The organism is Nocardia sp. NPDC055029, assembly GCF_053608525.1.
The window spans coordinates 1-41,176 of the sequence record NZ_JBSGVQ010000054.1 but is presented as its reverse complement, the minus strand read 5'-3'; the positions used below and the strand labels follow the sequence as shown (position 1 = coordinate 41,176).

Genomic DNA, 41,176 nt, shown 5'->3' with positions numbered 1-41,176 from the left:
CGGAACCAATAATAATATTGGCACTGACATTCATCGACACACTATTGAGTTCTCAAAGAACACACGCACAAGCTTCTACCCACAACATTTCGTAGAGGCTTCGGCAGGGCAAGGGTTCATACTTTAGCGCAGGCAATCCACCGAAGCAAGTTCGAAGGTTGTAACCCTGCACACATGATCAGTCAGGCGCTCATCGTCCTACCTCGTTTCCCTGCACCATCCGCCAGCCTCGGGAGGCTCAGCAGTTCGGCACCGGGTCGGTGTCCGTGTCGCTCTGACTCGAATTAAGTTACGCAGCCACGAACGCGAAGTCAAATCGCCTGGTAGATCCGGTATTTCCCCAGCTCGCCACACCTTCGACGGGTCGACGAACGACCGTGGCGGCGCCGGCCGTGGAGCCGAGGCACACTCGGCGGCGAGTGGCGACCTTTCGGCAACTGATCATACGTCCAGCTGAATTTGGTCTATGAAACTTCTCCTACCTGCCGACATGACATGCGGCACATAGACGGCCGATAACCTCCGATATACAGTTTGCCGACCTTCAGCAATTCTTCAGTTAACATACGAGAAGGGAGGACGAGAGGTGACAGAGGACCTCGACTCGGTCGAACGTCGCGCCTGGAGTGCGGTGGTCACCCTCGCGATCCGGGTGCCGAGCGCGCTCGATTCGCGACTGCAACGCGAGTTCGGCCTGACCCATTTCGAATACCGGGTCATGGCACTGCTGCGCGAGGCGCCGGACCATCGGATGCGGTTGAGCCTGCTCGCCGCGCGCGGGCACGGGTCCATCTCCCGGCTCTCCCATGTGGTGTCCAAGCTGGAACGGGTCGGCTGGGCCGAGCGCGCGGCCGCGGAATCGGGGCGCGGCGTCGACGCGGTCCTCACCGAGAGCGGGCTGGCCAAGGTGGCCGAGGCGACACCGGAGTATCTCGTCGCGGTGCGGCGGCTGGTCATGGACGGACTCGACGGGCCACAGAAGGCCGAGCTGGCGGTACTCGGCGAACGGCTCTCCGACCATCTGGTCGGCACCCTCGGTAACGCCGACGAACCACCGCTCGGGCACTGACGCGCGAACGCCGCCCCGGCCGATGACCGGGGCGGCGTTCGCGTCGGTGCGCTGGGTTCAGGCGTTGTTCGGGCGCCAGGTGGCCACCGCCCAGATCACCACGATGTTGATGATGATGATCAGGATCGACCACCATGGGTAGTACGGCAGCCACAGGAAGTTCGCGATGATCGAGATGGCGGCGATCACCATCGCCAACACCCGTCCCCATGTCTGACCGGCCAGCAGGCCGATCGCGACGATCACCGCGATGGCACCGAAAACGATGTGCCACCAGCCCCATGACGTCAGGTCGAACTGGTAGAGGTACTCGGGCCCAACGACGATGAGATCGTCCTTGGCGACAGCCGAGATACCTTCGAGGATCTGCAGGACACCGACCACCGCCAGCAGGATTCCGGCGCCGATGGAGGTTCCTGCCGCGATTCCCTCGCGTACCGGGTGCTGATTCTGATCTGTCATCGCTCGGCCTTCCCGTCAGGTCAACGGACGTGCCACCACGGCACACGTCAACGGTAGGAACCCGACGGGGCCGCGCGCCTCATCCGTTGTGGGTGAACTCGCCTACGCGCCGGACCGGGCGCAGCGTCTTGCCGAGATCGGTGCGCAGAGTGATCAGCGCGTCGAGCAGGTAGTTCTGCCTGACCCGCCACGGATGCTTGTCGCCCTGACGGGGGAACGCGGCGATCGAGCGCAGGATGTAGCCGGCGTTCAGGTCGAGCAGCGGACGCTCGGCGAGCGCGCCCTTCGGCTCCGGGACGACGGCGGGGACCCCGGTCCGGTCGATGTGGGCGAGGACCTTGCAGACCAGGCGTGAGGTGAGGTCGGCGCGCAGCGTCCACGAGGCGTTGGTGTAGCCGACGCAGATGGCGAAATTGGGCAGGCCGGTCAGCATCGCGCCCTGCCAGACGAACTGGTCCGACAGCGGGACCGGGGTGCCGTCGACCTCGGGGGCGATGCCGCCGAAGGCGAGCAGCCGCAGGCCGGTCGCGGTCACCACGATGTCGGCGGGCAGGACCTTGCCCGATTCGAGCTGGATGCCCTCGGGGACGAACCGGTCGATCCGGTCGGTGACCACCGCGGCCTTGCCCTTCTTCATCGCCTTGAAGAAGTCGGCGTCGGGCGCGGCGCACAGGCGCTGGTCCCACGGGTCGTAGTCGGGGGTGAAGTGCTCGGCGACCAGTGTGTCGTCTTTGAGGATGCGGGTGGTGAGGCCGGTCAGCAGCTTGCGCGCGGCGGCGGGGCGGCGACGGCAGTACTGGTAGAAGCCGATGTTGAACAGGATGTTCTTGGTGCGGATCAGCCGGTGCGCCAGCCCGGCGGGCAGCAGTTCGCGGATCTTGTCGGCCTGCTTGTCGCGACCGGGGACGGCGCTGATCCAGGTGGGGGTGCGCTGCAGCATGGTGACGTGCTCGGCCTCGTCGGCCAGCGAGGGCACCAGGGTGACCGCGGTCGCGCCGCTGCCGATGACCACGATCCGCTTGTCGCGCACGTCCAGGTCGGCAGGCCAGAACTGCGGGTGCACGATGGTGCCCGCGAAGTCCTCGCGACCGGCGAATGCGGGGGTGTGCGGCTGCTGGTAGTCGTAGTAGCCGGCACAGGCGTAAAGGAAACCGCAGGTCAGGGTGCTCAGCTCGGGGCCGTCGGGGCCGTCGTGGGCGATGGTGAGCTGCCAGCGCGCCTGCGCCGACGACCAGTCCGCGCCGATCACCCGCGAGCCGAAGCGGATGCGCCGGTCGATGCCGTTCTCGTGCGCGGTTTCGCGGATGTAGTCCAGGATCGACGCGCCGTCGGCGATGGAGCGGGCCGCGCGCCACGGCTTGAACGGATAGCCGAGGGTGAACATGTCCGAGTCGGAGCGGATGCCCGGGTACCGGAAAAGGTCCCAGGTGCCGCCGAGATCGGCGCGGGCCTCGAGGATCGCGTAGCTGCGGTGCGGGTGTTCGGTCTGCAGCCGATAGGCGGCCCCGATACCGGACAATCCCGCGCCGACGATGACGACGTCGAGATGTTCGGGGGCAACGGCGGAGTCGGTCATGGCTCCAGTGTGCCTGGCGACACATCGCGAGGTGAAGGCAGTGTTTCGCTATCCTCGACGCAGTGTCGATCTTTCGGCGTGCGGGATGGTTGCTCGTCGGCGCACTTGTCATCACACTGGGTGCCGCGCTCGCCGGGTGGCCCGTGTACGTCCGGCCACAGGTGGACCCGCTGCGCCCCGCCGATGTGATCGTCGTGCTCGGCGGCACCCCCTACGAACGCTTCGACCTCGGGATCGAGCTCGCCGAGCGTGGCTACGCCCCCGAGGTGCTGATCTCGCAGTCCACCGGGCCCGACGATCCGCTGATGGACAAGTATTGCGGCGGCCGATTCGCCTTCCGTGTCTCGTGTTTCGTGCCCGACCCGTGGACGACCGACGGTGAGGCGCGCGAGATCGTGCGGCGGGCAACGATTTACGGCTGGCGGCACATCATCGTTGTCACCTTCACCCCGCACGTCTCGCGTGCCCGCTACATCGTCGGCCGGTGTTTCGACGGCGAGATCACCATGGTCGCCAGCCCCACCGAGTCCGGGCTGGGGTTCTGGTCGTGGATGTATGTGCGCCAATCCGCGGGATACATCCGGGCTTTCGTGAACCAGCATTGTGAGACCTCCGGAAATTCCGCGTCCCGGCTTCTAGAGTGACACCAATGCGCGGCCGGGTGCCGGGCCGCGCGGGTGGCACGGGCGAGAGGACCGCCGATGCTTGTCGAGGACCTGCGCACCGTCGGAGACGACGCGCTGCGCGCCCAGATCTGCGTCATCGGCTCGGGCCCGGCCGGGCTGACCGTGGCCACCGAACTGGCCGCGGCGGGTCTGCAGGTGCTGGTCCTGGAGAGCGGTGACCACGAAATCGGTCCCGCCGAGCCGGAATTCGCCGCCATCGACAGCGTCGGCGCGCCGCGGCTGCCACCCGACCGGATCGCGGGCAGCCGGGTCCTCGGCGGCAGCTCGCTGGTCTGGGCCGGACGCTGTGGCGTGCTCGACGACCTCGACTTCGCGACCCGGCCGTGGGTGCGGCGGTCGGGGTGGCCGATCGATGCGGGCGAGCTGCGTCCGTACGCCGAACGCGCCGCCGCGCATGCCGGGCTCGGGCACGGCACGGGGTTCACGGACGCCGAGTTCTGGCCGCTCGCGGGACGTCCGGCGCCTGCCGCCGCCGTCGACACCGGGTCGCTGCGCCCGTACTTCTGGCAGATCAGCCGGGATCCGGTCGACCGGTTCGACTGCAAACGGTGGGGCAGGCTGGTGCGCGATATCGTGGCGCCGACCGCACGGGTGCTGGTGAACGCGACCGTCACCCACCTCGACACCGATGCCACCGGCGCGCACGTGAACTCGGTTGAGGTGACCGGCGCCGGTGGCCGGGTCCGCACCGTCGAGGCGCGGATCTTCGTGCTCGCGGCGGGCGGGATCGACACGCCACGGCTGCTGCTCGCCTCGCGGCGCACCGTTCCCGGCGGCATCGGGAACCGGTACGACCAGGTGGGGCGGTATCTGATCGACCATCGCAGCGGCGTGGTCGGCACCCTGTCCCCCGCCGTCGCCGGTGCCGCGCTGGCCCGGTTCGGCAAGTATGTGGTCAAGGGGCCGCGGGGTAACCACACCTTTGTGCACGGCCTGGCCCTGTCGCCCGAGGTCCAGCGCGGGGAATCGCTGTTGAACTGCGCGCTGTGGTTGCAGGAGGTCACCGCGCCCGACGATCCGTGGGACGCCGTCAAGCGGGTGCTGAGTGGGCGGGCGGAGTGGAACGATGCGCGAATCATGCTGTCGGACACCAAGCTGCTGCTGGCAGGGGCTCGGCGCAGACTGATCGACGGTGTCGGGTTGCCGCACCGGCTCACGGGGGTCGAGGTGTGGACGATGGTCGAACAGGCGCCGGATCCGGACAGCCGGGTGCGGCTGTCCGAGCGCACCGACCCGGTGGGAATGCCACTGCCCCAGGTGGATTGGCGGATCGGTGCGCGGGAGGACGCGACCGTCCGGCGGGCGACGGCGCTGCTGACGGCCGAGTTCGCCCGGCTCGGGCTGCCCGCGCCGCGGATCGCGCCCGCGGCGCTGCCCGGCAGTACCGAGCCGCTGCCGCTGGCCGACCGGGCGCACCCGAGTGGCACCACCAGGATGTCGGCCGATCCGCGGCACGGGGTGGTCGACCGGCACTGCCGGGTGCACGGCGTCGACAACCTCTACATCGCGGGCAGTTCGGTCTTCCCGACCAACGGGCACGTCAACCCGACGCTGACCGTGCTCGCGCTGGCCGTGCGCCTGGCCGACACCCTGCGCGCCGGACCGCGCGCCCCGCGCTGATCCGGTGTCGCACCCGATTAGGCTGGCCGGGTGCAGGACTCGTCACCGACCGCCCATCCGCACGAACCCCATGCCGAAGGGCTCGCGTCCCGGTTGAACTGGCTGCGCGCCGGTGTGCTCGGCGCGAACGACGGCATCGTGTCCACCGCCGGTCTGGTGGTCGGTGTCGCGGCGACCACGAACGATCCGCACACCATCCTCACCGCGGGCGTGGCCGGACTGGTCGCGGGCGCGATCTCGATGGCGGCGGGCGAATACGTGTCGGTGAGCACCCAGCGGGATTCGGAGAGGGCGCTGCTCGCCAAGGAGCGCAGGGAGCTGGCCGACGATCCGGCGGCGGAACTGGCCGAGCTGATCGGGATCTACGAGGCCAAGGGGCTGAGCCCGGCGACGGCGCGCACGGTCGCCGAGGAACTCACCGCGCACGACGCGTTCACCGCGCACGCCGAAGCCGAACTCAAGCTCGACCCGGACGAGCTCACCAATCCGTGGGCGGCGGCGATCTCCTCGGCGATCGCGTTCACCTGCGGCGCGCTGCTGCCGCTGCTGGCGATCGTGCTGCCGCCGGTGCAGTGGCGGGTGCCGGTGACCTTCGCGGCGGTGCTCATCGCGCTGGCCGTCACCGGATCGGTGAGCGCGCGGCTTGGCGGCAGTCATCGCGGCAGGGCGGTGTTGCGGGTGGTGATCGGTGGTGCGCTGGCGATGGCGGTCACCTACGCGATCGGCTCGCTCACCGACACGCTCGCGGGCTGAGACCGGTCAGCGGGTCGGGCCGAGGTCGAGTCTGCGGGTGACCCGGTCGACGACATCGGGCGGCATGCCGGGTTCGCGGCGCGCGGTCTGGGCTTCGCGCCTGCCCGCCTCGATGACGGCCGAGCGCACCGCGCGCATCTGCGTGGCGAGTGTGCGTTCCGCGTCGAGGGCGGCCTTGGCGTCGGCGTCCGCGGCTTCGGGGTCGGCCTTGGCCGAGAGGTGCCGCAGGGTGTCCTTGATGTCCTCGTAGACGTCTTCGGGCAGCCCGTCGCGGGCGGCGATCATCTTGAGTTCGGCCAGTTCGGCGCGCACGACCCTGGTCCACAGTTGCTGTTCGACCGCGCGTTCCCCTCTGGTGTCGGCGTGCACGCCGGTGATCCGGACGATCAGCGGCAGGGTCGGGCCCTGTACGAGCAGCGTGAACAGCACGACCGCGAAGGCGACGAACAGGATCTCCGAGCGGGCGGGGAAGTCCGCGCCGGAGTCGACGGTGAACGGCACGGCCAGGGCAAGGGCCACCGTGGCGACGCCGCGCATCCCCGCCCACCAGGTGACGATCACCTCGCGCCAGGTGAACGGCTCGTCGGTGTCGCGCCACAGTCTCATGCTCACCGCCCAGGTCACCAGCAGCCAGGCCAGCCGCAGCAGCACGACGACCGCGATCACCGCCGCGGTGACCCCGGCCAGCGAGGTCCAGTTGTGCCCGGTGGCGTCGATGACGACCCGCAGTTCGAGACCGATCAGCGCGAAAGCGAAGCCGGTGATGAGCATTTCGGCGATGTCCCAGAACGAATCCGCGACCAGCCGGTAGTTGCGGTCGCCGATCTCGGTGACCGCGTCGGTCAGGTACAGCGCGCAGACCAGCACGGCGAGGACGGCCGAGCCTTCCCAGTGTTCGGCGACGCCGTAGGCGACGAACGGCAGCAGCAGGCTCAGCGCCACCTGGCCGGTCGCGTTGTCGAGGTACTTGGTGAGTTTGCTGCCCAGCCAGCCGAGGACGAGGCCGACGACGAGCCCGACCACCGCGGCGAGAACGAAGTCGCCGAGCGCGTGCCACGGTGAGAACAGGCCGGTGACCACGGCCTGGATGCCGACGGTGTAGATGACGATCGCGGTGACGTCGTTGAACAGGCCCTCGCCGCCGAGGGTCACGATCAGCCGCCGCGGCAGGCCGAGCCTGCTTGCCATCGAGGTGGCCGCGACCGGGTCGGGCGGCGCGACCAGCGCGCCGAGCACCACGCCCGCCGCGACCGCGGTCGCCGGATTCCAGGCGTGGAACACCGCGGCCACCGCGACGGCGGTGACGATCACCAGGCCTATCGCACGCAGCGCGATGACCTGCCAGTTCTCGGCGAATTGCCGCCAGGAGGTGCGCCGGGCGGCGGCGTAGAGCAGCGGCGGCAGGACCAGCGGGAGGATGAGCTCGGGCGGGATGTCGAGGCTCGGCACGGCGGGGATCAGGGCGAGCAGGCAGCCGAAGACCGTCATCAGGATGGACGGCGCCACCCCGATCCGGCCACCGAGCGACTCGGCGAGCACCGCCGCGAGCAGGATCACCAGAGTGAGCACCAGCTGGTCCATAGCGGATCAGTCTCACCGATATCGACGATGCGCGGCGGGTGACCCGCCGCCGGTCACGGCAGCACGGCGGCCGCGGGCGGAATGAAGATCGGCGGCAAGGGGAACGGCAGCTGGATGACCGGCGGCGGTGGTGGCGCGGGGGCTGGTTCCGGCGCGGGAGCGGGAATGGGCTCCGGCTCGTACACCGGCGGTGGCTCGTAGACGGGCGGTTCGTACACCGGCGGCGGCTCGTAGACGGGCGGCGGAGCTTCGACGGGCACGGGCTCCGGCGCGGGGGCGAGTGGTGCGGCTTCTGGGGGCGGGGGTGGTGGCGCCTCGGCGGGCGCGGCGGGCACCGCGGCGTCCGGGGTCGTCACCGTGCACTGCCACGCGCCGTCTGCGTCGACCTGCCAGTGGGCGACGATGCCACCCGCCGAGCAGTTGCCGCCGACCCGGCGGGCGGGCCACGGCGGAGCGAAGACCGCCTCCTGCTCGGACGCCTCGTCACCGGCGACGGGCAGGCCACTCGAATCGGCACCCATCGGGTTCACGGTCGACGGGTCGTTCTCGTCACCCTGATTCGCGCGCAGGACCAACCCGAGCGCGACAACCAGCGCGAGCAGTGCGGCGAGCACTGCCGCGATCGCGATCACCCGAGTACTGCTGCCGGTCCCCTCGCCGGGGCCCTCGCTGTTCTCTGCCATCGCACCGCCTTCGGTCGCCCACGGACCTGGACTCCCCTAGTCCAGCAGGCTACCGCACGGTTGCTGAAAAGATGGATCGGCTTGATAAGACTCCATTGACCTGGGGTCATACCTACATTCAGCAGTTGCCAGATGTTTACTTGATTGCGACCCTAACCTTCACCGCATCGGTATCGGTGTTGTGTAGCGCCTGCGCGATCAGGGTGCTCAGATCGATCTGCGGACCGGTCGCGGTGACCGATTCGGCGAGCGGGCGCAACCCGGGCAGCAGGGCGGACAGCTCGGGACCGAGCTCGTTCAGCTTGGCGACGACCTGCTCGAGGAACGGCACGAGACCGCCGTCGCGCAGATACATCTCCGGATCGCCACCGGCCGCGCTGACCCGGCCGACCGATTCGACGAACTCGTCGATGACCTGGCTCAGCCGCACGAACGCCGGCGCGGCGGCGGAGGTGGCCGGTCCGGCCCAGCCGATGTCACCGGAGACGTACTCGAAGTTGTTCTGCAACTCGGCGATGGCGGGCGCGCGGCTCATGATGGCCGCGGCGAGCAGATCGCCCGCCCTTGCCAGTTCCGGGATGACGTTCTCGGTGCCGGTCATCGCCTGACCGAGCGTGTCGACCAGCGAGCCGACGACCGCGGGGTCGAGCTGCTCGACGGTCTTGGTGACCAGCCGCGCGACCTCGGGGATCGACATCGGAGTCCGCACATTCTCCCCCGCCAGGCGCTGCCCGTTGCTCAGGTACGGCCCGTCGGCACTGCGCGGCACGAACTGCACATACGGCTCACCCAGCGAGGACAGGTGCTCGATGGTGACGATGCTGCTCATCGGCACCTTGTTCTCGGCACCGAACCGGAAGCCCACCTGGACGCCACCGGCGGTGGAGGTGTCGACGGCGGTGACCTTGCCGATCTCGATGCCGGTCAGCAGGATCGGCGAGCCGACGCTGAGGCCGCCGGAGTTGGCCAGCTCGATCGAGGCCTCGGTGTAGTCGGCGAACGGGTCGACCCGCACGACGCCGAAGGTCAGGTAGCTCGCGCCGAGCACGGTGATGGCGGCGATGCCGCCCAGTGATGCCAGTGCACCGATCTTCATCGCACCATTCCGATCATCCGCAGCGCGGTCACGATCTGCTCGACCTGCTCGTCCTCGGACACCCGCACGCCGGTGATGTTCACCTTCGGGCCGCGCTCGGCGAACGGGATGATCTTGTCGCGCAGCAGCGCGGTCAGCAGGGCCATGTTCGTCGAGGAGCGCAGGTCGGCCGAGCCGCCGGTGGCCAGCGGCAGGAACGCGGTCGCCGCGGCGTCGCCCGCGCCCGCGATCGGGGCCAGCCAGGTCAGCGACGAACCGACCGGGCCGAGTGCCTGGAAGATCGCCATGGTCTTGGCGATCGAGTCCTGGGTGCCCGAGAGTGCCCGCACGGCTTCGGGGGTGAGGATATTGGTGAGCTCGGCCTCGATGCCGACCATGATCTCGGCATTGGCGGCCAGGCCGTTGACCAGCAGGTCGACCCGGTCCAGGTTCGCGGCCAGATCGGCGGCGTCGGCGCCCATGACCGCCGAGATCCGCGCGGTCTCCTTGGGATCCTGCGGCATCACCGAGTTCACCCGGCCGATCATGTCCTGTAGCTGGCCGATCGCGCCGCCCTGCACGAACAGCGCCATGGTCGCCATCGTGTCTTCCAGCTGCACCGGCGGTTTCGTGCGGGCGATCGGGATGGTGCCGCCATCGCGCAGCAGGGCGCCGAAGCCGTCCTTCGGGGTGGTCAGCGCGACGTGGATGTCACCGAGGATGGTGTCCTGGCGCAGTTCGGCGATGGTCGTGGTCGGCAGCTGCACCGAGTCGAGGATGTCGGCCTCGACGACGACGTAGCCGCCGCGGCCCGCGGGCGCGTCGGCGGGCTGGATCACCCGCACCGTGTCGACATTGCCGATCTCGGCGCCGTTGGCGATCACCTTCGACTTCGCGGGCAGGTTCAGCGCGCTGCTGAACTCGATCTGCACGCGGTAGGTGGGGCCGCTGACGGTCGAGCCGGGCACCGGCACCTCGGCCGGATCGAAGCCGCAGCCGCCGACCGCGAGACCGGCCGCGACAACGAGCGCGATCATGCTGCGCCGCAGCGTCTTTCGCGGGTTCATCGGGCACCTGCCATTCCCAGCACGACCTGGACGAGGTTCACATCGGTCAGCCCCTGCGCCGGGTCGGCGCACTGGCCGGGGACCAGCGCGTTCACCGCGGCGCACACCTGATCGGCTTCACCGCCGGGCAGCGCCACCTTGGGCGGGGCGTAGGTGATCGCGGTGCCGCCAGCGGCGCTCTGGAACGCCGAGGTCAGCGCGGGCATCTTCAGCACCACCTCGCGCAGCGATCCGACGTTGGCGCGCAACAACTTCACCAGCGGGACCGCCCCGTCGAGCGCGCCGATCAGCGGGTCGCCGAGGATGGTCGCGAAGTCGTTGAGCATCGGCAGCAGCTCGGCGAGTCCGTCGAACAGCGAGGTCGCCGGGCCGAGCAGGTCGTCGGAGGCCTGATTGAGCAGCGGGGCCAGCCGGACCAGCATCGTCTGCAGGTCGCCCCAGTTGGCGGCGACCCGGTTCGACACCGAGGCGAACGCGTCGAAGAGGCCTGCCAGGTGGCCGATGTCGGCGTCGGGCTTGTTCATCGCCGAGCCGAGCTTGTGCACCAGTTCGTTGACCGTGGGGCCGGCGCCCTCGGTCGCGCGGTCCAGCGAGGCGAGGCCGTCGACCAGCGCGCTCGGCTGACCCGCTTCGGCGCCCGAAAGCTGCTCGGACAGGCTCGCCAGGGCGGTCAGTGTCTCGGTGATCGACTTGGGCGTGAGCGTCTTGGTGATGCAGCCGCCGGTGAACTGCCTGGTGTCCTTGCCGCTGGTCAGTACGGCCAGATTGCGGTCGGCGGCAACGGAATACGCGACGGTGGTCGCGGAGGCGTCGGCGTAGACCGGGTAGTCGGCGTCGACCTCGAACTCCACGCGCACCTTGGCGCCCTCGTTGCGCACCGCGGTCACCTCGCCGACATCGATGCCGCGCATCGTGACGTGGTTGCCCGGATAGAGCCCGATCGCGTCCGGCATGAGGGCGCAATAGGATTCGGTCTTCTTCAGCGGATCGAAGGCCACGAAGTAGCCGGCGATCACCATGACGACCAGGACCGCGACACCGGCGATCGACATGAACGCCTGGGATCCGAGGAGTCGTTTCAGCATCAGCACGCCTTCCCGGGCAGCGGCACGCACACGCGCACGCCGGACTGGTCGACCACGACACCGGCGTCCGGGGTCGCCAGCTGCGACAGCTTGGTCTGCAGGTCGGCCACGGTGCCGAGGATCGGTTCGAACCGGCCTTCGAGTTCCCGCATCCGCGGCAGCGCGTCGGCCAGTGCCTGCGCCTGCGGTTTCAGGGTGGACTCCCAGCTGGGGGCGAGCCCGGCGAGCCGGTTCACCACCGAGACCAGCAGCCGGACCGCTTCGGCCAGTTCGGCCTTCTTGCTCAGCAGCACGTCCTCGAGCATGTTGACGTTGTCCATCAGCCTGCCCAGATCGGACTTGGCGCCGTCGTACATGGAGATGTACTCGTCGAGGATGGCGATGGACTTCGACACCTGCGAGCGCTGCCGGTCGAGCATGTCGACGTACTTGCCGACGGTGTCGAGGGTCGAGCGCAGCGCCTCCGGGGAGGCGGCGATCGCGGAATTCGCGGCGGCCAGGTTCTTGCGCACGGTGTCGCCGTCGACGGCGGCCAGCGGCGCCGTCGCGTCCTGGAAGGTCTCGATCAGGCTGTAGGGCAGACGGATTCGGTCCGCCGGGATCGCCTCCTCGCCCAGCGGCCGCGAGCCCGCCGGGTACAGCGCGACGTAGTGGCCGCCGACCACGGTCAGCATGCGGATGTCGAGGGAGGTCTGGTCGCCGACGAACACGTCGGAGTCGACGGTGAACTCCATCAGCACCTTGTCCGGCTTCAGCTCGAGCGAGGTGACGCTGCCGACCGAGATGCCGGCCAGGCGCACGTCGTCGCCCTCGCGCACCGACTGCGCCTCGCTGAGTTCGGCGGTGTAGGTGTGCTTGCCCAGCGGCACCACGTAGACGATGCCCGCGCCGATGATGAACAGCACGACCAGGCTCAGGCCGATGATGCCCATCCGCAGTTCGCGGGCGCGCTTGGTCGCCTCGTCCATGATCGGGCGGTCACCGGAGAAGAACTTCAGGCGTTGCATACCGTCACCTTCTGTCCGGCGATCAGCACCTGCAGCGGGGCGGGCACCTCGGCGGGGCCGTTGCTGCAGGTCGGCGTTAAGCCGGCGAAATCGCGCGAGAGCGAAGCGTCGACGGTGGCCAGCAGACCGGGTAGCCGCCCGAAAACGTCCACTGCCTCTTGGGGATTCGGGAACAGACCGCGGATCATCGCGTCGACCTCGGCGCTGCCGCCCTCGACCAGGCCGAGGGAGGCCAGCAGCCGGTCCACCGGCGCGAGCACCGACGGCGCTGTCATCGCGAACTGCGCGACGCCGCCGATATTGCGCTGCATCGCCTCGAAGATGTCGGTGAGCCGGGCCAGCAGCGGCAGCAGGTAGCCGACGCGGCCGCCGTGCCGGTCACCCAGCGTCGACAGGTTGCTGATCAGGGTGTTGACGACGTGCTGGCGGTCCTCGGCGTAGCTCGCGAGCTGGTCGATCGCGGTCAGCGCGGGGCCGAGACCGCTGCCGTCGCCCTCGATGACGGCGAGCATGCTGGCGGTGAACTGGTTGATCGCCTCGGGCGAGAGCGTCGCCAGCACCGGCTTCAGGCCACTGAACAGGCTGGTCACGTCGAACGACGGGACGGTCATATCGGCGCCGATCCTGGCGTCGGCGGCGATCCGCTTGCCCGGGTCGGGCGCCTGCTGCAGGTCGATATAGCGCTGGCCGGTGAGGTTCTGGTACCGGATGGCCAGCTTGCTGTTGTCGTAGATGGGCGTGTCGGTCTTCACTGTGAGGTGGACCTTGGCCTTGTCACCTTCGAGGCTGATCTTCTCGATCTTGCCGACCTGCACGCCGAACATCCGCACGTCGTTGCCGACCTTGAGGCCGTTGGCGTCGGTGAACAGCGCGTCGTGCGCCTCGGTGTCACCGGAGACGGGCCGCTTGATCAGGGTGAACACGAGTCCGAGCACGGCGAGCATCACCAGCGCGAACACGCCGAGTCGCAGTGCCACACCACCGACCTTCATCACGCACCGGCCTTTCCGAACAGCGGCACCGCGATCGCGGGCACGCCGCTGAGCTCGACGTCGAGATTGAGCACCGGGCCGTCGGGGCCGTCGGGCATGGCGCCGCGCAGATTGGTCAGCAGGGCAGCCAGGTCGGCGCCGGTCTGACGTGGATTCGGCGACATCTGGGCCAGCGCGTACAGCATCGGCGCGAGCATGTCGGTGGTCTCGGCGAAGTGCCCGCCCGCGGTGGTCAGCGTGGTGGTCAGGGCGGGCAGGATGCTGCCGCCGATCACACCGACGCCGATGTCGTAGCGGTCCTTGTCGACCTGGGTCACCTTGATCTCGCTGAGCCGGTCGATCACCTGCATGGTGGCGCCGGCGAACTGGCCGCCGCCGTCGAAGGCGGGGCCGAGCCTGCCGAACAGTTCCGAGGGCGCGACGTCCTGGTTGTCGGCGATGGTCTTGGCCATCGTGATCAGCGCCTGCACCAGCGGGGTGAAGGCCTTGAAGTCGGCGGCAAGCTGGGAGACGACCGTCGCCATCTGCGGGCTGGTCACCGTCATGCCGACCTGGGACAGGCTGCGCAGGATCGCGCTCATCGTCGCGTCGTAGACCCGGCCTGAGTTGGCGCCGGTCAGGTCGAGCACCGCGCCAGCGCGCAGCGGGGATCCGCCGGTGCCGCGGCGCAGTTCCAGTTCGGCGATGCCGAACAGGTTGGTGGGGGCGTAGTCGACGGCGAGGCTGTCGTCGATGCCGTGCAGCCGCTCGGTGTCGAGCAGCAGCGAGATCTGCTGGGTGCCGCGCTCGCCGGGGGTCACCTCGGCGACCTCGCCGACGGTGACGCCGTCGATGCGGACCTGACTGCCCGCGCTGATGCCGTCACCGAGGTGTTCGGTGTGCAGCGCGATCCGCAGGCCCTCTTCGGTTCTCAGATTGCGGTAGGCGACCGTGGCGAGCACGACCGCGGCGATGATGCCGAGGATGATCGCGCCGGTCAGCCGCGAGGTGCGCCGATCGGCCGCGACGCCGGGCATTCCATAGTTAGGCACTAGCTCACCCCGTAAAACTGATCGCCGAGTTGAAGCCCCAGAGCATGATCGACAGCACCATGTCGATGGCGACGATGGCCACCGAGCTGGCCCGCACCGCGCGGCCGGACGCGATGCCGACGCCCTCGGGACCGCCGGTGGCGAAGAACCCGAAGTAGCTGTGCACCAGGATCACCACGGTGCCGAACACGGCGACCTTGATGACGGCGGCGATCATGTCGAAGCCGGAGATGAACTGGAAGAAGTAGTGGTCGTAGACGCCGGCCGACTGCCCGTAGACCATCGTGAGCAGCCCGCGGCAGGCGCCGTAGGACAGGATCAGCGCGATCAGGAAGGTCGGCACGATGGCGATGGCGCCCGCGATGACGCGGGTGGTCACCACGAACGGCACCGAACGCAGGCCGAGCGCCTCGATCGCGTCGATCTCCTCGGAGATGCGCATCGAGCCGATCTCGGCGGTGATCCGGCAGCCCGCCTGGGCGGCGAAGCCGATGGCGGCCGCGATCGGGGCCAGCTCACGGGTGGTGGCGTAGGCCGAGATGACGCCGGTCACCGGGCCCATGCCGAGCATGTCGAGCGAGGCGAACGATTCGACGCCGACCGAGGCGCCCATCACCAGGCCGAGCACGATCATCATCGGGACGGTGCCGCCGCCGACGATGATCGAGCCGCGGCCCCAGGTCATGTCGGTGACCGCGCGCAGCGTCTCGTCGCGGTAGCGGCGCAGCGTCAGCGGCACCGAGGACAGCACCTGCCACACGAACACCGCGACGAAGCCGAGCGATTCGCCCGCCGAGGCGATGCGCTTGCCGGCGCGGGCGGGCTTGCGCAGCCAGTGCAGCGAGGTGGGGAGATAGGAGGAGGCAGCCATCACGCCAGCTTCGTCGGCAGGAACATGGCGCTGATCTGGGTGGCCAGCAGGTTCACGATCGCGATCGAGACGACCGAGAGCACCACCGCCGCGTTCACCGCGTCGGCGACGCCGCGCGGACCGCCCTTGGCCTCGAGGCCGCGCTGGCAGGAGATGACGACGACCAGGAAGCCGAAGATCAGCGCCTTGAGCAGCGACACCCACACGTCACCGGCGGTGGCGAAGGAGCCGAAGGTCGACCAGTAGCTGCCCGGGGTCACGCCCTGACCGCCGACGGCGACCGCGTATCCGGCGAGCACGCCGACGAAGATGATCAGCACATTGAGCATCGGCGCGACGATCAGCATGGCCATCATCCGCGGGATGACGAGCCGGTGCACCGGGCTGATGCCCATGGTGTTGAGCGCGTCGATCTCCTCGCGGATGGTGCGCGCGCCGAGGTCGGCGGCGATCGCCGCGGCGCCGGCGCCACCGAGCAGGAAGCCCGTCGCGATAGGCGCGCCCTGCTTGATGACGCCGAGACCGCCGGTCGCGCCGAGCATGGAGTCGGCGCCGAGGCTGTGGATCAGGTTGCCGACCTGGATCGAGACGATCACGCCGAACGGGATCGCCATCAGGATCGCGGGGATCGCGGTGACCGTGATCAGCCGCCAGGCCTGCACGAGGGTCTCGCGCCACTGGAAATGCCCGCGGGCGACGTCGGCGACCGTGCCGGTGACCGACTCCTGCGCGAGGTCGACGGCACGGCCGAAGGTCCGCAACGACGACACGACGGTGTCGGTGAAATTCTTGCGGACGATCTGGCTAGCGGAATCCGGCTTCGCGGAATGCAGATCGGTGGACATCAGCGATGCCCCCGGCCCGCTCGCGAAGCGCGGTGCATGGTGATTCTCATACCGCACTCTCTGGCTTCGGCGTCGGTGCCAACCCCAGCAAGCTAACCGGTACTCTGCGTCACAACAAAATTTCGGGGTGGTGACCCTCGTCGCTTTTCCGCCGTTTCTATGACAGGTCGACACCCCATGTGAGCCGCAACACTTCAGCTACGGGCTTGCGGCCAGGAACACAAACGCCGAGAACAACGCCAGGTGAACGCCACCCTGGAGCAGGGTCGCGCGGCCGGGAACGATGGTCAGCGTGCCCACCACGACGGTCAGCGCGAGCAGCACCATCTGGGTGGCGCCCAGACCGAGGACCAGCGGACCGCTCAGCCAGATGGTCGCCAGCGCGATCACCGGAATGGTGAGGCCGATACTGGCCATGGCCGAGCCGAGCGCCAGGTTCAGGCCGATCTGCACCTGGTTGCGGCGCGCGGAGTTGAACGCGGCCAGCGTCTCGGGCAGCAGCACGAGCATGGCGATCGCCACGCCGACCGCCGATGGCGGCAGACCGGCCGCGGCAACGCCCCGCTCCAGCGCGGGCGAGACCACCTTCGCCAGCCCGACCACGCAGATCAGCGCCAGCACCAGCAGACCGAGGCTGATCACAGCGGCCCGGTTGGTCGGCGCGGTGTCGTGACCGGTGTCGGCGTCGTCGACGGCCCCCGCCTCCTCCACCGGGAGGAAGTCGTCGGGGTGCCGCACCGTCTGCACCATCACGAACAGCAGGTACAGGGCCAGCGAGGCGACCGCGGCGAAGGCCAGCTGCGCGGGCGAGAACTCCGGGCCCGGCTTGCTGGTGGTGAAGGTGGGCAGCACCAGGCTCAGCGTCGCCAGGGTCGCGACGGTGGCCAGCGCGGCGCCGGTGCCTTCGGAGTTGAACATCGCGACCCGCCTGCGCAGCGCGCCGACCAGCAGCACCAGACCGAAGATGCCGTTGCAGGTGATCATCACCGCGGCGAAGACGGTGTCACGGGCGAGCGAGGCCGCCTTGTCGCCTCCGGAGATCATCATCGTCACGATCAGCGCCACTTCGATCACGGTGACGGCCACGGCGAGCACCAGCGCGCCGAACGGTTCACCGACCCGGTGCGCGACCACCTCCGCGTGGTAGACCGCGGCCAGCACCGCACCGACCAGCGCGATGTCGACCAGCACCACCATGACTCCCGGCACGTCCCGCCCCCAGGTCGCGGCGAGCACGAGGGCGGCGAATATCGGGATGTACAGGGTCCATCTGGTCCTCAACGCGGCGATCATGATCCCCATCGTCCCAGCTGCGCGCGAGTGCACCCGGATACACGGCCGCGAAGATCACCGGTTGGATTCCCCGAAACGCCTCGATGGGGAACAATTCAGCCCGTGCGGACCCAGTTCACCCTCGAGCTCGTTGCCCTGTCCAACGATCTCACCCTGATGTCGCGCCTGGCTCATGACGCGACGGAGCGGATCACCGAGGCGCTGGCAGGCGCCGACCTGACCGCGACCTACGAGGTCTTCGCCATCGACGAACAGCTACAGCAGATGTTCGCCGCCTGCGAGAACCGCACCATGGCGCTGCTGGCCCTGCAGGCGCCGGTCGCGCGCGACCTACGTCACGTGGTCACCGCGATCCAGATCGCCGGCGAACTCTCGCGTATCGGCAGGCGCACCGAGACCGCGGGCCAGTACGTGTATCGCGCCCATCCGCGCGCGGTGGCGCAGGAGCCGGTCATCGCCGAGCTGGTGGCGATGGGCGCCCTGGCCGCCGAATGTGTTGCGCGGGTTGGCGCTTCGGTCGCGACCGGCCGTTTCGTCGCAGACGACGGTACCGCGGCGGAGTCCATGGACGTGCTGTGCAAACAGCTGCGCACGGTGCTGGCCACGACCGGGACGGACGCGGGTGCGGCGATCGATCTGGCTTTGCTGGGCAGTCAGTTCCAGCGCTGCGTCGACCACACCGCCCGCATCGCCCGGCTGATCCGCTTCCTGGACACCGGCATTCCGCCGGAGACGGGCTCGCTGCCCGACTGATCGCTCAGTCGAGCAGCGAGAACCGGCCCGAGCCGACCAGTGCCGTGATCGCCGCGATCTTCTCCTGCGGCGCCGCGTAATCCGGGTGCGCCGCGAGGACGGCGGCCGCGTCCCGCAGCCGGCTCAGCTCTGCTGCCGCCTCGGCGACTGTGCGACCACCCTGTCGCACAGCGTGTTTCGTATAGGCGGGTTGCGCGACATCGATCCGCCCGAGCTCGCTCGCCCTGGCCACCCGGCGGGCGCACCGGCACGGCGCCGCCGGATTCACCAGCCCGCAGGAGGAGCGCAGGAACGCGCCGAGCCGCTGTTTGGCCCGCTCCCAGCGCTTTTGATACGCGGCCGGAGTGATGTCGAGCACCCAGGCCGCCTCGGCCGCCGAGAGCCCGAACAGGTCGCCGAGGACGAAGGCGACCCGCTCGTCGCGGCTCAGGCACTGCAGCACCGCCTGGGTGCAGCTGAGCCGGACCTCCTCGGCGAGCAGCGTGGCTTCGGGACCGCGGTAGTCCTCGGTGGCCAGTCCGTCGAGCAGGCTCGCGCCGAACTCGTCGAGGCTGAGCCGCGCGTCCTCGGCGGCCGAACGTCGGTGCTGCGAGATCAGATAGTTGGCGCCGACCCGGTAGGCCCAGGTGAGCAGCTTGGCCTCGCCTCGCCACGTGGACAGCCTGGTGACCACCCGGATCAGGATCTCCTGGACCGCGTCCTCGGCGTCGGCCGGGCGGCCGGTCATCCGCAAGGCCAAGCGGTACAGGGGATCCTGCAACCGGCCGATCACCTCGGCCAGCGCCGCCTTGTCGCCGTCGACGGCGCGGGCCACCAGCTGGGCCTCCTCGTTCTCCATTCCGCCATTGTCGCCGGTCATGCCCGGTCGAGCAGCCCGTGCCGGTCCAGCCAGCCGGCAACGGATTTCGCGATGGCTTCCGGCTGGTCCTCGGGCGCGTGATGCGAACCCGTACCGACCGATTCGACCTCGATGTCGGCGAATGTCCGCGCCGCCCACTCGATCACCTCGGCGCCGCCGAGCCCGACCGCGGGTTCCACCGTCATCAGCAGCTTCGGCACACCCGCGCTCGCCGCCATCCACTCGCCGTAGGCGTTCACCCTGGCCACGACGTCGGCGGGCGCACCGTCGAGCGGGAACTCCCTGGCCCAGGCCAGCATCGGCGCCCGCGAGGCCGGGGTGGGATACGGGGCCCGGTAGGCGTCGAGATCGGCCTCGCTGAGCGCGGGGACCAGGGTCGGCAGGTTGTACTCGATGAATTTGTTCTCGTTCAGCACGGCTTGTTCGCCCGCGGGAGAACGGAACAGGCGGAACATCTCGGCCGAGCGGGCGGGCAGCTCCGACCAGCTCAGCGGGCGAAGGAAGGTCTCGATGACCGCGATGCCCGCGACCCGCCCGGGATGCCGGGCGGCGAAATCCATGGCCAGGGTGCCGCCCCAGTCGTGGCCGACCAGGATCGGGTCGGTCAGGTCGAGCGCGTCGAACCAGGCGTCGAGGTAGCGCGCGTGATCGTCGAGGCGGTAGGCGATGTCGGGTTTGCCGGAGGCGCCCATGCCGATCAGGTCGGGAGCCAGGCAGCGCGCGTGTTCGCGCACGACGGGCAGCACATTGCGCCACAGGTACGAGCTGGTCGGGTTGCCGTGCAGGAAGACGACGGGACGGGTGTCGGCACCCGCGTCGCTGTAGGAGATGAACGAGTCGATGACGTCGACGGTCGGCATGGCCGGTTTCCTTTCGGTGAATGATCCTTCCCTGGGTTGGACGCGGGGAACCGACCGGCGCCGACAGGGATTCGCTGTGATCCGTGTCACTCCCGGTTTACGTGGCGTTTACGCCGGTCACCTCCGTCGATAGGTGAACGCTATTGAGCCGCAATTCCTTTGCACTGTCGTGTGCGGAAGGTCATAGCCGACAATCAGTTACGACACAGCGTGCGGCCGTTAGGTTGTGCCGGTTCATTTTCGACGAAGGCATATGGGTGGTACGGGCATGAAGTGGTCCTCGATCAGCGGCTCTCCTCTGGGCCGGGCCCTGCTCGCCCTCGCCGCGGCGATCTGTCTCGGCGTCGTCGTGACCGTGGCGAATTCGCTGCTGGACAAGGCGAACCCCACCGCGCCGGGACCCGGTCCGGCCAACGCCGCGACAGTGTCGGGCAAGGAGATCGGCGACCTGGTCGGCACACTCGTCGTCGCCAAGGAAGGCCCGATGACGGGCTACACCAGGGAGAAGTTCCCGCACTGGGACACCAGCAAGCCCGAGCACGGCTTCGGCGGCGACCTCGCGCAGTACGCCAAGTGCACCACCCGCGAGGTGATGATGCTGCGCGACGCCACCGGCAAGGTCACCCTCGACCCGAAGACCTGCGAACTGAAGATTCCCGCAGGCGCGGGCTGGCAGGACAGCTACGGGTTCGTCGACAAGAAGACCGGGCAGCTCGGGCCGTACAAGTTCATCACCGATCCGGCCAAGGTCGACGCCGAGCACATCGTCGCGCTGGCCGAGGCGTGGCGCTCCGGCGCCGCCGACCGCGACGAGGACACCCGCCGCCGCATCGCCAACGATTCGCTGAATCTCGTCGCCGCCGACCCGTCGGCCAACCGCTCCAAGGGCGATCAGGACCCCGCGAACTACTTGCCGCCCGGCAATTTCCGGTGCGCCTATGTCGAGCATTACGTGAAGGTCAAGATAAAGTACGCGCTGACCGTTGATACCGCCGAGCACACCGCGTTGCGCACCGCAGTCGACGACTGCCTCCGCCGAGGAGAGTTCAAATAAGCGAGACGATCGAGATCACCGCCGAGAGCGCCGTCATGACCGAAGAGGAAGGGACGGTGTCCGGCGAGCTCGACGTCATGCTCGATGATTCGGGCAAGGGCCTCGTCCGCTACCGCGGTACCGACACCTGGTACACCATCGGCAACATCGAGGCCGAACCCCCGCGCGCGTGGGACAGCGTCGCCGACCTGGTGAAGGCGATCAAGAAGGTCGCGGGCACCCGCGATGTCGCCGGGAACACGGTGGTCTTCGAAGCCTGAGCCCGCGGCTGGCAATCTGGTAGTTATGCCGACTGCCTCTGGAAGACCCCCGTCCGACGACGTCGCGTGGTCCGCGCTCGGCCGGCGGCTGCCGCTCGCGATGACGCTGATCGCGACCGCCGCGATCCTCGTCGCCGCGCTCACCTGGCAGGTCAACTACGACGCCGGCATCATCCGGATCGATCCGCGGGTGCTCGACTGGATGATCGCCCACCGCGGCGAACCACTGACCTCGATCGCCCGGGTGGTCACCGATCTGGGCGACACCCTGTCGATGACGATCCTCGCGGCGATCACCGTCGCCTGGTTCGCCTGGCGGCGCAACTGGCCGACCGCGGTGCTGGTCGCCGTCACCTCGGCGGGCGCGGGCGTGCTGGTCGTCGTGGTCAAGCGGATCGTCGGCAGGCACCGGCCACCCGAGCTGACCCGCCTCGTCGTCGAGCCGAGCCTGTCCTATCCGTCGGGCCACACCCTCGGCACCACGGTGGTGGTCGGCATCGTCGCGCTCACCGTCATCCCCAGCCTGCGCCACGCGGCGGTCCGGGTGGCCGCCACCGTGTTCGCGGTGGTGTTCCCGATCGCGGTCGGCCTGTCTCGGGTCTACCTGGGCGTGCACTGGTTCACCGACGTCCTCGCAGGCTGGATCTTCGGCCTGTTCTGGCTGACACTGTGCGTCACCGTGTTCGCCTGGGTCTACCGCGAGTACTCCCCCGACGATCAACTCACCGAAACCACCACCTTGCCGAACGCAGCCCCCGACCGCAGGTAGTCGTCGGCAGCGACCACCTCGCCGAACCCGAATTCACGGTCGATCACCGGGCGCAGCCGAACGTGCCGGTCCGGCGACCGACCGCGGTCCGCCGGATCGCAGGCCCGGTAGGGGCGTTCATCGCGAGCCCTCGATGAACTGGTGGTCGGACACGATGCGGCCGTCGGTGTCGAGGGCGAGCAGGTCGAAGCCACCGCCGGCCGCGGTGCCGTCGTCGCGCCGGGTCATCGTCCAGGCGATGCCGACCGTGTCGGCGGGGAGTTCGACGGCGGGTCCGGCTGCCGCGAAGACGAAGTCGCCGGAGGCGAGGAACATTTCATAGGCGCGGGTGGCGCGGCGATCGAGCGCGTCGTGTCCGTGCACGGCGAGCGCCGGGACCGGGAAGGCGAGTTCGGTGGCGGCCTTGCGGATTTCGAGGGGCGGATCGACCAGGAACTGCGCGCCGTCGACGGCGAAGAGCTGCTCGATCAGGGTGCGGCGCGCGGCCGGGTCGGATTCGTTCCAGAGGGCCACGTAGGCGGTGGCGAGGTCGTTGATGCTCATGACGACAACTGTGCCGTGGCCCGCGATTCCCCGCGATTCCCTGCGGGGAATGACGGACCATCGGCTCATTCCCCGTGGGAATAGCGTGCTGCCCGCGCACGGTTGACTCGACCCATGACGATCGCGCTGTCCACCACCGCCTTCGGCCCGCAACTGCGGCATTGGCGCACGCTGCGCCGGGTCAGTCAGCTCGACCTGGCGATCCGCGCCGAGACGAGTCAGCGCTACCTGAGCTTCCTCGAACAGGGCAGGTCCCAGCCGGGCCGCACGATGGTGGTTCGTCTGGCCGAATCGCTCGAGCTGACGTTGCGCGACCGCAACAACCTGCTGCTGGCCGCGGGCTTCGCCCCGGTGTTCCCCGAAAGCGACCTCGCCGCGCCGGAATTGGCGCCGGTGCGCGAGGCGCTCAGCGCGGTCCTCGACGGGCACCTGCCGTATCCGGCGCTGGTCGCGCGGCCACGGGGCGAGCTGGTCACGGCCAATGCCGCGTTCGACCTGTTCACCGAGGGTGTCGCCGACGACCTGCTGCGCGCGCCGATGAATGTCCTGCGCCTGGCCCTGCATCCCGACGGCGTCGCGCCGCGCGTGCGCAACCTGCCCGAATGGGGCAGGCACATCATCGACTCGTTGCGCAGCCGCGCCGCCCACACCCCAGACCCAGCCCTCGACGAACTGATCGCGGAACTGTCCGGCTACCTGCCCGCAGCCGCTCCCGGCCCCGACCACCTCGGCTTCGCCGTCCCGCTGCACCTGCGCACCGACGACGGCGACCTGCGCCTGATCACCACTCTCACCTCGTTCGCCACCGCGACCGACGTCACCATCGCCGAACTCCACCTCGAGGCGTTCCTGCCCGCCGACGCGGAGACCGCCCGCATTCTCCGGCTGCGCGCCGACCGCCGCTGAACTCCCGATCCATAGGCTGTCGCTATTTCCAGGCGAGGACACCGAGTACGCCTTGATCGCGTTGTGCGTGAGCGATAGTCCCTGTGCCGCGGCGAGCCCCTCGGTCGGGATGATGACCGAGGGGCTGCCCGGATCAGCGGGTGACGGCCACCAGCTCCCGCTGCACCGGTGCGTCCCAGTCGATGCGGTAGCGGCGTTCGGCGCCCATCGTCTTCTCCGGGTTCATCACCGTCTTGACCATCAGCGGCATCATCGCGTTCATGATCTTGCGGGCGAACGGACCCGGCGTCTTACTGTGGTTGACCTTCGCCGCGCGGGCAGCGATGCCCTCCACCCTGGCTCGCCGCAGCTGCTCGTAGGCCGCGAAGGCCGCGGTGGGCGTGTCGATATCGCGCAGGCAGCGGGCCAGCTGCAAGCCACTCTCGATCGCCAGCGACGCGCCCTGACCCGAGCTGTTCGACGGCGCGTGCACCGAATCGCCGACCAGCACCATCCGGTCGCGGTACCAGTGCGGGACCGGCGGCATGATGTGCAGTGCCCCGGTGATCTCCAGGTTCTCGGCGGTGGTGCGGCGGGCGAACTCGCCACCCGGGGTGTCGGCCGCGTAGGTCTCGCGCAGCACCCGCAACCAGTGCTCGGCCGGGACCGCGCGGGCCTCGGTCAGCGAGTAGTACTGCTTGCTGGGCAGATTCGCGCCCCAAGCGACACGGCCGTCGGCGTGCTGCCAGTACAGGTAGTAGGCCTTGGCGCCGAACGAGAACACCATGGTGTCGGTCGGCAGGTCGAGATCGCAGTCGACCAGGGCCCCGAAGCCGAGCATGCCGGTGTAGTCGGGGCCGGGCGCGGCCGGGTCGATCAGGTTGCGGACCGTCGACCGGATGCCGTCACAGCCGACAAGGATGTCCGCGGACGCGGTCGAGCCGTCGGTGAAGTGCGCGGTCACGCCGTCGGCGTGCTCGTCGACGCGCACCAGGCGCTTGTCGTAGGTGAACGGCACGCCAGCGGCGACCGCGTGATCGTGCAGCGTGCGGTGCAGTTCGCCGCGATCGACGACCTGCAGCGGCGGCTGATCGGCCAGCACCGGCAGGATGTGTTCGCGGCCGCCGACGGCCAGCCGCATCCCCTGGACGGGCAGCGCGATCCCGCGCACCGCGTCGCCTGCGCCGATGATGTCGAGGGCCGCGACCCCGTTCGGGGCGAGTGCGAGCCCGGAGCCGATGCCGTCGGACGGCCCGGAATAGGCCTCGTAGACATGGGCGTCGATGCCTGCCAGCCGCAGGGCGGTCGCGGTGACGGGTCCGGCGATGCCACCGCCGATGACCAAGGCGGAACGTGTTGTGGACATGAGTGATCTCCAGATCTGTGTCTGCGTCACCCGGGCTATCCTGTGGTTGCCAGCCTCGTAGCCGGGTGCGCATGCGTGTGAGCACGGTGTCGGGACGGTTCTCGGACTCGGTGGGGTGTTGCCGCACACCACCGGGTCCGGGTCTTTTCGGGAGCGAGTTCTAGTCGTTGCCCCTTTCGCCGAATTCGGGAATCCGGTCGGCGGGCATGCCCTCGGCATGCCACTGCCGCCACATCTCCAGGCCTTCGAAGGTCCCCGCGCGCAGTTCGTCACGCAGCGAGCGCGCCCACCGCGCTTCGGCTTCCAGCATCGCGATGCCGAATTCGGACTCGACGAGGAACAGCCGGGGCAGGGTGCCCGCCAGCGCGGCGAGATCGGTCTTCGCGCGCTCGACGGCCTCGTCGAGCGCGGCGATCCTGATGCCGAGCAGCTCGACCACCTCGTCGGGCGGGAGCACAGCCAGGATCGACAGTCCGGCGGTGAACCGGTGGTGTTCGGGTTCGGGCGAGGCGAGCAGTTCCCTGGTCCAGTCGGCCATCTCGGCGCGCCCGGCATCGGTGATCCGGTAGATCACCCGTTCGGGGCGCGCGCCGTCGCGTTCGCTGCCGACGACTTCGAGAAAGCCGGCCTTGGCCATGTTCTGGACGACCGTGTAGAGCGAGCCCCACTTGATGTCCATGTCCTTGTCTTTGCCATGGGCACGCAGGGTGGCGGCGATCTCGTACCGGTGCATCGGCCGCTGCACGATCACCGACAGCACGGCGAGCGCGAGCAGATTGTTCACCTTGCGCTTCGTAGCCATGACTACCTCCTTACTCGTCTACGAATATACGTCTACGAGTATTCGGTGGGCAAGGCTTGTCCAGTGGACTGGACGGAATCAGACCTTGGCGACCTCGACGCTGTCGGCGCCCTGCTCTAGCAGCTTGCCCGCGATATTCGACAGCGCCTCGTCGAGCAGCGCGCGATCGGCGGGGTCCCGGTAGTTCCAGTCGTCGAGCCGGTCGCCGAGCCAGCGCCGCCAGCCCGCTCGCAGCTGGTCGACCTCGCGGCGGCCCGGCCCGGTCAGCGACAGCGTGCCCGCGTCGTCGAACAGCAGTCCGTCGTCGACGGCCCGCCGGAACACCGGCGAGAGCACCTCCACCGGCAGCCGGTGCCGGAAGGCGATGCCGTGGATCTTCGCGGGCAGGCCCTGCTTGTCGTAGAGGTACACCTGCCCGAGCGCCCAGGCGGCGTCCGGCCCGAGCGAGCTGCCCGACGCCGCGATGAGTTCGGGAATGATCGGCTTGCGCGCCCTGGCCTTACGCACGGTCGCCGCGACCGCCCGTTCCAGCTGCACCACCCGGTCGTCGGAATCGGGCACCGAGAAACCCTCGCCGATATCGTCGGCGCCGTGCCGCGCGCTGTCGCGCAACCGCACCTGCGGAAGGAACCAGGCGACGGCGAACCCGAGCAGCGCGACCGGGACCACCCAGCGGAACACGTAGTTGATCGAGTTCGCGTAGGCGTCGACGATCTGCGCCGAGAGCTCGAGCGGCAGCTCACGCAACACCTTCGGGTTGGCCGCCGCCTCGGGGGTGATGCCTGGCGTCTGCCGCAGCGCCTCGGCCAGCGCCGATTTGCTCTGATTGTTGTAGAGCGTGCCGAACACCGCGGTGCCGAACGCGCTGCCCAGTGTGCGGAAGAACGTCACGCCCGAGGTGGCGGTGCCGAGGTCGGCGTAGGGCACCGTGTTCTGCACGACGATGGTGAGCACCTGCATCGACAACCCGAGCCCGGCGCCGAGGATCAGCATGTACAGCGATTCCAGCCAGACGCTGGTCTCGCGGCCCATCGTCGACATCAGGGCGAGGCCGACGGCCATCACCGCCATGCCGACGACCGGGAAGTACCGGTACTGCCCGGTGCGCCCGACCACCTGTCCGGAGAAGACCGAGGTGATGAACAGGCCGACGACCAGCGGCAGCGTCCGCACGCCCGACACCGTCGCCGTCGCGCCGTCGACGTATTGCAGGTAGGCGGGCAAGTACGTCATCGAGCCGAGCATCGCGAAGCCGACGATGAAGCTGAGCACCGAGCACACCGTGAACACCCGGCTGCGAAACAGCCGCATCGGCAGCATGGGCGCCACCGCCCGGTTCTCCACCATGACGAACGCGACCAGCAGGACGGCAGCCAGCACGAACAGCCCGATGATCTGCCAAGAGCCCCACGGATATTCGTTGCCGCCGAACTCGAGTCCGAGGATCAGCGCCGAGACGCCGAGCGCGACAAGGCCGATGCCGAGGTAGTCGATCACCGGCCGCGCGACCGCGCGCAGATGCGGCAGCGTGCGCGCCGCCATCGCGATCATGATGATCGCCAGCGGCACATTGACGTAGAAGCACCAGCGCCAGCTGGCGTGGTCGGTGAACAGCCCGCCCAGAGTAGGGCCGACGACGGTCGTGATGCCGAAGACCGCGCCGAGCGCGCCCTGATACTTGCCGCGTTCGCGCAGCGGGATCGTGTCGGCGATCAGGGCCATCGAGGTGACCATCAGCCCGCCCGCGCCGATGCCCTGGATGCCCCTGGCCAGGATCAGCACACCCATGCCCGGCGCGAGACCGGCCAGTGCCGAGCCCGCGATGAAGATGACGCCGCTGAGCTGGAACAGCAGTTTGCGGCCGAACAGGTCACCGAGTTTGCCCGCGAGCACGGTCGCGACGGCTTCGGCGAGCAGGTACGCCGTCACCACCCAGGCCATGTGGCCCGCGCTGCCGAGATCGGCGACGATCGACGGCAGCGCCGCCGACACGATGGTCTGGTCGAGCGCTGCCATGAGCATGCCCAGAACGACCGTCGCGAAGACGACATTGATCTTGGCCTTGCTCATCGGCTCGACGGGCTCGTCTACAGCAACACCATCCGCCATTGCCCCAGTATGGGCGTTCTGGCCGCTCCCGATACTTCAGTGACACGGCAGCAAATCGATGCCGGAACTCAGCGCACCGCGTAGTCGCCCAGCCCCGGTTCGAGCGCGTCGAACGCGATCCGGGTGTATTCGCCCAGGGCCGTGGCGATCTCGTCACCGGATTCGCCGTCGAGCGTGCGGCGCAGGATCTCGTCGAACAGCACCCGGTGCACGCCGGCGAGCTGGGCCGCGGCGACCCGCGGGGTGATGTCGTCGGGCGCGGCGCCGGTGGCCTCGGCGAGCGCACGCGCCAGCGCGGCCTCCCGGTCTTCGTGGAACTCGCGCAGTCGCGCTGTCAGCGCGGGACTGTCGGTGATCATCTTCGCGAACGGCGCTCCACTGAACCCGATCACCGGATCCTGCGCGGCCACCGCGGCGAGGTAGGCGCCGCGCAGCGCGACCAGCGCCGATGCACCCGGTTCACGTCCCCGCACGACCGCCGCGAGTTGCTCGGCGAAGACCTCGCCGAGGTCGAGGGCGAGGTCCTCCTTGCGGGGGAAGTAGTTGGTGACGGTCATCTTGGCGACATCGGCGGCCGCGGCCACGTCGGCGATCGTCACCTTGTCGAACCCGCGCTCGAGGAACAGTTCGGTCGCCTTGTGCGAGATCTGCTCCCTGGTCTGCTGCTTCTTCCTGGCTCTGAGCCCCTGCTGCGTCGTCATACCGGAAGCATATCTGAAGTCGTCCCAAATTTGTTCTTGACATATTTTTAGGTCCGATCTAAGTTTGTCCTCGTTGCCGCCTCTTGCATGGGAGTTCCTCTTGACCGTCACCGCTGATCCCATCCGCGACTACCTCACCGCCATCGCCCGCACTCCCCTGCTGACCGCCGAGCAGGAATACGCGCTCGCGGCGCGCATCGCCGCGGGTGCGGCCGCGCGCACCGAACTCGACGAGAACGCCGCCGTCGGCATCGAACTCACCGCCGCGCAGCGAGAACATCTGCGGCACACGGAGATCGACGGCCTGCGCGCGAAAGACCATATGGTGCGGGCGAATCTGCGCCTCGTCGTCTCCATCGCGCGGCGGTTCCCGACGAACACGGGCATGTCGCTGCTGGATCTGATCCAGGAGGGCACCCTCGGGCTGATCCGCGCGGTGGAGAAGTTCGACCACGAGCGCGGGCTCAAGCTGTCCACCTACGCGACGTACTGGATCCGGCAATCGATCGGCCGCGCGCTCACCGATCAGGGCCGCACGATCCGGCTGCCCTCGAATGTGGCCGATGTCCTGCACCGGGTGATCCGCGTCCGGCGCGAGCTCACCCATCAGCTCGGCCGTGCGGCCACCGTCGAGGAGCTGGCCACGGCCGCCGAGCTCACCGTCGGCCAGGTCGAGGCGATGCTGCGATACGAGGCCGAGCCGGTGTCACTGCACGCGCCGGTCGGCGAGGACACCGAGCTGGGCGCCCTGCTGCCCGATACCGCGCCCGCCCCGGCGGACACGGTCGCCGAGCGCATGCTGCCCCGCTATGTCGAGGCCGCGCTCGGCGTACTCACCGAGCGCGAGTCCGCCGTCATCCGCCTGCGCTTCGGCCTCGATCGCGGCGAGGGCCGCACCCTGGAGGAGGTGGGTTCGGAGCTGGGCGTGTCGCGGGAACGCGCCAGGCAGATCGAGGCGAAGGCGATGTCGAAGCTCCGCAGGCCCGCCTGCGCCAGTACGCTGACAGGGCTGCTCGACTGAATACTTCCTTCCGATCTTACTCCGGAGTAAGGTCGGCGCATGGCATGGAAACCAACTGACATCGCGGACCAGACCGGGCGCACGTTCGTGATCACCGGGGCCAACGGCGGCCTCGGTACCGAAACCACCAAGGTGCTGGCAGGCAAGGGCGCCACCGTGATCATGGCCTGCCGCAACGCGGCCAAGGCCCAGCCGATCGCCGACGCCATCCCCGGTGACGTCCGGGTGGCCGCCCTTGACCTGGCCGACCTGGCTTCCGTGCGTACATTCGCCGAGCAGCAGGGCGAATTCGACGTGCTGATCAACAACGCGGGCCTGATGAACATCCCGTTCTCCCGCACCGCCGACGGCTTCGAGACCCAGTTCGGCGTCAACCACCTCGGGCATTTCGCGCTCACCGGCCTGCTGCTCGACCGGATTACCGACCGGGTGGTCACCCTGGCCAGCATCGCGCACAAGCAGACGCCCAAGCTCTGGATCGACGACCTCAACTACGAGAACCGCCGCTACCAGCGCAACCTCGCCTACGCCCAGGCCAAGCTGGCCAACCTGATGTTCGGCCGCGAGCTGCAGCGCAGGCTCACCGAGGCCGGGTCGGCGAAGAAGTCCTACGCGGTACACCCCGGCGTCTCGGCGACCGACCTGTTCGCCCACACCGAGACCCCGCTGGACCGGGTCAGCAAGCCGTTCATCAAGCTCATCGGCCACCCGCCTGCCAAGGCCGCCCACTCGTCCCTGTTCGCGGCCACCGAACCGGCCGCCGACCCGACCGTCTACTGGGGACCCAACAAGTGGATGCAGTCCCAGGGCCCGGTCGAGCCGTGCCCGTCGAGCGCGATCTCGCGCAATCCGGAACTGCAGCGCAGGCTGTGGGAGGAATCCGAGCGGATGACAGGCATCAGCTACAAGTTCTGAGGGTGGGCCACGAGCCCGGCTATGACGCCCCTCTCAGCTGCGACCTGGTCCTACGCACGCTGTAGTAGCCGGGTACCGTGGAGCGCGTGTCCGCTTCTTCTCCCCGCCCGGCGCACAATCGACCGGCCCTGATCGCGCTGGTCGTCGTTGTCGCGCTGGGCTGCCTCGCGCTGGCCTGGTGGCAGTGGGAGCGGTTCGAATCGGCGTCGGGTACGGGCCAGAACCTCGGCTACGCGATGCAGTGGCCGCTGTTCGCCGCGTTCGCGGTGTTCGCCTACGTCCGGTTCGTGCGGCTGGAACGCGAGGCCGAGGAACCGGCGTCGGCACCGCGCACGGCCGAGTCCGAGGCGCCGCGCGAGATCCCCGCCGGGATCCTGCCCGAACGGCCGAAAGCCGCGCCCGCCGACGACCCGGAAACGGTCGCCTACAACCAGTACCTGGCACAACTGCACGCCAACGACATCGATGCGCAGGTCCGCTCGGCCGGTCTGCACGCCACTGAGAGGAACGCCGGGTGACCGACAACAACACCACCGCACCGTCGCTGGAGAAGGAGACCGGCGCACCCGCCGCAGGCGCGGGCACGGCCAAGATCGGCCCGGCGCTGCAGCGCTACCGGGTGCTGGCGTGGGTCACCGGTCTGTGGCTGCTGCTGCTCACCGCCGAGATGATCGCCAAGTACGGCTTCGGCGTCGACACCCCGAGCTGGATCGCGGTCGTGCACGGCTGGGTCTACTTCGCCTACCTGCTCGTCACCGCCGACCTCGCGGTGAAGGTGCGCTGGCCGATCGGCCGCACCGTCGGCACCCTCATCGCGGGCACCATCCCGCTGCTGTCGTTCTTCGTCGAGCACCGCAACGCCAAGGACGTCAAGCAGCAGTACGGCCTCTGACCCCATCCACGACAGCGCCGCCGCCCCGATTCCGGAGCGGCGGCGCTGTCGTTTTCCGATCAGGCCAGGGCGGCCAGCGCGGGGATGAGCTGGGTGAGGGCCCGGCCGCGGTGGGAGACCGCGTCCTTTTCGGCCGGGGTCAGCTCGGCGGCGCTGCCGGTGCCGCCGTCGGGGCGGAACAGCGGGTCGTAGCCGAAGCCGGCGTCGCCCGCGGGTTCGCGGGCGATGGTGCCGCGCCATTCGCCGCGAACCACGGTGGTCGTGCCGTCGGGCAGGACCAGGGCGCAGGTGGAGACGAAGGCGGCGCCGCGGCGCTCGTCGGGGACGTCACCGAGCTGGCCGAGCAGCAACGCGTTGTTGGCGGCATCGTCACCGTGGCGGCCCGACCAGCGCGCCGAGAGCACACCGGGCATGCCGTTGAGCGCGTCCACCTCGATCCCGGAATCGTCCGCCACACACGGCAATCCGGTGGCGACGGCACCGTCACGGGCCTTGGCGATCGCGTTCTCCTCGAAGGTGGCCCCGGTCTCGGGCGCCTCCTCGTACGGCGGCACGTCGGCCAGGCTGACCAGATCGATCCCGGCCACGCCCGCCTCGTCGAGGATCCGGCGCAATTCCTTCAGCTTCTTGGCATTCCGGCTGGCGACCAGCACACGCGCGGCCACGGCTACTTCTTCGCGGCGGGCTCGGGCAGCGCGCCCGGGTAGGCCAGCGCCAGCGCCTCTTTCTGGACCGCGAACAGCTGCTCGCAGCCGGCCAGCGCCGAGTCGAGCAGCTTGTCCAGGGTCGAGCGCGGGAAGGTCGCGCCCTCGCCGGTGCCCTGGATCTCGACCAGGGTGCCGGTGTCGGTGGCGACCACGTTCATGTCGACCTCGGCGCGCGAGTCCTCCTCGTAGGGCAGGTCGAGGCGCACCCGGCCGTCGACCACGCCGACGCTCACCGCGGCGATCATGCACGAGATCGGCTGCGGGTCGGCCAGTTTGCCCGCGGCGGCCAGGTAGGTCACCGCGTCCGAGAGCGCCACGTACGCGCCGGTGATCGCGGCGGTGCGGGTGCCGCCGTCGGCCTGCAGCACGTCGCAGTCCAGCGCGATGGTGTTCTCGCCGAGCGCGGCCAGGTCGATGCAGGCGCGCAGCGAACGGCCGATCAGCCTGCTGATCTCCTGGGTGCGCCCGCCGACCTTGCCCTTCACCGACTCACGCCCGCTGCGGGTGTGGGTGGCGGCGGGCAGCATCGCGTATTCCGCGGTGAGCCAGCCGAGCCCGGAATCCCGGCGCCACGGCGGCACACCCTCGGTGACGCTGGCCGTGCACATCACCCTGGTCTGCCCGAACTCGACCAGCACCGATCCCGCCGGATGCGTGGTGAAGCCACGGGTGATCCTTACCTCGCGGAGTTCGTCATCCGCCCTGCCATCGGCTCGTCTCGACACGAGGAGAGTGTATTGGCCGACGCGAGATCCGGGGGTGCGGGGTGCTAGAGGTCGAAGGTTTCGCCCGGGGACACCGCGTGGACCGGACCGGAGAAGGCGGCCTTGGCCTCGGCGATCACATCCTCGCGCGAGGTCCACGGGGGAATGTGGGTGAGCAGGAGTTCCTTGGCGCCCGCGCGGGTGGCGATCTCGCCCGCCTCGGTGCCCGAAAGGTGAATGCCGGGTGGGCGATTGGCCGGATCGTGGGTCCACGAGGCTTCCGCCATGAGCACGTCGGCGCCCTGCGCCAGGTCGACCACGGCATCGCACATGGCGGTGTCGCCGGTGTAGACGAAGACGCGGCCGTCGGCGGCGGTGATCCGCAGGCCGTAGGACTCCGGCGGGTGGTACATCCGGCGGGCTTCGACCGTGTGGCCGGGACCGAGCGGCACGGGGACGTTCTCGACCCAGGCCTGCGAGTCGATCACATCGGACCAGTCGTCGGTCTCGCCGCCGATCTCGGCGGAGGCGTTGCCGATGCGCAGCGCGGCGTCGGAGGGACCGCGCACCAGCGCCTGACCCTGCGGCGGGTTCGGGTGGTAGCGGCGCCACACCAGCAGCGCGGGCAGGTCGAGGCAGTGATCGGCGTGCAGATGGGTGAGGAAGATGTCGACGTCACCCGGGTTCATGTACTTCTGCAACGCCCCGAAGACACCGGGACCGAAGTCGATGACGGTGGGCCTCATGTCAGGGCCGGTCAGCAGGTAGCCCGACGCTGGGGCGTCCGGGCCGGACACGCTGCCCGAGCACCCGAGGACGGTAAGGCGCATGCCCCCATGCTGCCACGACGTGCTGGTGCTCAATGCAGGATCCCCCCATTTTCCAGACTGGATCCCCGGCTACCGCGTAGGTACTGCGCGGACGGCCGATGCTCCACGGCGGCGTCGACGTTCATCACCAGAGAGTACCCAGCCCGCCAGGACTCCACCCACCGCCCCGAAAAGATGTCCCTGCCAAGAAATTAGGGGGTCGCTGGGCAGCACGCCCCACAGCATGGAGCCATACAGCAGGAAGATCACCACGCCGAGCACGATCTGCCCCACATTACGGGCGAACCACCCACGGCAGATCAGATAGGTCAGCCAGCCGAACACCAGCGACGACGCGCCGACGTGCACGCTGCCCGACGAGCCGGTCAGCCAGGTGCCGACACCGGCGACCACCCAGATGATCCCCGTGGCCGCGATGCCGCGCCCGATCCCGGAGAGCAGGACCAGGAAACCGAGGATGAGCAGCGGCAGGGTATTGGCCATCAGGTGGTCCCAGCCGCCGTGCAGCAGCGGCGCCCAGAGGATGCCGTCGAGCCCGTCGGCCGCGCGCGGCTCGATGCCGCCCGCGTCCAGCTGACCCGGCGCACCGGCGGGACGATCGTGCGAGAGCACCGCGTCGATGCCCTCGATCAGATACAGCGCGCCGACGAACCCGAGGATCACCACCGCGGCCCTCGCCCACACCCTGGTGCCCGCCCGCTTGGCCGGCGTTCCCGCCCCGGTCCGCCCCTGCAACCCGGCGATCCGATCCGGATCGAACGAGGCTCCGATTCCACCCACCGACATCGCCTCCGCTCAGGCAGGGCCGTCGCTCAGCCCACTCCCCACAGAGTACCGAGCCGTCAGGCCCAGAGCTGGCCGTCGAGCTTCTCCTCGGCCTCGTCCAGGGTGCCGTCGTAGGCGCCGGTGGACAGGTATTTCCAGCCGCCGTCGGCGACGACGAACGCGATATCGGCGCGCTTGCCCGCCTTCTGCGCCTTCTTCGCCACGCCGAGCGCGGCATGCAGAATCGCACCGGTGGAGATGCCGGCGAAGATGCCCTCCTCGCCGACGAGCTCGCGGGTGCGCTTCACCGCGTCGTACGGCCCGACGGAGAACCGGGTGGTCAGCACCGTCTCGTCGTACAGCTCGGGGATGAATCCCTCGTCGATGTTGCGCAGGCCGTACACCAGCTCGCCGTAGCGGGGCTCCGCGGCGACGATCTCGATGCCCGGCACGTTCTCGCGCAGGAACCGCCCGGTGCCCATCAGCGTCCCGGTGGTCCCGAGCCCGGCCACGAAGTGCGTGATCTCCGGCAGGTCGGCCAGCAGTTCGGGTCCGGTCGTCTCGTAGTGCGCGAGCGCGTTGGCCGGGTTGCCGTACTGGTAGAGCATCACCCAGTCGGGGTTCTGCGCGGCGATCTCCTTGGCCATGGCCACGGCCTGATTCGACCCACCGGCGGCGGGCGAGTCGATGATCTCGGCGCCGAACATGGTGAGCAGCTGACGCCGTTCCACCGAGGTGTTCTCCGGCATCACGCAGACGATCCGGTAGCCCTTGAGCTTGGCCGCCATGGCCAGCGAGATCCCGGTGTTGCCGCTGGTCGGCTCCAGAATGGTGCAGCCGGGCGTGAGCAGCCCGTCGGCCTCGGCCTGCTCGATCATCCGCAGCGCGGGCCGGTCCTTGATCGACCCGGTCGGGTTGCGGTCCTCGAGCTTGGCCCACAGGCGGACATGGTTGTCGCCGTCCCACTGCGGTGACAGCGTCTTCAACCCGACGAGCGGGGTGTTGCCGAGCGTCGCGATGAGCGATTCGTAGCGGGCCACGATGTCAGTGCGCGCCGCCGGCGACCGCCGGCAGGATGGTGACCGACGCGCCAGCGGGCACCTCGGCCTCGAGTCCACCGGCGAAGCGCACGTCCTCGTCGTCGACGTAGATGTTGACGTAGCGGTTGAGCTTGCCGTCCTTGAGCAGCCGCTCGGCCAGGCCGGGGTGGCTGGCGTCGAGGTTCTCGATCAGCGCCGACAGCGTCGAGCCCTCGCCCTGGACGCGCTTCTCGCCTCCGGTGAGACCTCGCATGATGGTCGGAATGGACACGGTTACCGGCATGAGGACTCCTCGGGTGTGACTTGGTTCGGTGGGTTCAGGCGTCGTAGGAATCGACGATCCGCACGGGTTCTTCGGTGACCTCGCCGTCGACGATGCGGTAGCTGCGCAGTTCGTGCTGCTCCGGGTCGCGGGTGGAGATCAGCACGTAGTGCGCGAACGGCTCGGAGGCGTAGGAGATGTCGGTGCGGCTCGGGTAGGCCTCGGTGGCGGTGTGCGAGTGGTAGATGACGACGGGGGTCTCGTCGGCGTCGTCCATCGCGCGCCAGACCTTGAGCTGCTCACCGGAATCGAACCGGTAGAAGGTGGGCGAGCGTTCGGCGTTGACCATGGCGACGAAGCGCTCCGGCCGGTCGCTGCCCTCGGGTCCCGCGATGATGCCGCAGGCCTCGTCGGGGTGGTCGGCGCGCGCGTGCGCGACCATCTCGTCAACGAGATCGGCCCTGATCACCAGCACTTCCTCGACCCTTTCCACATCTTTACCGCGTGCTGTCGAGCACCACCTCGACAACCACCCACCCTATTCGGGTATTCCTCGCGGCGCGCACACCGGTCCCCACCAGCGCATCAGCGCGGGAACAGATCGCGATAGGCCGGGATTCCGGCGATCGAGGTCGCGCTGAGCACGGCGTCGACGACGGCCCGTTCGACGACCACCGCGGCGGCCGTGCACAGCTGGTCGAGCAGCAGCAGGTCGCCGGGGAACGCGCCGGGCAGCGGCACCGGCGGCACCGCGATCGCGCCGGTGGACAGCGCGAACAGCGTGTCGCCGTCGAGCGGGGAATGCACGGGGCGGATCGCGCGGGCCAGCCCGTCGTGGGCGGTGGCCGCGAGCCTGCGGCAGGCGATCGGGTCGAGCGCGGCATCGGTCGCGACGACGCCGATCGTGGTGTTGAGCACGATGCTCTTCACCGGCAGCGCGTTGAGCGCGGCGATCTCGGCCTCGGTACCCGGCCGCAGCCCGAAGAACTCGGGACCGTCGGTGCCAGCACCCCACAGCAGACCGGTGCGCGGATCGACCACCGAGCCGACGGGATTGGCGACGATCACCGCCCCGACGGTGACACCCGCGCCCGGCCCGTCGGCGAGAACCACACTCGCCGAACCGATTCCGCCCTTGAGCGCACCGGCGCGCGCGCCGACACCCGCACCCGCGGTGCCGCGCGCGAAGTCGGCCGAGGCCGCCTCCGCCGCCCGGAAACCGAAGTCGGCGTCGGGCCTGATGTCCCACGCCCCGACCGGCAGATCGAAGATCACCGCGGCGGGCACGATCGGCACCACCCGGCTCGGGTCGGTCGGGTCCATCGGGATGCCCTCGCCATGTTCCTCCGACCAGCGCATCACGCCGTCGGCGGCGGCCAGACCGTACGCGCTGCCGCCGGTGAGCAGCACCGAGTGCAGCTGACGGACCGTGTTGGCCGGATCGAGCAGGTCGGTTTCCCTGGTGCCAGGCCCGCCGCCGCGCACATCCACCGAGGCGGTCGCGCCGCCGGGGACCCGCACGACGGTGCAGCCGGTCGCTGCGCCCGTGCCGAGGGTGACGTCGTCATCGAGCACCTGGTGGTGGCCGACCAGCACGCCTGCCACATCGGTGATCGCGTTGCGTGGACCGGGTGCGCTGCGCATCCGTCGACCCTAGACGCGGGTGGATCAGGGGGCGAGCGCCTGCAGCAGCGAGTCCTGCATCCAGGTCAGCCAGTGGTAGACGTCCAGATGCGGCGCGCGCGGATCACTCGGATCGAACTGTTCGGGCGTGTCGTCATCGATGTCGAGCAGGGTGCCCAGCGCCAGCCGGACGTCGGTGAGCGCGGCCAGCCAGCCGTCGGCCTGTTCGGGGGTGAGCACGATCTTGCCGCCCGCCTCGGGACAGCTGTCGAGCACGATCCGGCCCGCGGCCAGTTTCGCGTCGATGATCTCCGGCTCGTGCAGGCTGCGCAGGGCGGCGTTGAGGTCGGCGCGCTTGGCGTCGGGGGAACCGGGCTCGGCGCGGTGGAAATCGGGCAGCAGGCGCAGCAGCTGCGGATCGTCGGGCGGGGTCGAGTTGCCGGTGCGCAGGCCGGTGAGCGCGGCCAGCTCGTCCTCGGGCGCTTCCGAGGCGCGGTCGCTCAGCAGCCCGGACACGGCGCCGATCAGGGAGCGCAGAACGGTGGCCTCGTGCTCGTCCATCTCGGATCGAAGCTTCAGGCCACTCAGCGAGTTCTTCCTGCTCCACTTGCGCACAGGGTTACGGTACTCAGTCGTCGCGCTGCATGGTTGCCCAGAGCCCCGCGGCGTGGAGTCGGCGCACGTCCTGTTCCATTTTGTCCCGTGATCCGGAGGACACGACCGCCTTTCCTTCGTTGTGCACCTGCATCATCAACTCGGTCGCCTTGGCTTTGCTGTAGCCGAACAGCTTCTGGAAGATGTAGGTGACGTAGTGCATGAGGTTCACCGGGTCGTCCCAGACGACGGTGACCCATGGTCGGTCCTCGGCCTCGAGGATCTCGGTGTTCTCGACAGCCTCCGGCATCGCCTGCGCCGCTGACAGTGCGGCGTTCACGGCGCCGGTGGCGGCGCCGGCTCGAACGGTATTGCACTCGGCCATAAAACCCAGGGTACGACGAGGCCGCGAAGAAACAACACCCGCGGTGACTACAGTTTCTCGTGTGCAGATCCGTGACGAGTTCGCCAGCACCGCGCTGCTGACCGATCAGTACGAGCTGACCATGCTGGCCGCCGCTCTGGCCGACGGGTCGGCGCATCGCCAATGCACCTTCGAGGTGTTCGCCCGGCGCTTGCCCAACGGCCGCCGCTACGGCGTCGTCGCGGGCACCGGCCGGTTGCTCGACGCGCTGACCCACTTCCGCTTCGGTGACGCCGAGCTCGCGGTGGTCGCGAAATTCCTCGACCCCGCCACCGTGGAGTGGTTGCGGGAATATCGCTTCACCGGCGACATCGACGGCTATGCCGAGGGTGAGCTGTATTTCCCCGGTTCGCCGATCCTGACCGTGCGCGGCAGTTTCGCCGAATGCGTGCTGCTCGAGACGCTGGCCCTGTCGGTCCTCAACCACGACAGCGCGATCGCCTCGGCGGCCGCCCGCATGGTCAGTGCCGCGGCGGGCAGGCGGATGATCGAGATGGGGTCGCGGCGCGCCCACGAACTGGCCGCGCCGTCGAGCTCCCGGGCCGCCTACCTGGCCGGTTTCGACGCCACCTCCAACCTGGAGGCCGTGCGCGGCTTCTACGTGCCGGGCGCAGGCACCAGCGCGCACGCGTTCACGCTGCTGCACAGCGGCGCCGACGGTGAGCACGAGGCGGCCGCCTTCCGCAGCCAGATCGACGCGCTCGGCGTCGGGACCACCCTGCTCGTCGACACCTTCGACATCACCAGGGGCGTCGCGACGGCGATCGAGGTGGCGGGTCCCGAACTGGGCGGCGTGCGGATCGACTCCGGTGACCTCGGCGTGCTGGCCAGGCAGGTCCGCGACCAGCTCGACGGGCTCGGCGCCACCGGCACCCGCATCGTCGTCTCCGGCGACCTGGACGAATACGCGATCGCGGCCCTGCGCGCCGAACCGGTCGACGTGTACGGCGTCGGCACCGCGGTGGTCACCGGTTCCGGCGCGCCGACCGCGGGCATGGTCTACAAGCTGGTCGAGGTCGACGGCATTCCGGTCGCCAAGCGCAGCAGCCACAAGCAGTCGCGCGGCGGCACCAAGAAGGCCGTGCGGCTGGCCCGCGCGACCGGCACGATCGTCGAGGAGATCGTGTATCCCGCCGCCGGAGAAGCACCGGCCACCAACGGTTTCCAGGTGCGCGAGCTGCAGGTGCCGCTGGTCCGCAAGGGCGCGGTGGTCGACGGGGTGGCGACGCTGGCGCAGAGCAGGGAGCTGGTCGCGCGCGGGCTGGTCAGCCTGCCGTGGGAGGGGCTCAAGCTCTCGGCGGGCGAGCCCGCGGTGCCGACCACGTTCCTGGGCTGATCGAGTGGCCGACCCGGCGCGGGCGGCGGAGAATTAGGTCCGGCAGAGCCCTGCGGCGAAGGTGGAGGACGGCATGGCACGCGGCCTGGTGATCGTGGACGTGCAGAACGACTTCTGTGAGGGCGGTTCGCTCGCCGTCACCGGTGGCGCCGCGGTGGCGGCGGCGATCAGCGCGTTCCTGGCGGGCAACCACTACGACGCCGTGGTCGCGACCAGGGATTATCACGTCGATCCCGGTCCGCACTTCTCGGCGGAGCCCGACTACGTCGACACCTGGCCACCGCATTGCCGGGTCGGAACGCAGGGCGCCGACTTCCACCCGGCGCTCGACACCGGCCCGATCGAGGAGGTCTTCTCCAAGGGCGACTATTCCGCGGCGTACTCCGGCTTCGAAGGCACGTCGGCCGACGGCACCACGCTGGCCGACTGGCTGCGCGCCCGGTCCATCGACACCGTCGACGTCGTCGGCATCGCCACCGACCACTGCGTCCGCGCCACCGCCCTGGATGCCAGGTCCGAGGGCTTCGACACCCGCATCCTGCTCGACCTCACCGCCGGCGTCGCGCCGGAGACGGTCGCCTCCGCGCTGACGAAATTGCGCGCGGCGGGCGTCGACCTGGTCGGCGAGCTGCCCGCCTGACCCAACCACGCGGGCTTCAACCCAACGGGCGAGCTGCCCGTTCGACCACCCGCGACCGACGTCGACCCGGCCGGCAAGCTGCCGCCCGACCACCCGCGGCGGGCACGGACCGCGCGGCTAGCCTGCACGCATGGACTACCGATTCCCGGCGCAAGCGCGCGGCAGGCTGACGACGGCGCTGGCCGAGATCGACTCCATCCACGACGCCGCCGACATCGTCTTCTGGTCCAACCCCGTCACCCATGAGTTGCAGCGGCGCGGCATCGGCGCCTTCGCCGAACTCCCGCCCGCCTTCGCCCACCTGCTGGCCCTGTCGAGCCTGCACACCAGCGTCCTGGACGCGGGTTTCAGCAGCTACCTGCGCACCCGCCGCAGCGAACTCCCCTGGGCCACACGCGGTTTGCGCGCCGCAGGCATGCCGCAACTGGCCGCGGCCGCGGTACTGGCAGCCCGCGACGCCTCCGCCAGCTCCGCCGACGACGACCTGGACCGCTTCTTCGACGACGAGCACCAGACCATCGCCAACCCCGGCCAGATCCGCCGCCCGGACGGCGCCCGCGCCGACGACCCCGACGAGATCTACGACATCAACGAACCCACCGACTTCGAGCAGCGCGTCCTCGACTACATCCGCGCCAACATCGACGACTTCGTCCGCGAGTCCTGAGCGGGCAGCAAACCCGGCCCCGCGCACCCGACCTCGAGGAGGGTCCGCCGCGCAGCGGCGGTTCGCGGCCGTCCCGCCGGTCAGGCGCCGTTGCGTAGG

At 69.4% G+C, this 41,176-nt stretch carries 47 protein-coding genes; 16 read left to right on the top strand and 31 right to left on the bottom strand.

The annotated features are described in order from the left end of the window. Positions 1–586: 586 nt before the first annotated feature. On the top strand, positions 587–1,069 hold the full coding sequence (locus tag ACWF9G_RS31740) for a MarR family winged helix-turn-helix transcriptional regulator (protein ID WP_452519807.1): 483 nt from the start codon (positions 587–589) through the stop codon (positions 1,067–1,069). Positions 1,070–1,126: 57 nt separating this feature from the next. Here the strand turns inward: ACWF9G_RS31740 and ACWF9G_RS31735 are convergent, their stop codons facing one another. Beyond that, positions 1,127–1,531: a DUF7144 family membrane protein gene (locus tag ACWF9G_RS31735; protein WP_379311231.1), complete on the bottom strand. Its 405-nt coding sequence runs from the start codon at positions 1,529–1,531 to the stop codon at positions 1,127–1,129. Positions 1,532–1,610: 79 nt separating this feature from the next. Beyond that, positions 1,611–3,107: a flavin-containing monooxygenase gene (locus ACWF9G_RS31730; RefSeq protein WP_452519806.1), complete on the bottom strand. Its 1,497-nt coding sequence runs from the start codon at positions 3,105–3,107 to the stop codon at positions 1,611–1,613. A 68-nt stretch (positions 3,108–3,175) separates the two neighbouring features. Here ACWF9G_RS31730 and ACWF9G_RS31725 point away from each other — a divergent pair, with 68 nt between their 5' ends. Genes ACWF9G_RS31725 through ACWF9G_RS31715 form a run of 3 tightly spaced genes read left to right on the top strand, consistent with a single transcriptional unit; the run spans position 3,176 to position 6,166 of the window. Further along, a complete protein-coding gene (locus ACWF9G_RS31725; protein WP_379311233.1) occupies positions 3,176–3,751 on the top strand; it encodes a YdcF family protein in 576 nt (191 codons plus the stop codon). A 57-nt stretch (positions 3,752–3,808) separates the two neighbouring features. Beyond that, complete coding sequence (locus tag ACWF9G_RS31720) at positions 3,809–5,413, top strand: GMC oxidoreductase (RefSeq protein ID WP_452519804.1); 1,605 nt, start codon at positions 3,809–3,811, stop codon at positions 5,411–5,413. A 30-nt stretch (positions 5,414–5,443) separates the two neighbouring features. Further along, positions 5,444–6,166 carry a VIT1/CCC1 transporter family protein gene (locus tag ACWF9G_RS31715; protein ID WP_452519802.1) on the top strand — a complete coding sequence of 241 codons (723 nt, stop codon included), beginning with the start codon at positions 5,444–5,446 and terminating at the stop codon, positions 6,164–6,166. A gap of 6 nt (positions 6,167–6,172) precedes the next feature. On the opposite strand, the gene ACWF9G_RS31710 is transcribed toward ACWF9G_RS31715, so the two are convergent. The 11 genes from ACWF9G_RS31710 to ACWF9G_RS31660 form a co-directional block, all read right to left on the bottom strand. Further along, positions 6,173–7,747 carry a Na+/H+ antiporter gene (locus ACWF9G_RS31710; protein ID WP_452519801.1) on the bottom strand — a complete coding sequence of 525 codons (1,575 nt, stop codon included), beginning with the start codon at positions 7,745–7,747 and terminating at the stop codon, positions 6,173–6,175. 53 nt (positions 7,748–7,800) lie between these two features. After that, positions 7,801–8,430: a hypothetical protein gene (locus ACWF9G_RS31705; RefSeq protein WP_452519799.1), complete on the bottom strand. Its 630-nt coding sequence runs from the start codon at positions 8,428–8,430 to the stop codon at positions 7,801–7,803. Between the two features lie 136 nt (positions 8,431–8,566). Continuing rightward, positions 8,567–9,526 carry an MlaD family protein gene (locus tag ACWF9G_RS31700; RefSeq protein WP_379311225.1) on the bottom strand — a complete coding sequence of 320 codons (960 nt, stop codon included), beginning with the start codon at positions 9,524–9,526 and terminating at the stop codon, positions 8,567–8,569. Beyond that, complete coding sequence (locus ACWF9G_RS31695) at positions 9,523–10,572, bottom strand: MlaD family protein (protein WP_452519797.1); 1,050 nt, start codon at positions 10,570–10,572, stop codon at positions 9,523–9,525. Before ACWF9G_RS31695 ends, ACWF9G_RS31700 begins: the two co-directional genes overlap by 4 nt. Continuing rightward, positions 10,569–11,657: an MlaD family protein gene (locus tag ACWF9G_RS31690; RefSeq protein ID WP_452519795.1), complete on the bottom strand. Its 1,089-nt coding sequence runs from the start codon at positions 11,655–11,657 to the stop codon at positions 10,569–10,571. Before ACWF9G_RS31690 ends, ACWF9G_RS31695 begins: the two co-directional genes overlap by 4 nt. Further along, a complete protein-coding gene (locus tag ACWF9G_RS31685) occupies positions 11,657–12,664 on the bottom strand; it encodes an MlaD family protein (RefSeq protein WP_452519793.1) in 1,008 nt (335 codons plus the stop codon). The genes ACWF9G_RS31690 and ACWF9G_RS31685 overlap by 1 nt, the downstream gene beginning before the upstream one ends. Beyond that, positions 12,652–13,656 (bottom strand): MlaD family protein, encoded by a 1,005-nt coding sequence (locus ACWF9G_RS31680; RefSeq protein WP_452519811.1) that lies wholly within the window; start codon positions 13,654–13,656, stop codon positions 12,652–12,654. Before ACWF9G_RS31680 ends, ACWF9G_RS31685 begins: the two co-directional genes overlap by 13 nt. After that, on the bottom strand, positions 13,656–14,687 hold the full coding sequence (locus ACWF9G_RS31675; RefSeq protein ID WP_379310740.1) for an MlaD family protein: 1,032 nt from the start codon (positions 14,685–14,687) through the stop codon (positions 13,656–13,658). Before ACWF9G_RS31675 ends, ACWF9G_RS31680 begins: the two co-directional genes overlap by 1 nt. Before the next feature lie 4 nt (positions 14,688–14,691). Further along, the gene (locus ACWF9G_RS31670) at positions 14,692–15,558 is read right to left on the bottom strand and encodes an ABC transporter permease (RefSeq protein ID WP_452519791.1); all 867 of its coding nucleotides are present in this window, start codon (positions 15,556–15,558) and stop codon (positions 14,692–14,694) included. Beyond that, positions 15,558–16,403, bottom strand: a complete 846-nt coding sequence (locus tag ACWF9G_RS31665) for an MlaE family ABC transporter permease (protein ID WP_379310742.1) — start codon at positions 16,401–16,403, stop codon at positions 15,558–15,560. The genes ACWF9G_RS31670 and ACWF9G_RS31665 overlap by 1 nt, the downstream gene beginning before the upstream one ends. 198 nt (positions 16,404–16,601) lie before the next feature. After that, complete coding sequence (locus ACWF9G_RS31660; protein WP_452519789.1) at positions 16,602–17,696, bottom strand: calcium:proton antiporter; 1,095 nt, start codon at positions 17,694–17,696, stop codon at positions 16,602–16,604. A 102-nt stretch (positions 17,697–17,798) separates the two neighbouring features. On the opposite strand from ACWF9G_RS31660, the gene ACWF9G_RS31655 reads away from it, so the two are divergent. Continuing rightward, positions 17,799–18,449 (top strand): phosphate signaling complex PhoU family protein, encoded by a 651-nt coding sequence (locus ACWF9G_RS31655; RefSeq protein WP_452519788.1) that lies wholly within the window; start codon positions 17,799–17,801, stop codon positions 18,447–18,449. Positions 18,450–18,453: 4 nt separating this feature from the next. Here ACWF9G_RS31655 and ACWF9G_RS31650 read toward each other — a convergent pair whose 3' ends face one another. Next, entirely contained in the window at positions 18,454–19,287 is an 834-nt protein-coding gene (locus ACWF9G_RS31650; protein WP_452519787.1) for an RNA polymerase sigma factor, read from the bottom strand. 17 nt (positions 19,288–19,304) lie between these two features. After that, on the bottom strand, positions 19,305–20,258 hold the full coding sequence (locus ACWF9G_RS31645) for a haloalkane dehalogenase (protein ID WP_452519785.1): 954 nt from the start codon (positions 20,256–20,258) through the stop codon (positions 19,305–19,307). Between the two features lie 178 nt (positions 20,259–20,436). Between ACWF9G_RS31645 and ACWF9G_RS31640 the strand changes: the two genes are divergently transcribed. From ACWF9G_RS31640 to ACWF9G_RS31630, 3 genes are read left to right on the top strand one after another with little or no spacing between them, the layout of a single operon-like run. Next, on the top strand, positions 20,437–21,222 hold the full coding sequence (locus ACWF9G_RS31640) for an HNH endonuclease family protein (protein ID WP_452519783.1): 786 nt from the start codon (positions 20,437–20,439) through the stop codon (positions 21,220–21,222). A gap of 35 nt (positions 21,223–21,257) precedes the next feature. After that, entirely contained in the window at positions 21,258–21,482 is a 225-nt protein-coding gene (locus ACWF9G_RS31635) for a hypothetical protein (RefSeq protein ID WP_379310748.1), read from the top strand. Positions 21,483–21,507: 25 nt separating this feature from the next. Next, positions 21,508–22,251 carry a phosphatase PAP2 family protein gene (locus ACWF9G_RS31630; protein ID WP_452519781.1) on the top strand — a complete coding sequence of 248 codons (744 nt, stop codon included), beginning with the start codon at positions 21,508–21,510 and terminating at the stop codon, positions 22,249–22,251. On the opposite strand, the gene ACWF9G_RS31625 is transcribed toward ACWF9G_RS31630, so the two are convergent. Together ACWF9G_RS31625 and ACWF9G_RS31620 are read right to left on the bottom strand one after the other, a co-directional pair. After that, the gene (locus ACWF9G_RS31625) at positions 22,200–22,445 is read right to left on the bottom strand and encodes a zinc-binding dehydrogenase (protein WP_452519780.1); all 246 of its coding nucleotides are present in this window, start codon (positions 22,443–22,445) and stop codon (positions 22,200–22,202) included. The genes ACWF9G_RS31630 and ACWF9G_RS31625 overlap by 52 nt on opposite strands. Then, the gene (locus tag ACWF9G_RS31620) at positions 22,369–22,794 is read right to left on the bottom strand and encodes a hypothetical protein (RefSeq protein ID WP_379310750.1); all 426 of its coding nucleotides are present in this window, start codon (positions 22,792–22,794) and stop codon (positions 22,369–22,371) included. The genes ACWF9G_RS31625 and ACWF9G_RS31620 overlap by 77 nt, the downstream gene beginning before the upstream one ends. A 114-nt stretch (positions 22,795–22,908) precedes the next feature. Between ACWF9G_RS31620 and ACWF9G_RS31615 the strand changes: the two genes are divergently transcribed. Then, complete coding sequence (locus tag ACWF9G_RS31615) at positions 22,909–23,700, top strand: helix-turn-helix domain-containing protein (protein WP_379310751.1); 792 nt, start codon at positions 22,909–22,911, stop codon at positions 23,698–23,700. A 133-nt stretch (positions 23,701–23,833) separates the two neighbouring features. Here the strand turns inward: ACWF9G_RS31615 and ACWF9G_RS31610 are convergent, their stop codons facing one another. The 4 genes from ACWF9G_RS31610 to ACWF9G_RS31595 form a co-directional block, all read right to left on the bottom strand. Next, positions 23,834–25,045, bottom strand: coding sequence for an FAD-dependent oxidoreductase (locus ACWF9G_RS31610; RefSeq protein WP_452519778.1), 1,212 nt, complete (start codon positions 25,043–25,045; stop codon positions 23,834–23,836). 160 nt (positions 25,046–25,205) lie between these two features. Continuing rightward, positions 25,206–25,847, bottom strand: coding sequence for a PadR family transcriptional regulator (locus ACWF9G_RS31605; RefSeq protein WP_379310753.1), 642 nt, complete (start codon positions 25,845–25,847; stop codon positions 25,206–25,208). Positions 25,848–25,925: 78 nt separating this feature from the next. Next, on the bottom strand, positions 25,926–27,956 hold the full coding sequence (locus ACWF9G_RS31600; RefSeq protein ID WP_452519776.1) for an MDR family MFS transporter: 2,031 nt from the start codon (positions 27,954–27,956) through the stop codon (positions 25,926–25,928). A 68-nt stretch (positions 27,957–28,024) separates the two neighbouring features. After that, entirely contained in the window at positions 28,025–28,657 is a 633-nt protein-coding gene (locus tag ACWF9G_RS31595) for a TetR/AcrR family transcriptional regulator (protein ID WP_452519774.1), read from the bottom strand. Between the two features lie 100 nt (positions 28,658–28,757). Between ACWF9G_RS31595 and ACWF9G_RS31590 the strand changes: the two genes are divergently transcribed. From ACWF9G_RS31590 to ACWF9G_RS31575, 4 genes are all read left to right on the top strand, one after another. Next, entirely contained in the window at positions 28,758–29,678 is a 921-nt protein-coding gene (locus tag ACWF9G_RS31590) for a sigma-70 family RNA polymerase sigma factor (RefSeq protein ID WP_452519772.1), read from the top strand. 39 nt (positions 29,679–29,717) lie between these two features. Continuing rightward, positions 29,718–30,593, top strand: a complete 876-nt coding sequence (locus ACWF9G_RS31585; RefSeq protein WP_379310757.1) for an oxidoreductase — start codon at positions 29,718–29,720, stop codon at positions 30,591–30,593. An 86-nt stretch (positions 30,594–30,679) separates the two neighbouring features. Then, positions 30,680–31,111 (top strand): transcriptional regulator, encoded by a 432-nt coding sequence (locus ACWF9G_RS31580; RefSeq protein ID WP_379310758.1) that lies wholly within the window; start codon positions 30,680–30,682, stop codon positions 31,109–31,111. A gap of 26 nt (positions 31,112–31,137) precedes the next feature. Then, positions 31,138–31,485: a DUF3817 domain-containing protein gene (locus ACWF9G_RS31575; protein WP_379310759.1), complete on the top strand. Its 348-nt coding sequence runs from the start codon at positions 31,138–31,140 to the stop codon at positions 31,483–31,485. A 59-nt stretch (positions 31,486–31,544) separates the two neighbouring features. On the opposite strand, the gene rdgB is transcribed toward ACWF9G_RS31575, so the two are convergent. The 10 genes from rdgB to clpS all read right to left on the bottom strand — a co-directional run bounded on the left by rdgB (position 31,545) and on the right by clpS (position 38,395). Then, positions 31,545–32,150 carry an RdgB/HAM1 family non-canonical purine NTP pyrophosphatase gene (gene rdgB / locus ACWF9G_RS31570; protein WP_452519771.1) on the bottom strand — a complete coding sequence of 202 codons (606 nt, stop codon included), beginning with the start codon at positions 32,148–32,150 and terminating at the stop codon, positions 31,545–31,547. Between the two features lie 2 nt (positions 32,151–32,152). Further along, positions 32,153–32,917, bottom strand: coding sequence for a ribonuclease PH (gene rph / locus ACWF9G_RS31565; RefSeq protein ID WP_452519770.1), 765 nt, complete (start codon positions 32,915–32,917; stop codon positions 32,153–32,155). Positions 32,918–32,961: 44 nt separating this feature from the next. After that, positions 32,962–33,726, bottom strand: a complete 765-nt coding sequence (locus ACWF9G_RS31560; RefSeq protein WP_379311344.1) for a cyclic nucleotide-degrading phosphodiesterase — start codon at positions 33,724–33,726, stop codon at positions 32,962–32,964. Between the two features lie 69 nt (positions 33,727–33,795). Continuing rightward, on the bottom strand, positions 33,796–34,497 hold the full coding sequence (locus ACWF9G_RS31555; RefSeq protein ID WP_452519808.1) for a rhomboid family intramembrane serine protease: 702 nt from the start codon (positions 34,495–34,497) through the stop codon (positions 33,796–33,798). Between the two features lie 71 nt (positions 34,498–34,568). Next, entirely contained in the window at positions 34,569–35,531 is a 963-nt protein-coding gene (locus ACWF9G_RS31550) for a PLP-dependent cysteine synthase family protein (protein WP_379311343.1), read from the bottom strand. 4 nt (positions 35,532–35,535) lie between these two features. Beyond that, positions 35,536–35,814, bottom strand: a complete 279-nt coding sequence (locus tag ACWF9G_RS31545; protein WP_452519767.1) for a MoaD/ThiS family protein — start codon at positions 35,812–35,814, stop codon at positions 35,536–35,538. A gap of 34 nt (positions 35,815–35,848) precedes the next feature. Beyond that, positions 35,849–36,268 (bottom strand): Mov34/MPN/PAD-1 family protein, encoded by a 420-nt coding sequence (locus tag ACWF9G_RS31540; RefSeq protein ID WP_379039902.1) that lies wholly within the window; start codon positions 36,266–36,268, stop codon positions 35,849–35,851. A 110-nt stretch (positions 36,269–36,378) separates the two neighbouring features. Continuing rightward, positions 36,379–37,437, bottom strand: coding sequence for a P1 family peptidase (locus tag ACWF9G_RS31535; protein ID WP_379311342.1), 1,059 nt, complete (start codon positions 37,435–37,437; stop codon positions 36,379–36,381). Positions 37,438–37,461: 24 nt separating this feature from the next. Beyond that, positions 37,462–38,031, bottom strand: a complete 570-nt coding sequence (gene aosR, locus ACWF9G_RS31530; protein ID WP_379311341.1) for an oxidative stress transcriptional regulator AosR — start codon at positions 38,029–38,031, stop codon at positions 37,462–37,464. A gap of 13 nt (positions 38,032–38,044) precedes the next feature. Further along, positions 38,045–38,395 (bottom strand): ATP-dependent Clp protease adapter ClpS, encoded by a 351-nt coding sequence (clpS, locus tag ACWF9G_RS31525; RefSeq protein WP_379311340.1) that lies wholly within the window; start codon positions 38,393–38,395, stop codon positions 38,045–38,047. Positions 38,396–38,456: 61 nt separating this feature from the next. Here clpS and ACWF9G_RS31520 point away from each other — a divergent pair, with 61 nt between their 5' ends. The 3 genes from ACWF9G_RS31520 to ACWF9G_RS31510 all read left to right on the top strand — a co-directional run bounded on the left by ACWF9G_RS31520 (position 38,457) and on the right by ACWF9G_RS31510 (position 41,077). Further along, positions 38,457–39,770: a nicotinate phosphoribosyltransferase gene (locus ACWF9G_RS31520; RefSeq protein ID WP_452519765.1), complete on the top strand. Its 1,314-nt coding sequence runs from the start codon at positions 38,457–38,459 to the stop codon at positions 39,768–39,770. Between the two features lie 73 nt (positions 39,771–39,843). Further along, positions 39,844–40,410 (top strand): isochorismatase family protein, encoded by a 567-nt coding sequence (locus ACWF9G_RS31515; RefSeq protein ID WP_452519764.1) that lies wholly within the window; start codon positions 39,844–39,846, stop codon positions 40,408–40,410. A gap of 130 nt (positions 40,411–40,540) precedes the next feature. Further along, positions 40,541–41,077, top strand: coding sequence for a DMP19 family protein (locus tag ACWF9G_RS31510; RefSeq protein WP_452519763.1), 537 nt, complete (start codon positions 40,541–40,543; stop codon positions 41,075–41,077). Positions 41,078–41,176: the final 99 nt, after the last annotated feature.

What these genes read in the sequence shown, in the direction of transcription:
- ACWF9G_RS31735 (WP_379311231.1), bottom strand. Translation starts at nt 1,531, where the DNA reads ATGACAGATCAGAATCAGCACCCGGTACGCGAGGGAATCGCGGCAGGA.
- ACWF9G_RS31730 (WP_452519806.1), bottom strand. Translation starts at nt 3,107, where the DNA reads ATGACCGACTCCGCCGTTGCCCCCGAACATCTCGACGTCGTCATCGTC.
- ACWF9G_RS31720 (WP_452519804.1), top strand. Translation starts at nt 3,809, where the DNA reads ATGCTTGTCGAGGACCTGCGCACCGTCGGAGACGACGCGCTGCGCGCC.
- ACWF9G_RS31710 (WP_452519801.1), bottom strand. Translation starts at nt 7,747, where the DNA reads ATGGACCAGCTGGTGCTCACTCTGGTGATCCTGCTCGCGGCGGTGCTC.
- ACWF9G_RS31705 (WP_452519799.1), bottom strand. Translation starts at nt 8,430, where the DNA reads ATGGCAGAGAACAGCGAGGGCCCCGGCGAGGGGACCGGCAGCAGTACT.
- ACWF9G_RS31700 (WP_379311225.1), bottom strand. Translation starts at nt 9,526, where the DNA reads ATGAAGATCGGTGCACTGGCATCACTGGGCGGCATCGCCGCCATCACC.
- ACWF9G_RS31695 (WP_452519797.1), bottom strand. Translation starts at nt 10,572, where the DNA reads ATGAACCCGCGAAAGACGCTGCGGCGCAGCATGATCGCGCTCGTTGTC.
- ACWF9G_RS31690 (WP_452519795.1), bottom strand. Translation starts at nt 11,657, where the DNA reads ATGCTGAAACGACTCCTCGGATCCCAGGCGTTCATGTCGATCGCCGGT.
- ACWF9G_RS31685 (WP_452519793.1), bottom strand. Translation starts at nt 12,664, where the DNA reads ATGCAACGCCTGAAGTTCTTCTCCGGTGACCGCCCGATCATGGACGAG.
- ACWF9G_RS31680 (WP_452519811.1), bottom strand. Translation starts at nt 13,656, where the DNA reads ATGAAGGTCGGTGGTGTGGCACTGCGACTCGGCGTGTTCGCGCTGGTG.
- ACWF9G_RS31670 (WP_452519791.1), bottom strand. Translation starts at nt 15,558, where the DNA reads ATGGCTGCCTCCTCCTATCTCCCCACCTCGCTGCACTGGCTGCGCAAG.
- ACWF9G_RS31665 (WP_379310742.1), bottom strand. Translation starts at nt 16,403, where the DNA reads ATGTCCACCGATCTGCATTCCGCGAAGCCGGATTCCGCTAGCCAGATC.
- ACWF9G_RS31660 (WP_452519789.1), bottom strand. Translation starts at nt 17,696, where the DNA reads ATGATCGCCGCGTTGAGGACCAGATGGACCCTGTACATCCCGATATTC.
- ACWF9G_RS31650 (WP_452519787.1), bottom strand. Translation starts at nt 19,287, where the DNA reads ATGGAGAACGAGGAGGCCCAGCTGGTGGCCCGCGCCGTCGACGGCGAC.
- ACWF9G_RS31640 (WP_452519783.1), top strand. Translation starts at nt 20,437, where the DNA reads ATGAAGTGGTCCTCGATCAGCGGCTCTCCTCTGGGCCGGGCCCTGCTC.
- ACWF9G_RS31635 (WP_379310748.1), top strand. Translation starts at nt 21,258, where the DNA reads ATGACCGAAGAGGAAGGGACGGTGTCCGGCGAGCTCGACGTCATGCTC.
- ACWF9G_RS31630 (WP_452519781.1), top strand. Translation starts at nt 21,508, where the DNA reads ATGCCGACTGCCTCTGGAAGACCCCCGTCCGACGACGTCGCGTGGTCC.
- ACWF9G_RS31620 (WP_379310750.1), bottom strand. Translation starts at nt 22,794, where the DNA reads ATGAGCATCAACGACCTCGCCACCGCCTACGTGGCCCTCTGGAACGAA.
- ACWF9G_RS31615 (WP_379310751.1), top strand. Translation starts at nt 22,909, where the DNA reads ATGACGATCGCGCTGTCCACCACCGCCTTCGGCCCGCAACTGCGGCAT.
- ACWF9G_RS31610 (WP_452519778.1), bottom strand. Translation starts at nt 25,045, where the DNA reads ATGTCCACAACACGTTCCGCCTTGGTCATCGGCGGTGGCATCGCCGGA.
- ACWF9G_RS31605 (WP_379310753.1), bottom strand. Translation starts at nt 25,847, where the DNA reads ATGGCTACGAAGCGCAAGGTGAACAATCTGCTCGCGCTCGCCGTGCTG.
- ACWF9G_RS31600 (WP_452519776.1), bottom strand. Translation starts at nt 27,956, where the DNA reads ATGGCGGATGGTGTTGCTGTAGACGAGCCCGTCGAGCCGATGAGCAAG.
- ACWF9G_RS31595 (WP_452519774.1), bottom strand. Translation starts at nt 28,657, where the DNA reads ATGACGACGCAGCAGGGGCTCAGAGCCAGGAAGAAGCAGCAGACCAGG.
- ACWF9G_RS31585 (WP_379310757.1), top strand. Translation starts at nt 29,718, where the DNA reads ATGGCATGGAAACCAACTGACATCGCGGACCAGACCGGGCGCACGTTC.
- ACWF9G_RS31560 (WP_379311344.1), bottom strand. Translation starts at nt 33,726, where the DNA reads ATGCGCCTTACCGTCCTCGGGTGCTCGGGCAGCGTGTCCGGCCCGGAC.
- ACWF9G_RS31545 (WP_452519767.1), bottom strand. Translation starts at nt 35,814, where the DNA reads ATGCCGGTAACCGTGTCCATTCCGACCATCATGCGAGGTCTCACCGGA.
- ACWF9G_RS31535 (WP_379311342.1), bottom strand. Translation starts at nt 37,437, where the DNA reads ATGCGCAGCGCACCCGGTCCACGCAACGCGATCACCGATGTGGCAGGC.
- clpS (WP_379311340.1), bottom strand. Translation starts at nt 38,395, where the DNA reads ATGGCCGAGTGCAATACCGTTCGAGCCGGCGCCGCCACCGGCGCCGTG.
- ACWF9G_RS31515 (WP_452519764.1), top strand. Translation starts at nt 39,844, where the DNA reads ATGGCACGCGGCCTGGTGATCGTGGACGTGCAGAACGACTTCTGTGAG.
- ACWF9G_RS31510 (WP_452519763.1), top strand. Translation starts at nt 40,541, where the DNA reads ATGGACTACCGATTCCCGGCGCAAGCGCGCGGCAGGCTGACGACGGCG.